Raw genomic sequence first — 45,695 nt, forward strand, 5'->3', positions numbered from 1 at the left:
GGGGAGCAACATCGCTAGGCAAACCACCCTGGATGCTGCTTTGCAAAATGATGCCCTAGTGGCGATCAACGGCGGGTATTTTTCATCCAATGAATCCGTAAGTTTATTGATTTCCGACGGGGAATTGATAGCATCGGGGCCTGCCCAGGGCACCGCAAGGGGTGCCATGGGTTTTATTGCAGGACAGCCTGAGATTACCTGGCCGCATATAAACCCCGACAATCAGGAAATCTACTCATTTCTATCCCCCACGGTTGGGGAAGGCGATTTTGATGCGGCAAAGAAATGGAAGGCCACCCAGGCCATAGGAGGTGGACCGGTGCTGATAAAAGATGGACAAATTGAGAATTATGGGAAGGCAGAAGGGTTTGGAGGCAGCCATTTGGCCAGGCATCCACGCACGGCCGTTGGCTACACCGCTGATGACCAGCTAATTCTCATGATAGTAGACGGCCGGCAGGAATCAAGTGCCGGGGTCACCTTGGATGAATTGGCCGAGTTGATGAAAGGCATCGGCAGCTACGAGGCCCTCAATTGGGATGGTGGCGGGTCTTCGGCGATGATAGTGGCCGATGAGGTGGCCAATATCCCATCTGATATCCCCGGGGGCAATCGGAACAGCCTCAGAAAAAATGCCTCAGCTCTGGTCATTCAGGAAAAGAAAAAAAGCAACAAGCCCAAAACGATAATCCTTGACACTGAGCATGAACAGTATGCCGAGAAGGGAATTTGGAAGGACAGCAACCATTCCAGCTACTACGGCCATTCCCCGAGCAGAATTGCCAATGCGGAAAGTACATACAATTCTGCAGCTTATAATATTGAGGGATTGGAGGGTAAAAAATACCAATTGGCCAGCTGGTGGACAGTGAATACCAAGACCAATTCCTCAAAAAATCTAGCCATTATTCATCATTTGGAGGGAATAGACAGTGTTTTCATCCATCAAAATGATATTAAAACAAGCGGGAAATGGAATGTACTGGGCGAATATAAATTTGGTCAGGATTCCAAAGTTGAGTTTTTCCCCCAAGGGGAAGGAAAATTGGTAACTGACGCACTGAGGTTGGTAGAAATGAAGGATAGTCAGAAGATCCAGAAAAGAGGAGACTTGCGACTAGCTGTGATAAGTGATTTGAATTCGGGTTTGGGTGCCGCGGATTATGAATGGCAGGTGGACAGCATCATCCAGCGGATCCCGAGACTATGGCAACCCGATATGGTAGTGTGCGGAGGTGATATGGTGGCCGGAATGGGCATCAGTGATCCTGAGCATTTGAATAAAATGTGGGCAGGCTTCGACAAGCACATTGCCGCACCGCTAAGGCAGGCAAACATCCCATTTGCTTTTACGCTGGGCAACCATGACGGTCCTCGGTCCTATCCCATAGAGCACCAGGCGGCCAAGGAGTTTTGGAAAGACCCTGAAATGGAAACCGGGTTGGAGTTTGTCGACCAAAGCAATTTCCCCAATTGGTATTCCTTCAAAAAAGGAAATGCTTTTTTCATTTCTTGGGAAGCCTCCTCCCCCGTTATTAACCAGGAAAATTTGGAATGGCTGGAGGAACAATTGTCCAGCGAGGAAGCACAACAGGCCCAATACAGGTTTGTAATGGGTCATATGCCCCTGTACGGAGTGGCACAGGAAAGGGACTCCAAAGGAAATGTGCTGGAAAATCCAAAGAAGCTAAGGTCAATCCTTGAAGAGTATGGTGTGCATACTTACATCAGCGGCCACCAGCACGCCTATTATCCCGGCAGACGAGGAGATCTGGAACTGCTCAATGCCGGAGCGGCAGGCTCTGGGCCCAGAGGCTGGCTGGATATGGACTTCCCTCCCCAACACACGGTGACCATCATGGATATTTTTTACGAGCAGGATACCATCATCTATACCACCTTTGATATCAAGGAAAAGAATGCCGCTGACATGAAGGTTTTTGACGACAAGAAGCTACCTCCAGCGGTGTTTGGCGTCAATGGTCATTTGATCAGAAGGGATATCCTACTTGCCGAAACCTTTTCAACCGGAAAAGATCAAGCCATAACCTTGCAAGTCAAAGGAAATGCTTTTGTAACCTCAGGGAGAAACTTTAATCGAAAAGACAAAACTTTAAAGTTTTATAAAGGGAGAAATACGGAAGAGGGGGAACTTTTAAAATCTTTCGAAATTTCGCCTGATAAAAGCGGCCAATTTGAAACCAGTATTGACTACGATCGGGACTGGCATGAATGGTTAGCGGCTGGGGCAATTTACGCCCAAGTAGATAATTATCCACCTAGGCACCTTCTAAGCAGTGAGTTTGCCACGCCATCTGCTCCAACTATCACCAGCCACAACCCCAGAAACGTTTACGGGGTGAGGAACATTGAGGCCCTTTATACTGTAGAATGGTCCCCGGCAGAAAGTGCAATGGGTAACTGGATAGGCTATACCTATCAGGTTTCCGATTCGGAATCTTTCGCCAAGGTTTTGTTCGAAAAAGAAACAAATAGGGTCACTGAAGTGAAAATGCGGGAAAGCGACTGGTATGCTATGTTGGAAAATAAGCCATCAGGCCAACCAAAAACCCTTTTTCACAGGGTAATTTCTTCTGATGGAAAAAATGACGTTCACTCCAGCCCTTCCCCTATCCATTTAATGAAAAGCGAGGAGCCATTGGAGGACTTCATTGAGGTTCCGGCTCCAGATTATCAGTTTGTCGGAAAAGTGGAAGGGGCATCGGGAGCAGGCTATGGAGCACTCTGGGATGATGAGGGGAAACTTTGGCTGGCTGATTACGGTGGTAAACTAACCGTAATTGACCCAGATGGAACCGAGTCAACTCTTTCACCAATTAAGAAGGTGGAGTTGGATGGAGAAGAGCTCTCCTTGAACCCCATCAATGGCATCGGGCTTGACAACGATGGGCATATATTGATAGGCAGGAATAGACTCTTGCTAAAAATTGATTCCAAAACTGGAGAAGGCCTTGCCAAGTGGGAAGTGCCGGAAGGCAACCGTGCGATCACCTCTCCAAGAGCTGCCAAAAATGGGGAAGTCTACGTCATGTCCTTGTTTGCTGAAGACGGCAATTTTGTCCTTAAGCAGAATGGGAAAGCTTTTGAAATGGTTAGGGAGTTAATCTTGCCTGACCGCATTTTGGCACGCACCTTTGAAATGGAGAAAGAGGGGAAAAGACTCTTTTTCCCCAACCCAGGGAGCCCCTATATCCAAACTTACGAAAGTGAGGACGGCCAAAATTTCAAATCAGCCGAGGATATCACAAGCATTGCTGCAGGATCCAATGCCATCCATGTGAGCAGTGAGGGGAAAATATATTTAGCTGTAAGGGCGAGTGGTGTAAAACCTGCAACGTTCCACTTTAGGGATGAAAAAAACAAGAGAATGTGGACTTTGGATTTGCCTGAAGTACAGGGTGCTGAAGCGCGAGGCATAGGGGTTTCCCCTGATGGCAAAACCCTAATATTTTGCAGTTATGACAAAGGTGGGGGATATTATATCTATAAGCTAAAAGAGGATCAATAGGCTATTTCTTCATCTTCCTGTTTTCTTCGGCGCGGTGCTTTACAATCCGGCTGATTAAATCCAGCGGCAGGGGCTTGTCGAGTGGAAATTGGATAGAGCCTTTACCTGTTTTATAGGCCTTTAACTCCTCTTCAAACTCCTCCATACCTTTGGGGACGGGGTAAAAACCAATATGGTGTTTGAAGGCGGCGAAATGAACCAGGTTGCCGTTTAGTTTGTAGGTGGGCATTCCATAACTAATCGATTCTTCAGCTTCGGGTGCGGCCCGGCGTATTACGGCTCTGACAAGCTCAAGCATCAGCTGTACTTTTTTAGGAAAGGAGAATATGTATTCCTTAACCGATTGCGGTTGTTCTTCCATAATGTCCAAAATCTAAGCAAAAATCCAAATGTAGTTTCGTTAGAAGGAAACGCAAAATCAAAGAAAAACATCTCACATCTTTCAATTATCTCACATTTTATCCTCTTGATTATCATGGTCGTATGTTATTCCCATGGCAAACATAAATAAACCATAAAACACAGTACCTATTGCCACGATCGAAAATGCCCATTTCCCGACTTCTTCACCAAGAAAATTAAAGGCTTTATCGGTATTGACTATAGCTTCAGGGTTTTGATCAAACCCGGCTTCAATGTAGAAATAACCAATAATACCAATGATAATTCCCCTGGCAAAATAACCTACCCAGGCCAAAACATGGATCATCGTCTCTTTCCATGAGGTGAAATGGGAAATTTCCACCCGCTCATCATATCCTTTGGTCACACCGTAATAGAACTGCACTAGGGCTACCAATACAGCTAAGACACCTATGGCAATGATCAGGTATTCACCCGCCCCGTATTCCAGCATCTCCCCTACCATTTCCCGTTCCTCCTCCGGTTCTCCATCCTCTCGGATGCCTGTGGCTCCAAACACCACCATGATACCTGAATAAACAATAAAGGCATCAGCCAGAGAACTTAGACCAATGCCAATTCTCCTTCCGATGCCTATATAATCACTCCCATATTTATAGGGATCTTTGTAGGCTTCAATTATTCTCCAAAACACAAAGCAAAGCCCTCCGGTAAGAACAATAAATATAAAAACCTGTCCAGCTATACTGTCCTCCATCATGGCCATCATGCTACTTTCATCTGCACCGCCTTCTTTTATTTTCAGGAGAGAAAGCATGGCCATCACGCCTATAGCGGTATACAAAAGACCAGTGGAAAATGAACCGTAAATAGGCAAATAATGGATTACTGTACGCAGGTTTTTATTTTCGACCATATGGAGAAAGTGGCTAATTGCTCCATGTTTTAAGTCTAATTAGAAGCCTTTTGTTTAGCAGCATTTTCCATGGCCTCGTAGATAACCTGGTACACGTTCGTTCTGGTGTTGAGCTTGTAAAGCTGGGTATTTTCCCTGGTGGGATGAACCCTATTGGATAGGAACACATAAACAATCTGGTTTTCAGGATCTACCCAGCCATACGTCCCCGTAAAGCCTGTATGGCCAAAACTGGTTTCAGGTGCACTTGCGGCAGTATTGCCCTTTGGATCTCCAGGACGGTTTGGCCGGTCAAAACCCATAGCCCGATAATTCCCTTCCTCACAATTCACACACTTGCTGTATTGGCTTACCACATTGTTTTTGATAATTTCCTCTCCTCCATAATGTCCATCATTCAGGTATAGGTGAAGGAGTTTTGCCAGGTCATTGGAAGTACCAAACAAGCCGGCATGCCCGCTCACACCCCCAAACATGGCTGCTCCCTCATCGTGTATGGTGCCCTTGAGCAATTGCTTCCTGAAAAGGCTGTCGTATTCCGTTGCAACGATTCTGTCGAGCGGATAGGTTTTGTAAGGGTTGAAAATAAGGTGCTCAGCTCCTATGGGAGCAAAGATGTTCTCTTCCAAGTAGGCGGTAAATTCTTGTCCTGTGATGTTTTCGACTACCTTGGGCGCAAGGATAAAGGAAAGGTCACTATAAACATATTTTCCCTTTTCCGAAACCGGGGAATTCATGATCTCTTTGTAAATCTTCTTTGCGTAATTTCTGTGGATATACAAGTTATCGGCTGATTTGACAGGGAAACGTCTAGAAGAATCAGATTTAAAGGTAAACCATTTAAATTTCCCGCTTTTCCTCACGGTCTGTTTCCAGAAAGGTATCCAAGCCTGAAGCCCGGCCTGGTGGGTCAGAATGTCGGCGTAAACCAGATTCTCCTTATTGGTGCCCTCTGCCATGGGAAGGTAGGTGCCGAGGGTCTGGTTTTCATCAAACTTCCCTTCTCCCCTGAGCTTCATAAACGCCGCCAAAGCTGTGGAAATCTTGGTCAGGGAAGCCAGGTCATAAAGGTCGTCCAACTGTACCTCCTGCTCCTCATCGTAGGTATGGTTGCCAAAGGCTTTGTGATAAATCACCTTTCCCTCTTTGGCCACCAACACCTGGGCACCCGGCGTAGCTTTTTGCTCAATTGCCTCATGCACCAAATCGTCTATTTTTTCAAAGTCCCGAGAGGCTAATCCAAATTCTTCAGGGGAAGAATACCCCATCCGGAAACCACTTTCGGTTTTCAAACCATCCCCGATTTTGAAATGGGAGGACACATTGACCGGAAGCTTTCCTTTGGCCCCAACTCCACCGAAAATAAGCTGGGAAGCCACATCCTGAGCCATATCCGTTTCCTGGTAGGCAGCAATCACCGCATGCGCTTCATGGAGGCCTTCAAATTTTTCTAGGCTGTAAACATTCCCAAAAACCGATACAACGGTGGGCTGTTGCTCTATCAGTCCTTTTAGGAAAAGGTTGACATTGGAAGTCACCCCAAAATTGCTACCTCCTGCTTTTAGCTGCAGCTTATGCACCCCAACCAAAACCGTGGTGTAATCCGACAGCCTTTTTTTCATCTCTGCAATTTCCTCCAGACCGGCATTTGCGGATAGGAAAAACTTGTCGACTTTGCCGTATCTTTCAAGCCCTTTTTGAAAAGGCGTGGTGTTTTCTGTGCCTATTGCCAAGGCGGCAATTTTCTGTTGGCCCAGATTTTTTAGTGGCAGGATGTCGTCTTTATTTCTCAAAAGGGTAAGTGAAGCCTCGGTAAGTTTTCGGTTCAAAAACTCAGCTTCTGGGTTATTAAGATCTTTGACCAGGTTTTCAGTTTCAATTGGCTTCATTTGATCCATGCCGAGCCAATCTTTGGCTTTGAGCACTTTCATCACCCTGCGGTCAATTTCCTCCATGCTGATCTCGCCGTTTTCAATGGCTTTCTTTACCTCCTTGATGGTGTTTCTCACATCCATGGTATTGAGCAACATATCATTTCCGGCCAGTAAGGCTTTCACATCTACCACTCCTGGTTCGTAATATTTGGCCACCCCCTGCATATTTAGCGCATCAGTAAATACCAGTCCTTCATAGCCCATTTCTTCCTTCAGCAGATCGGTCACGATTGGTTTGGATAAAGTTGAAGCCAGGTTTTCTGTAGGATCAAGCGTAGGTATACTCATGTGGGCCACCATGATGCTGCCCAAGCCTTCCTTGAAAAGCTCTCTGAAAGGATATAATTCAAGGTCTGTCAAACGGTGTTTGGAGAAATGAATCACCGGTAAGCCGTAGTGGGAATCCACGTTGGTATCCCCATGACCCGGGAAGTGCTTGGCATTGGCCAAGATTCCCTCATCCTGCATGCCCTTCATATAGGCAATGCCTTTTCTGGCCACATTCTCCTTATCTTCCCCAAAGGACCTGAAACCGATCACCGGGTTGTTGGCGTTGTTGTTGATATCCACCACAGGGGCGAAATTAACATGAATCCCCATTCTTTTGCTGTGGCGGGCGATCTCCCTGCCCATTTCATAAATCAGCTCATCGTCTTCGATGCCACCTAGCGACATCTGATAGGGAAATCTCATGGTGCTGTCAAGGCGCATGGCCAATCCCCATTCCGCATCTATCGTGATCATCAGAGGGATTTTGCTTTCTTCTTGGAAGCAGTTGGTCATATGGGCCTGCCGGACAGGTCCCCCCTGGAAAAAAATCAACCCGCCTACTTTATATTCTTTCACCAAGTTACTGATGGAGTCAATGTGAACTTGATCTTTGTTGGAATAGACCGGAATCATAATCAACTGGGCAATTCTTTCCTCCTCGGTCATGGTGTTGAAGACCGAGTCTGCCCAATCGCTTTCTTGGGTTAGAAATATGGGTCTCTTGTATTCTTCCTGCTGGGCCAAAAGGCTTGAAACCGACAAAGCTGTTAACAAAACAGTCAGCAAAACAGCTTGAAGGGATTTATTTAAAATTCTCATGAGGCAATAAATGGGTATTTAAGCTAATATGAAAATGGGATTCATCCATTAAAATTAGGCAATTGAATGCAAGTGACAAATAAAAGGCCCTTCACATCGAAGGGCCTTTTTGCAATTTTAACCAACTGGAAACTTACCAGCCTGGATTCTGCTCCAATGTCACACCGTTTTCCCTGTAAAGGGCAATCTGGTCAATCGGAATAGGATCAAGGTAAACTCTAGGATTGTTGAATACCCGCTGTGCAGCCTCAACTGGCGCAGGGATGATATATCCTTCATTTCCTTCGGAAAGCACTACGCTACTCTGAAGTCCAGGAAAATCCGACTCACGGATCCACGCACCACGGTTGATGGTTGGGTTTTCTCTGGTATCCGTATATTCCATTTTCTTCCATCTTCTCAAATCGTTCAAACGGAAACCTTCCATCATCAGCTCAATTCTTCTTTCCCTTCTGATTTCCCATATCAACGGAGAAACGGACTGATCCTGATTTGGATCCTGATATGTGACACCGTTGACAGAGAACTGATCTCCTGCAACCTGTACGGCTGGCATATCTATACCTGGTCTGGCTCTCAATACGTTGATGGTTTTGTCCACATCATCTTGAGTCAAGCCAGTACCACCCAGAGAACCAAGTTCCGCAGCAGCTTCCACATAATTCATCAATACCTCTCCGTATCGGATCACCGGGGCATCAATGATGTTAAGATTGGAGCTTCCTTCAGGGGTATTTCGAATACTTTCATTCAAGAATTTGTGCGTGGAAATCCCCGAAGTACTGTACTCTGGAATGATACCATTTACTCTATACTCATCCGTCACGAAGGTTTCATACATTCTACCGTCACGATTAGACAGGTATTCTTCTCTGGTTCTGTCTCCTTGATAGTTTGGAGAAAGAGAAATCGGAAGACCATCAGCCATTAGATAGGAATCGATAGCATTTTTGGATACCCCAGTCTGCGGCTCAAAGTTGTTGTAACTCATCAAAGAGTGGGACAACATCCCCGGCTCATAGTGTCTATACATGATCACCTCTGGGTTTCCCGCAAGGTTGATAGAAGTAAAAGTCTCACGATAATTGGTCAGAGAATAACGACCTGATCCAATCACTTCGTCAGCAGCCCACTTGGCAGCCTCAAGGTATTCTGAAGCCTTTGCATTGTTGCCTTCGTGATATTTCTGCCAGGTACCTTCAAAAAGCATGGCTCGGGACATGAATGCCAAAACCACATCCTTATTTACGGTCAAGCCCGAAACCCCATCGCTTACTCGCACATTTTCAGCAGCAAACTGGAAATCCTCCAACACTCTGTCCATGACATAGGCTCTTGGATCCCTAGGTCTGTAGATCTGCGCTTGATCACCTTCATTCACTTCCTCTCCTATCCAAGGCACATCCCCAAATTGGTTGACCATGTTAGAGTATTCCATGGCCCTGAAGAATCTGGCTACACCCACCCAGTGGTTGATTGCCCCTTCTTCCATAGGAACTGTCTGGATTCTGTCAATAAAGATATTGGCCTTTCTGACCCAGTTGAAGTTGTAATAAGTAGCCGTGGAAGCCGTCACGGGATTCAGGCGGTACTGCGGAGGCGTAGTTGGTGAAAAGTCATCATTCAAGCTTTGGCCTGCAAAGTAACTCCCCCAGGTCCAACCTGTACCATATCCTGTGAAATATTTGGAATAAAAGCCCCAAGCAAAAGTCCGGACATTCTCTTCCGTAGTCCAATATGTTTCATCTGTCAATCGGTCGATCGGTGGCTTTTCGAGAAAATCCTCTGCACAGCCCCCAACCGCCACCATGGCAGTGAGTAAACATCCGATTATTTTATTTTTCATTATGCTAAAATTTTAAATCTTAAAGTGTGAACTGGAAACCTGCTGAATAGCTTCTTCTGTAAGGGTAAACTCTACCGAAAGATGCTGGATCATTTAATCCCGCCTGAGTGTAATCGGTCTCCGGATCAATTGGAAGATCCAAGTTTGTAAACTCAAATAGGTTTTCACCAGAAACGTAAACCCTCACCCTGTCAATTTTTATCCTTTGAGTCAATTCAGTTGGAAGTGTATAACCAAGGGTTATGTTCTTCATTCTCAAATAAGACATATCAAGAAGGTATTGCGTCTGAGGCAGGAAGTTTCTTGCATTTGCAGACTGTCCTTGATCCGTAGGTCTTGGATAGAAGGCATTTGGATTTTCAGGCGTCCAGTAATCCAACTGGTGCGCATACCAAGCCTCTCCTGGACGGAATCCTGGAACGGCCAAAGGTCCACTGGCCCAGAAATCTCTTTTACCTACCCCTTGAAGGAAGAAGTTGAAATCAAAACCTTTGAAATCACCACCTACTCGCACACCATACTGATATCTAGGCGTTGAGTTACCGATCACGCGCATATCTCCTGGATCATCTACTGTACCGTCACCCGGAGTAATGGAACCATCACCGTTAAGGTCTCTGTATTTCACATCCCCAGGTCCGTAGAAGAACCAGCCACTTTCATAGAAGGACTGATCAGGTACCCCGTCTCTCATGATATATCTTCCATTATCCAGGACGAATTCTCCGTTTGCATCCTGTACAAAGTCATCTGCAGTGAACAACCTGTCGGTTTCATAACCCCAGATCTCACCTAGTACTCTACCTGGTCTGTTCTGATTGATGCCTCGGTTATCTGCAAATTCAGTGATTCTCTCCTGGAAGTCAGAAAGCATCAAGGTAGTATTTAACCTGAAACCGTTGTTGAAAGAGTGGCTGTAATCCACGGCCAATTCCCAACCTCTGGTTTGCAGTTCACCCCAGTTTTGCTTGGTTGGAGTGGTTCCGAAAGTAGTTGGCACTACCAAACCGGCACTGTGCATGTCGCTGGTAGTTCTTTCATACCAGTTGAAGCTTACCCCAAACTTGTCCCTCCAGAATCTAGCGTCAAATCCTATATCCAAAGTACTGATAGTTTCCCAAGTTAGGTTGGTAGGAAGTGCTCCAGGAGTAGCCGTGGTGATCATGTTTTCATTGCCAATCATCCAGTTAGAAGTAGACGATCCCATGATTCTGTAAATATCACCCAAGAAAGCATTTTGGTTACCAATTGAACCATAAGAGCCCCTAAGTTTCAAGAAGGTCAAAACTGGTGCAAGTGGCTGCATGAAATCTTCTTCTGTAACTACCCAACCCGCCGACATGGATGGGAAAAATGCCCATCTATCAGTTGGAGAAAGCCTGGACGAGCCATCATATCTACCGTTAAGTTCAAAAAGGTATTTTTCTTTGTAGTTATAGTTGAAACGGCTAAAGAAACCCAAAGTAGCCCATGCGTTTCTGTTGCCCCCCACGAACATGTCGCCTGTAGCAAGTGAAAGCTCTCCTCTATCTGGATCCATCAAGTCTCTTCTTTGAGACCAGTGCGACCAGAATTCAAAAGATTCCATATCAGAACCGGCCATCACTTTAAAATTGTGATCATTGTTGATGTCAAATTCATAGGTGGCGATAGCTCTCCCCACGTGTCTCTTTGACCATCTAGAATCATACTGCACTCTATTGTAGGCAGGGCTACTATATGGCTCATAAATCAGGTTAGCACCTGTTGCCCAGAAATTGTAGGCAGAAAGGACCCCACCCGTTTGGTGCAGGTTGGTGTTGTTATTCGAATAGGTATAATCCAAGTTAATGGAAAGTCCTCTTAGTGGTCTCAAGGTAGTACCCAAGTTGATACGGGACATGGTCTCGTTTTCTTGGTTCATATGAGCCTGCTCTACTTCAGAAATGGAATTTCTGAAAGGTCTCCCCTCATAGGTACCGTAAGGGTACACAGACTGCCATCTAAAGATGTAATACCAAGGGTCATAGGTCTCGGAGGAGAAGTAGAAAGGTCTTGTAAAATTACTTTCTGTATAAAGTACTTTGGCTCTTACATCCATCCAATCGGTTACCGCTGTATTTACAGAAAAGTTAAGGTTATAACGGTTATACTCATCAGGATTGACTTTCAACTGGCCACTTTGGCCCAAATAACCGGCACTTAAGAAATAGCTTGTTTTTTCAGTTCCTCCAGATACAGAGATATCGTGCTTCTGCTGAGGGGTGTATTGTCTTAGGAAAAGATCTGCTGGGTCCCAAGAGCGGTAGAAGAACAGACGGCCGTCACGGATTTCAAAATCACGTCCCATCACCATTTCCATTCCTAAATCCTGTCCGCCATAATTGGCTTCCCACTCACGCATTTTTTGGATCCCCTCTTGGTCAAAGAACATCCCCACTGCGCCAAAAACGTTGGTTGAAGGGTTGGTTCTCTGCAAAGCACGGAAAGCCATTTCAGCGCCATCAGCACCAGGAGCGATTACCGGAGTAGTGGTAGGCGTGCTATATGCAATGTTATTGGAATAGGTGATTTTTGGCTTGCCACCTTTCACACCTGATTTGGTAGTGATCAAAATCACGCCCCAAGCAGCACGCGAACCGTAAATGGAAGATGCGGCAGCATCCTTCAATACGGAGATACTTTCGATATCCTCTGGGTTGATGAGCTGAAGGCTTTCAATCTCCACGTTATCCACTAGGATCAAAGGCTGGGCACCGTCGGTGTTACTCAAGGTTCCCGTCATCCCTCTTAATCGGATATTTGGATTCTGGCCAATCTGCCCACTTGGCGTGGTGATGGTAAGGCCGGGGGTAGTACCCTGAAGACCTCTACCCACATCGGTAATTGGTCTACTTTGAAGCACTTCGGTATCTACGGTCTGTACAGCACCGGTCACCAAGCTTCTTTTCTGAGTACCGTAACCAACAATTACCACCTCATCCAGGGTGTTGGTATCAGTTCCTAGCTCAACGTTGATTACAGATTGGTTGCCCACCTGCTTTTCTTGAGTTAACATACCGATGAAGCTGAATCTCAGAACCGAATTTTCATCCACTTCGATGGAGTACCTTCCATCAATGTCGGTGGAGGTACCAGTGGAGGTACCTTTGACCATTACGCTCACACCTGGCAGCGATTCTCCATCATCGGCCGATGTAACTACCCCGGTCACGGTCCTCGTCTGCGCTTGAGCAGAAAAGTGCAACAGGAGAAAACATAAAGACCAGATGGAGGCCTGTAAAAGTTTTTTCATGTGTTTAATTAATTAAGGGTTTTGATAAGAGTTTTAAGTAGTTCAATAGGCACCTAAACCTTCAACCCCCTTGAAAACAGCAGGTTAAAAAGCTAAGGTTACTTTATAGGTTTTTTGTTGGGTAAATTTTTGGATTTTTTAACATCCATCCATCCCTGAAAACAGGGATATTAATAAATCACTGATTCGGTAAAGGTAGTTTTGCGGAAGAAAAGGGGGCACGGAGGTACACGGAGTTTGGCACTGAGTTGCAAAGAGTCTCCTTCGCGGAAAGAAAGGGGTCACCAAGGGCACAAAGTCAAAAAAAAGGGCACTAAGGCTTCTTCGCGGCTACCTAGATCGTCACCTCGAGGCCCTATATTTTGCAAGCACACCCAATGCTACGACGATATAATTTCTCGCTGCGGCGCTGCGAAAACCGCCGCGATCGCTGCGAGAACTTTTACTCGTTATTAGTACTGAAGATTAGCGATTTTCCTAGTCGCAGTTATACCTTAATGAATATCTTGTTTCTTTCCATGAAGTAGCCCACTATCCATAGGGTGAGCATGAAGGAGATGGCAAAGAGCAGGGAGGCGGTTTTGTCTACATTCCAGCTTAGAAATGCATTTTGGTATATCCATCTGGAAAGGGGCACCTCTCCCACCCTGATGATGGAAAGCGTTTTAATCAGTGCTCCCGAAAGGATAAAAAGGATTAGGGGATTTTTGCCAAAGACTTCGAAAAAATAGGTCCATTTAGCGATTTTCAATTTCTCAATAAGAAAAATCAATCCCGATAAAACTATCAAACTCCATCCTGTACTATAAACGACAAAGCTACTGGTCCAAATAGGTTTATTGATAGGAAACCAAATGTCCCAAAGCAAGCCGACCAGTACACCAATGGCTCCTGCCAATAGCAACATCCTGGTTTTGCGAAGAAGATTGGTTTCTTTTTGAATGTATAACCCGGCCCAAAACCCGGTAAGTACATTTACCACAGCGGGGAAAGTGCTCAAGAGGCCTTCCGGATCAAATGGAAGTCCAAAGCCTTTGTACAAGTTGGATTCAGGAATAATCAAGGCGTCAAATTTGAGCGCTGCATTACCTTTAAGACCAAAAGGTTCAGCCCCATCCCCGAAAGCCCACATCACTGCCCAATAAAGCAGCAACATCCCAGCCCCTACCCAGTAAGTGGTTTTGATTTTGCAAAAATGCACGATCAATCCTGCAAATAAATAACAAAGTACAATCCTCTGCAGGACCCCCATGATTCTTACCTCCGTAAAATCTTTCATCAGAATCTGCCCATCTGCATTCCGGTATATGAAGGGGAAAAGGGTAAGCGAAACCCCAAAAAGAAAGATCAACCCGGCACGTTTGAAAAGTTTTCCCAAAACCTCCTTCCGGTCCCCTTCCTTGAATTTTTTAAGCCCAAAGCTCATAGCGTTACCCACCACAAATAAGAAGGATGGAAAAACCCAATCAGTAGGCGTAAAGCCATGCCAGGGGGCATGCTTGAAAGGAGCATAAATATGCCCCCAGCTACCAGGCGTGTTCACCACGATCATCAAACACACCGTCAGCCCTCTCAACACATCAAGTGAAAGGTATCGCTGTCCTTGTTTGGTTAAAGTAGGTTGTGGGGTTACTTGGGTGGCCATGGTATTTCAAATCTTGAATTGAGGCACCAATATTAGCCAAAAAATCTACATAGGGAAAAGATTTAGTATTTATTTGACAAAAGGAATATAGTTTTATAAAATTTTAGATTAAGTTCACCTATAAGAAATTATTCGTTTCTTACCCCAATAAAGCCTTGTATATTGCAGTTTCAATTAAAAAACCCAGAATAATGATCAAAGTGTTGGTAGCGGATGATCATCAAATGTTTATTGATGGTATTAAATCCATGTTGGAGACTTCGGAAAACATTGAAGTGGTGGCAGAAGCCATGAATGGCAAGCAGGTTTTGGAAATTTGCGAAAAGCGGGAAGTGGATCTTGTCATCATGGACATCAGCATGCCCGAACTCGACGGATTGGAAACCAGCAAACAGTTGCTGAAGCTTTATCCTGACATTAAAATTTTGGGGCTTTCCATGCATAATGACCGGAATTTCATATCCGACATGCTCAAAACAGGCGCACATGGCTATATTCTCAAAAACACGGGTAAGCAAAACTTAATTGAAGCCATTGAAGCCATCCATGGTGGTGAAACTTTTTTAGGGGAGCAGGTACAGCAGACCCTGCTCAACAGTTTTATGAAAAAAAGCAAAAGTCTGCAGGTAGAAAAACTCTCCAGCAGGGAGCAAGAAGTGCTGGAAAGTATCGCCACAGGCATGACTACCCAGGAGATTGCTGAGCAACTTTTCATCAGCAAGAACACGGTAGAAACCCATAGAAAGAACTTGCTTTTTAAGTTAAAGGCCAAAAACACAGCGGAATTGGTCAACAATGCCTACAAGGAAAGACTGATTCAGTGATTGTGGTAAATCCCTATTTTCAGGGATGTGAGAAAAACCAATTCCCCACATATTTGTGGGGAACAGTTTTTCTTTTTAACCGACAAGCATGTTATTAATCGCTGATAGTGGCTCTTCAAAGACCAATTGGAAATATATTAACGGGAACGGGGAGGTTTTGGAGTCCATCAAGACGATCGGACTGAATCCCTATTTTCTTTCCCAGGAAAATATCACAGAAATAATCACGGAGCAGCTTGCTCCCAAAATTGACAGCCTCCGCTCCGTTCATTTTTACGGTGCTGGCTGCGGTACCCCAGAGAAGCAGGAAATAGTGCAGCAAGCCATCATGAATGGTCTTTCTGTCTTTGATGTAGAAGTCAAGGGGGATATTTTGGGCGCTGCCCGGGCGCTTTTTCACGACTCTGAAGGCATTGCCTGTGTGATCGGGACGGGTACGAACAGTTGCCTTTATGATGGAGAGGAAATAATCCAAACTGTTCCCTCCCTGGGATACATGCTGGGAGATTTTGGCAGTGGTGCGGTGATTGGAAAGGAATTTTTGGCGCTTTTGCTTCAGGAAAAGCTTCCAAAAGTGATTGAATACAGCTTCAAAGAAGATTTTGGACTGACCACACCGCAGATATTGGACAAAATTTACAATAAGCCTTTGGCCAATAGATTTTTAGCAAGTTTCGTCCCTTTTCTCCGGAAACATGCTGAAACTCCCGAGTTGCGAAAAATGATCAAAAACGGTTTTTCACAATTCATGGATTATTACATCCGCCCTTACCGGAACAAATCTGAAAGCACCATCGGCATAGTGGGTTCAGTTGGATTTTATTTTCAGGATTTTCTTCTGGAGGTAGCTTCTGATAAAGGTTACAAAATCCGCACAATCATGGCCGACCCTATGGAAGGGCTGATCAAATACCATTGCTCACACCAATACGACCCAAAATGATGAAAAGACTCCTTGTTGTTTTAATTGCCCTTTTGACCGGAAATGTACATGCCCAAGACAGCCCAAAAAGAGAATTGAGGGCTGTTTGGATCGCCACAGTGGAGAATATTGACTGGCCTACCACCAGAAACAAAAGTGCGCAGGAGCAGCAGGAGGAATATGTCAAAATGCTAGATCATTTTCAGGAGTTGGGCATGAACGCCATCATCATGCAGGTGCGACCTACCGCTGACACCTTTTACCCATCATCTTACGAACCCTGGTCAGCCTATTTAACAGGTGCGCAGGGACGCCAGCCCAACACCTATTACAACCCCTTGACTTTTTTGATCCAAGAAGCAAAAAAGAGAGGACTGGAATTCCACGCCTGGTTCAATCCCTACAGGGCCAGCAATTCCAAGGATTTCATTCCCCATGCGGAACACCCCCTGGTGACCAATCCTGAGTGGTTTGTCCATTATGGAGGGAAATGGTACTATGACCCGGGGATACCGGCGGCACGGGAATTTGTGTTTAAATCCATTTTGGAGACTGTCAAGCATTATGACTTGGACGCGGTTCATTTTGATGATTACTTTTATCCCTACAAGGTTCCTAATGAGGATTTCCCGGATTCCTTAAGTTACAAAGTTTACGGTCAGGATTACGACCATATCGATGATTGGAGACGGCAGAATGTAGACACCTTTGTGGAGGAATTGGGCCAAAGGATTAAGGAAGAAAAACCTTTTGTAAAGTTTGGAATCAGTCCTTTTGGGGTTTGGAGAAATAAGGACATGGACGAAATGGGCTCCGACACCAAGGCTGGGGTGACTAATTATGATGACCTGTACGCAGATGTGCTCAAATGGCTCAGAGAGGGATGGATTGATTACATCACCCCGCAACTTTACTGGCAGATTGGCTTTGAAAGGGCTGAGTATAAAACATTGGTAGACTGGTGGTCAGAGCATACCTATGGAAGACACCTTTATATTGGACAGGGCGTGTATAGATTGGGTCAGGATGGCTGGAAGGAGCCTTTGGAAGTTCAGAATCAGATAAACTACAACCGCGAAAATCCCAAGGTGAACGGCAGCATGTACTTTAGTGCCAAAACTTTCGTAAACGACCAAGGCGGCTTGAATTCAAAAATCAAGGATGTTTATCCAAATAAGGCCTTGGTGCCTACCATGCCCTGGATAGAATCAGAAAGTCCAGCGGCGCCGATTCTGGATGAAATTACCGGCTCGCAAGGTGAAGGAATTACTCTGAATTGGCGGGATGGATTGCCTTACAGTAATGCCTATTATGCGGTATACAGAGTAGAGGGTTCAGAGGAGCAGCTTGATTTGGAAAATTCCGCCAATATTATCGCCATCGTGCAGCGCTCCGCATACGGAGACCAGCACTGGACTGATGGCTCAGCTGAAAAAAGAACAAATTATACGTATCAAATAACGGCTTTGGATAGGCTGCACAATGAAAGTGAGCCTAGCAATGCCGTACAGATCCGCACCCGGGGACGGAGAGGAAGTATCCGGCTCCGATAAAAGAGCATAGAAAAGTTGTTTTTGGTTTAAGCAGATTCTATTTTGAATAAGGGGTACTCTTTGTAGTTTCCCCTTATTCTTATTTTCTTTGCTCAGCACATCAATCCCATTTTCTTATGGCTTTTCCCCAAAGCTCCCCCACCATTCAAAACAATGATCCCAACTGGGCAAGACTAAAAAAAGCGTTTGAAAAGCTGGATTCTAAAAATGAATTCCCTTCCCATATTGGAGTTTTGGTTACGGGATTGGCTGGGTCGGGTAAAAGCACTTTGATCCAATCCTTCATTTCGGAATTCTACGCTGCATTCCCATTATTGCAAACCCATCACAAAAAGCAGCAGCGTAATATCCCTTACTCCGAATTCAAAGATGCCATAGGGGCATTTATTGGACAGGTGTACCAAGAAAAAACTCAAGATGAGTTTCTCCTGTTTTCTAAAGCATTGAAGGGGCATTTTGGCAAAGATTTCCCAGTTATTTTGGAATACATTCCTGAGCTAAACCTTCTGGCCGGCCAGCACCATGCTGAGGTGGACAAAACTGTCCCCTCCATCGAAAATCAGCTCTACCCCCTTATTCTGAAACTTTTCCAATTCATTAGATCATACTTTGGGCAACCGGTGATCCTTTTTACGGACGATCTGCAGTGGATGAGCGAGGCTGAAATCAACCTGCTCAAATTTCTATTGGCTCATCTTCAAAAAGACATTTTGATATGGGTTGGAGCATTAAGGCCTATGCAGGGGCAGGACTCCCCTATCCCACATTTGATCGATAGCCTAGGTTTTGAAAACAGGGTAATTGAACAAATAGGGATAGAAAGCCTCAACAAATCCCAGAGCAAGCTTTTTATTGAAAACCAGCTGGATGGCCCCTGTTCACCCCACATAGTGGACCTCTGCCATAAGCTGAGCAAAGGGAAATTACTTCACCTGCAATTGATATTGGAGGACCTGAAAACTCGAAATCTCCTACAGAAAAATGGAAGAGAATGGTCAGGCGATATAGCGGTAATTCAAAGTCGCCTATCCAACCATTCGCTGGAAAATTTCCATCAGGTCAAGCTTAACAAGCTCAGCCCTGAAACCCAGAAGTTGGTTCAGCGGCTGGTATGTATAGGTTCCATAAGTAAAAAGCTGCTGCTGGAATGGTATAATGGAGATAGCGGGATGTTGGATAAAATGCTCCATGAGGGACTACAGCAAGTAATCCTTTCCCAAAAGGGGCAGGAGGTCCAAATCCGGGACACCCATTTGGGTGAAATGATTTACAACAGCATCTCCCAAAAAGATAAGGATATTTATCATTTTGGCTTTGCCCAGTTGCTATATAGTTCAGAGGAAAACATTTCCAACCCCCAATTATATATAATTGCTGCTACCCATATCAATTTGGTTATTCCGTTTTTGAGAAGAAGCGGGCAGTTGGAGTTTGGAGCCATTCTTAACTATAAGGCGGGGATGATGTCCAAAAGGGAAAAGGCGTTTAGCCAGTCCAAATCATTTCTCAAAATCAGCGGCAATCTGCTCAAAGAATGTGAATGGAATAGGGTCTCAGAGCAGATTTACCAGGTTTACATGGAAAGGGCGAAGGTCGAATATTACCTTGGGGATTTTGATTTGGCTGAAGTGCATTTGGACTTTTTACTGGATAAATTTAATGAGTTTGAAAAAAGGGCGCCTGTATATCGGCTCAAGATTGTCATCAACAACCATTTTGGCAAATACAGAAAGGTGCTGCAGATCCTAAAGCAAAGTTTGGCAGAGCTGGGTCTGACCTTGCCTCTTAAAAAATCCCTGAAAAAGGAAGTTGACCTTCTCGCTGAAAAACAGGAAAAAGGTTTGCCTTTTGGCAAGGATCTACCTGCGGCCAACAACCAATTTATAACGGACTTGCTAAATGTGGGTGGCATGGCTCTACACCATACCTCAGATTTATTGATGAACTGGGCTGCTCTGCAGATTATTTTAAGGTCTGAATGGTCCGAAAACCAATCCATAAAAGCCATCGGCTATGTTTCTTATGCGAGGCTTAAAATCAATGCTGGAGAGTATAAAAGAGGCTTGGAACTTGGCAAGAGGGGTATGATTTTCAACCTCAAAAACCATGACCACCAGTATCGATGTAGGGTTTTTGGGGTGTATGGGTTCTACATCTTGCCGTGGAAAGAGGATTATGCCAAAAGCAATGAAATCCTTACCGAGGGAATTGAGTCGGGAAGGTTGTCGGGTGACCTGATTGGTTTGTATATCCTCAAAACCCACTTGTTTAACCTTCACTTCATCTCAGGCCGCCCGCTTGAGCAATTGCTTCAGATAAGATTTGAGGAAACCCATCCCCGCATGGAGTTAACTTATTACATCACCCAGTACCAACAGCACCTGGTGAGTTACCTGCTTGGGCGCACGCCGACTTTCGGACTTCCACAGCAAAGGCCGTCTTATTTGGCGGCTGTGCTTACGATCAAGGAAGAGACCTTTTACCGCAATTATGTTCTTTCACTCTATTATTTTCTGGGTGGACATTACGAAATCGCCACCCAAACAGCCCTGATAGCTCAAGAAAACAGCACACTGCAGGAAGGCTCCCCTTTAATCCCGGCAAACCTGTTGATTTTGGCTCTTTCGATTTCGCAAAATCATCATGCTGACCAAACAAGTGTAGCCATTCAAGAATTTCAGGAAATAGTCAGCCAGTTTGAGATTTGGGCGGAATTAAATCCTGCCAACTTTTCAGCCCAACTATCTTTGTTATTGGCAGAAAAAAGCAGGATCAGCCAAAATCACCAAGAGGCCAATTTCTATTATACAGAAGCCCTAAAGCAGGTGGCCGCCGACAACTTTTTTCTAAAGGGTTTAGTACTGGAATTATTTGCCAAATCACAGTTGTCCTGCCATGCAAACTTGGAGGAAATAAGGACATTATTGATAGAAGCCAAAAGAGAATATCAAACATGGGGAGGACAGGCAAAAGCTGATCAACTGGAATTACAATACGATTGTATTCTTTCCTCTTCGACCATTTATAGCCTGGATCATCTCGATATCGAAACTATCCAAAAGGAGCTCAGCGGAGACTTAAATGTAAAATCACTCATTCAAAAATTGATGGTGCTAATCCTGAGGTTTACGGGAAGCACCGGTGTGGGGATTTATCTTTCTGAAAACCACGGGGAATTGAACCAGGCAGGAATGTCATTTTCCTACCCACAACTGGCTGAGAATAGGGAACTCTTCCCAAAATCCCTCATTCTGATGGCCCACAAAACCAAATCAGCCTTGATTATAGGGGACACCGAGGCCGGCACCATCCACCATCAGCCCGAATTGGCTGTGAGAAAGGTAAAATCATTCAGTATCCTTCCTATTTCCATATCCGGCACCAATTCGATGGTGGTGTACTTGGAAAATACATTAGCTTTTGATTGGTATAATGAAAAGCTGATCAGGTGGGCCAAAACGATAGCAAACCAAGGGTTGATCATCATTGAAAATGCACTAATCCATGAAAACACCATTATGCTCAACAAAGAGCTTCGCAAGGAAATGGAGGAAAAACAGCAGCTCGCCGAATTGATCCAACGACAGAAGGACGACCACCTCAAGGCAATGGTGGAATCCTTGGACTCTGAACGTGGCCGGATAGCGGGAGATTTACATGACAGCATTGGGTCGATGCTCTCAAGTGTGAAGTTCAAGTTTGGCGGGATTCAGGAAAGCCTTTCCCTGATGGAGAATGATAATTTCAACGGGGCCATCCATATGCTTGATACCGCCATCGATGAAGTGAGAAAAATAGCTCATGAAATGTCCCCAGTGGGACTGAAAAAATTTGGACTGCAGGCGGCCTTGGAAAGCTTTATTTCCAACCTACAAAACGCCAGACAACTCCATATCAACTTTCAGATGTTAGGTTTCAAAAAGAGGCTTTCGGAGCAAATGGAGTTGGTACTTTACCGGATCTGCCAAGAGTTGGTTCAAAACGTATTGAAGCACGCACAGGCCACTGAGTTGGACATACAACTGATACACCACAAAAAGTCCATCAACCTGACAGTGGAAGATAATGGCAAAGGTATGGATACCGGCAATATCCTTCACGGCTTCGGTTTCCTAACCATTCAGGCCAAAATCAAGTTGCTAAAGGGGGAATTCAATATAGAAAGCCGTAACGGCAAGGGCACCTTGGTATGGGTGGACATTCCCCTATAATCTTCAAATTAGCTTTCTTTAACGCTTTGATTTCGGAATTTCGGGCGAATTTGGCTAATTTGAGGCTACTTTTCAAACCCACTTCATTTATGAGCATTGTCAAAGAGCACTTGAAAATTCAGGCCCCTGTCGCCAGCGTTTGGGAGGTTTTGCTGGACCCAAGTTTCATTCCCCAATGGGCAAAATCATTTGGGGAAGGCATCTGGGTAGATGCTGAATGGAAAAAAGGCGGCTTGGTGAGTTGGAAAAATAAGGCCGGTGAAATTATCGCCAAAGGAATTGTTTTGGCCCTTGAACGAAACACGCTGATCAAGGTTGGCTATTTTGATGAGGCCCATGCCCACCCCACTTCGGCCCTTGGAGATTACAGGGAAGAGTACCAACTGGAGTCGGGACAACATAAAACCCTGCTTACAATCACGGCCGGCCCCCTGCCCCAGGACACAATACAGCAAATGACTGGCATCTGGAAAGATGCCCTGAATTCAATCAAAGCCTTAGCAGAAAACCGATAAACCCGTTTTAATATGTCCTATCCACTTAGGATACTTATTTTCATCGTACTTTTTGGTAGCGGTAGTTCGATTGCTTTTGCGCAGGCGGTTACGGGAAATGTCATTGATGTACAGGATAATTACAACCTCAAGGATGTCAAGGTAGAAAACATCAAAACTGCAGAAACTTTTACCTCCAATGATCGCGGTTATTTTAGGATCGGAGCCACTTTGGGGGATTCCATTCGGTTTACAAAGGAAGGCTATGTGCCACACTATTGGGTGGTCGATGATTTGGAGCACCAGTTGATCCCGTTGATTTTTGATGCCGTGGGACTTCCTCCGGCCTATGTGTTTGGGGAACGGCCCTCACTTTATATCCCTGGCATTTCAAAAGATTTGGACCCTGACCGTAAGCCTGCCGGCCCCGGGAGGGTGTATGGCGGGCATAGCGGCAGTCAAACAGAAATGACGCCGGGCTTTACTATGGACGGTCCTATTTCCTATTTTACCCGCAGGGAGCGAAACAAACGTCAATATAGACGGGCCATGGAAAAGGAAGCCAGGCAGGCCCCCTATTTGGAAATCATTAAGTCTGATTCCGTAATGCATGTGTTGAAAAGCAAATATCAGTTGGAGGACAAGGAACTGGACAGCTTGATTATCGAATTCAACCTATATCACATTGAGCATGAATTCCTTGACTTGGATCATGAAGATGTATCCAGATTGTTGCACGCCTTTTTTGAGCGCTACTATTATTTTGGCAGGAAATAAAAAGTCCTTAATGAGTAAGACAAAGGCATTGATTTTGAGGGAAATTTGGAGAACTTTTTTCAAATCTAACCACAAACATCATGTTAAGCAGTTCATATTTGACTAATGACAGGGTAAGAACCGTAACTGACCCAGAAATTAACGAGGAAATAGACAACGATATAGAAGGAAATGTCCGGTTTTATTCCATCCAAAACCCCATAACGATTCGCAGGAGAATCAAAGACCTCGATGAGGAATGGGACGTGGAAAGAGTTCTGGAGCTAAACGCATCCACTTTGGCCTTTACCGGAATCGCCCTTGGAGCATTGGGCAGCAAAAAATGGTTGTTGCTTTCGGCTCTGGTTACCGGATTTTTGGCCCAACATGCCATTCAGGGTTGGTGCCCCCCTTTGGTGATTCTGAGAAAGCTAAAAATCAGGACCCGAAAAGAAATTGACATGGAGAAATTCGCACTTCTTCAGGCTTTGGAGAAAAGGGAAGCCCACAAATAATATCAAACCCCGTCTAATCGCGGGGTTTGTTTATTTTTAGGGCAATCTGATTTCCAATCCATCCTCGGCCATGTCAAAATCTACCGAATCCGCATTTTCAAGCATCTCATCGCCCATGTGGGTAAGAAGTAGCTTTTTGCAATTCAACTGCTTCTTTTTCAGCGTGGTATAAGAGATATGATTAGGCCCTTCCTCCAAGTAATAATTGCACTCGCAGATAAAGAGGTCCGCATTATCCGATAGCGGGTAAAGTTCATCGGTCCACTCTGTATCTCCTGAATAGGCAATGACCTTATTTCCTACCGTTACCCTTAACCCATGTGGCAGGGTCTCCTGCGAATGGACGACGGGAAAGCTTTCAATTCTGAGCTTTTCAAGATTCAATGTTTGGTGCGATCCAAAAAACACATACCTAATGTCCAATTCCGACAAGGTGCTGGAGCCTGGATAGTATAGCTCAACGGCTTGCTTCACTTTTTCGTCCATCCCGACAGGGCAAACTATGCAGATTGGCTTTTTCCGCTTGTTTTTCTTTTCTTCCAAAAGGAAAAACACCAAGCCTCCGAAATGGTCCCCATGCATATGGGAGATGATGATCATATCAATTTCCTGGGTTGGAATCTGATATTTCTTCAAAGCCAAAAGTGTGGTAGCTCCACAGTCGATCAAAAAGTTAATCTCAGGAGAAGAAACATAAAATGAGGTATTGGCCCTCCCCCCACTGCAAAAAGCATCTCCACATCCTAAAATTCTTAAAGTTACTTCCATGATGTCAAGGTGATTAATGATATAGAGGTGAATACAAATAGCATTCTAATTTTCACTTTCCTGTATTTTTATTCTTATTTTTATGTATAATTTTTAAAATATAATTAAACCAAGCTTTTTTATTTCAGTTATCCCATTAAGCTAACTTTTAAATGAACCACCTATGCCTAAACTATCGGAGCTCAAGTTTAAATATATAAAAGAAGTATTTTTAAAGACAGCTAAGCGATGGAACGACGCCGACCCCTTTAGACAAAGTGCCATTATAGCCTTCTACGCCATCTTTTCCTTACCTTCCCTGCTGGTGATCATCATCGCGATAGCGGGGTACTTTTTTGGAGAAGAAGCGGTTTCTGGAAATTTACAAAATGAAATATCAGAAATGATCGGTCCAGATTCGGCTGAGATGGTAGAGGACCTCGTAGCCAATGCCACTGTTGCCGACAGTGGGACTTGGGGAGTAATTATGGGGGTGGGCCTATTGATATTTGGTGCTACTACCGTATTTTTTCAGTTACAAAAAAGCCTCAACCGTATCTGGGGTGTGTTGCCCAAGCCTGATCAGGCCATCAAAAAAATGCTTTTGGATAGGTTGTTCTCTTTTGGGTTGGTTTTGGTGATTGCCTTTCTACTTCTCATTTCACTGGCCCTGACGTCCGTGATGGCAGTATTGGGCGATTGGTTGATGACTTGGTGGCCTTCTTATCTCTATATATTATTTATAATTCTGAATTTCATTGTTTCACTGGCTGTTATCGCAACCCTGTTTGCCATGATGTTCAAACTCTTGCCGGATGCGATTATCCGATGGGAGTCTGTGTGGGTAGGTGCCTTTCTTACCGCCTTACTATTTGAAATCGGAAAATTTGCTCTTGGCCTTTATTTTGGCTTAGCCGAACCGGAATCAGTTTATGGTGCTGCTGGGTCCATTATATTGGTGATGATGTGGGTTTCCTACGTGTGTATGATCGTATTTTTTGGGGCAGAATTCACCCGCAATTGGGCTGTTAAGTTTGGTCATGGGATTAAACCAAAAGCAAATGCCATTTTGGTGGAGGATAATCTTCAAGATCCTTATTACATAGAATAAAAAACAATGGAGCCTTAAAAGCTCCATTGTTTTTTACCAATCATCATCATCATCATTCCGATTCATGTTTTCATAGTCTGGTGCCACTTCGTCAGGAATGGCCATGGCATGATATTGTTTCATGAAATCAATTTTACCTTCCTTATTGAATCTCCAAACCTCATGGATTGGGCTGACTACCTTGTTGCCCTCTTCGTCGGTATAGATATCTTCACCCCAAACGGCCACCCAGTCCTCATCCTTGTCCACACTTTTTAAGCTAACATAGGAAACAATCTTGCTCTGATAATTATCAAGTCTATCCCTGTGTTTCTTTGTTTCCTCCATCAATTTTTCCAACCCCGTAATCCTTGTTCCATCCGGAAACTCCATGGTCACATCATCAGCAAAATATTCCAAGTTTCTATCCAGCATATTTTCTTCATAATCCTTCCAAACTTCTAAAATTTTGAAAGAATGCCTATCATCCCCCATTCTAAACTTGGATGAATACTCCGCCTCATAAGGCATCTCCGTTTTTTTGGTGATTTTTTTCAACCTTTCCGGTCCTTGGGCAAAAGTCAGACCTGCCACCAAAACAAATACGATCAATAAAGCTAAACACTTTCTCATAACATAATTTGTTTTATTAAAGAAACAACAAAACAAATTTACTAAAAAACCAAGGAATTACGTTATCATATTTTATACATAATTTGGTATAAAGCCATCAAAACCAGCTATTTATTCGCTTTATTATCAGGAAAAACTCAAAACTATAAGGCCTCTGGCGTGTTCTATTATAACTAATCAACTACTGAATAACCAAAACCAAATTATTATGTCAGACCAGAAAAACTCACCTTCTCCACAAGGAAAGTCCAACCCCTCCGATCCGGGACAGAAGGACAAGGCTGCCATCAAAAAAGGCAAGACCGAGGAGGAGATCAAAAAGGAAAAAGAACTAAAGGAAAAGTATTTGGAAGAGAATGGTGAAATTCCTCCCCACCTGGAAAAAGGAACCAACCGCAATCCCGACAAACCCAACATCCACAAGCCACCATATGGCGGTGGGACTAAATAATGTTTAACCCCTTAACCTGGTCAAAGCCAGGTTATTTTTATAAATTTAACTATGAAACTTTTCACTGGCCTTTTTTGCGCATTGTTGCTTTTGAGTTTTCCATCCCTAGGTCAGGAGAATCTCAAAAGCCACCAGAGTCAACATAATTTTGACCAAACCATCTCTCTGCTAAAATCCAAGTTCTCCGATAGGGGCATCGAGGTCATGCAAGTGATCGATCATGGCCAAAATGCCAAAAATGCAGGGCTTGAACTTGAAAAGACACAGGTTTTGGTATTTGGCAACCCAAAAGTTGGCACAAAATTGATGCAGTCAAATGCGGATATTGCAATAGAGCTTCCCCTGCGGCTGCTCGTGATGGAAAGACAAGGAAAAGTAACGGTAAAGTATACTGATCCAACTTCTTGGGTAGCAAAATACGGTCTTCAAACCGAGAGTGAAATTTTGGCCAATATGGCCGAATTGCTCGATGAACTTGGAAGAACGGTAGAATAGGGTAAATAAGAGGAAGGCAAAATTTTAGCTTTTCTATAGATTTTAGGCTAATTTTGGGCATTCGTATGTCCAAGAATGCATTCCATATTTATTAGGCTACCCAACCTTGTAATTACAAAGCAATTCTATTTAGCATTCTAGAATTTCACCTTAAAATACCCTTATGGAAACTGTGGAAAACACCGCTGAAAATCAACCAATCAAACCTTTGAAATGTCTTTTTTACCTGCCCAAGGCAGCGAAAATCAAAATACCTGCCTCAACTGAAAAAGTGGAGACCTTCCATCTTTTCTACGGAGCTGATGTAGATGATGAAACCTTGAATTTCAAGTTTTTAATGCCTGCTGTGGAGGAGGCAAAAAACGAGGATTATGACATTATCCTGGGTTTTGACAAATCTTTGAATAGAATAATCATCGGTTATAAAAACACAGAAGGCCGCTTCCAGGCATTTAATGCACACCAGCAAGCTGCTCTTATCAGTGACCACCTCATTCAGCAGGTAATTTGGGATCGACCTTTTGGAGAATCTGGCATGATGATTATCAAGTCCGTGATCCTTTCTGATCAACTTGACGGCATAGCTACTAAAAACGGTGTACCTGTAAAAACCACCCATTCAGGATTTGACAACTTGATGGGCGGTGTAAAGGCTAACATGGAAGCTGTGGAGAAGATCATTGCTTTTGATGATAGAAACACTGTAATTCTAAATCCTGATGCGGATAAAAATTCCCAGTCGATTTTTGACATGTGGATGGCCTTGCTCAGCGATTTGGCCGAAAAGGAGAAATCCATGCTCGACAGGCACATCGATCTGCAGGTGAAGTACCGGCTATATCTGGAAAAAACCTTCCAGATCACCCGAGATACCAGTATCAAAAAGATTTTCGACAAATTCAGAACCAAGCCGCCTGTGGATGATTTGGCCGATGAACTGGTGTTGATTTCCGATTATAAGAAACAGACCTTCCATAACAAGTTGACCGGCCGTAAAGGAACTTTGGAACTTGAAGCCAGAAATATGGTACAGATTGAGTACTCCAGTGGGCTTAAGCTTACGGTAGAGCTAGAGGAAGGTGAGACGCAAATGTCCATTCATTTGAGTAAATACACCAATTTTGCTTTTAAGCCAAAGTATGCTGAAATCAGGAAGGGATTGCATGACAGTTTGTTGAAAACGGTAGTGATATTGGGTAAAATGTAAGAATCGAAAAGCGGCTTAAAGCCGCTTTTTTCATGTTGATTGCCTACCGATTATAAGGTGATTTTTACGTTTATAAGATAATTTTTATTTGGGCCGGAAAATTATCCCTATTTTAGACCCGCGTCAGCATTGACCGCACACACGAAAACTTTCATATTTTAGATTTAAAAATTTTGTTATGCGCAAAAGTTCGTTTTTGGTACTTTTCCTAGTAGCTTTTGGCTTGACGGCCCAGGCTCAGGATAAAGACCAAGTAATTGAAAACATGATCAAAGAAGCTAAGGAGAATTCCCAGCTTAAAAAATTAGCCTACGAGGTTACTGACCTTATCGGTCCTCGTTTGGTGGGTACACCACAAATGCAGAAAGCTCATGACTGGGCTGTTGACACCTATGCCGAATGGGGCATTGAGGCTGAAAACGAGCAGTGGGGTGTATGGAGAGGCTGGGAAAGAGGCGTTTCCCATATCGACCTAATTGAGCCAAGAGTAGTTTCATTGGAAGGTATGCAGTTGGCTTGGAGCCCTTCTACTGATGGCCCTGTGACCGGAGAAGTGGTGATTGTCCCAGATCTGGAAGATTCGGTGGCATTCCAAAACTGGTTATCCAATGAAGTAGAGGGCAAATTCGTCATGATCTCCATGATGCAGCCATCAGGCCGACCAGAATACAACTGGAAGGAGTTTGCAACTGAGGAATCTTTTGAAAAAATGAAGAAGGATAGGCAAGAGGCGGCTGAGGCTTGGGCCGACCGGATTGAAAAAACCGGGTATAATGCCCGATCTCTTCCTGCAGCCCTTGAAGAGGCTGGTGCTGCTGGCGTGGTGGCATCTTATTGGTCACAAGGATTTGGTGTCCAGAAAATTTTTAGCGCCAGCACCAAAAACATCCCAATGGTAGACATCGCCCTGGAAGATTATGGCATGCTTTACAGAATGGTGGAAAATGATGCCAAGCCAAAGCTTAGAATCAATGCTGAATCCAAGGAATTGGGTGAAATGCCTACTTTCAATACCATTGCCACTATCAAGGGTTCTGAAAAGCCAGAGGAATACATTATTCTTTCTGCCCACTTCGATTCTTGGGATGGCGGAACAGGTGCCACTGACAACGCCACAGGTACTTTGGTAATGATGGAAGCTATGAGAATCCTGAAGAAAATGTATCCTAACCCTAAAAGAACAATCATCGCTGGCCACTGGGGTAGTGAAGAGCAGGGTTTGAACGGTTCAAGAGCATTTGTGGAAGATCATCCGGAAATCATCGAAAACATCCAGGCGGTATTCAACCAGGACAACGGAACGGGTAGAGTGGTAAACATCTCAGGACAAGGTTTCCTTCACGCCTATGAATTCATCAACAGATGGTTGGAGCCTGTACCTCAGGATGTGCGTAGACACATTGAAACGACTTTCCCTGGCAGCCCTGCTGGTGGTGGCTCAGATTATGCATCTTTCCTAGCTGTAGGAGCACCAGGCTTCTCCTTGAGCTCACTTAACTGGTCTTACTTCAACTATACTTGGCACACCAACCGTGACACGTATGATAAAATCGTATTTGATGATGTAGAAAACAATGTGATTTTGACTGCTATCCTAACTTACATGGCAAGCGAAGATGACCAAAGCTTCAAAAGAGAAAAAAGCATCCTGCCTGTAAACCCAAGATCGGGCAGACAAATGACCTGGCCAAATCAGCGTAACGCGACAAGAAGAGGCATGTTGGATTAATCAACTTATAACATCAAAGCCCAACCAAAAATGGTTGGGCTTTTTTTATGGCTAAACATAACTGAAATGGCTTTTTGGTAGTTAATCAAAAACACTATCACCCAAAACCTAATTATCTGTGAAGTCAAATCAGAAACTGCCCCAGCTCCCCTTGGAAGAGTGGGAAAAAAGCAAAATCACCTTACATTTATTCCTTCAGATTGTTGGTAAAATAAAACTGGCACTGATGCCTCCCAAAAACCATTGGTGGAACATTACTTTTCGGGTTTCCTCCAAAGGCTTAACCACCGGCCCCATACCTTATCAAAACGGCCAGGGAAATTTCACCATAGAGTTTGACCTTCTCAAGCATCTCGTCCAGATTAATTCCAGCAATGGGGGTGTAAGGAAATTTGAGATCATGTATGGACTTACTGTGTCCAAATTTTACTCTTTGCTATTGGATAACCTTCAGCAGCTGAATATCTCGGTAAATCTCAAAAACCCCTACCCCTATGACATGGGCGTAGAAGGCGAGTTTACAAGCCTAACCAAGCATTATCATTATGATGCCAATTATGTCCAAAAATATTACAGAGTCCTGCTGTGGGTAGACAATATTTTCAAGGATTTCGAATGCCAGTATAAAGGCAAATCTTCCCCTGTGCATTTATTCTGGCACTCCTTGGACTTGGTGGTCACACGGTTTTCAGGCAAAAAAGCAGATAACAGCATGATGTCGCGCACTTCAGATAGGGAGGCTTATTCTCATGAAAATATTTCCTTTGGTTTTTGGGCAGGGGATAAAAACCACCGTGAACCTGCTTTTTACTCCTACACTTGGCCAAGTCCTGAAGGATTGGATAGCTACCCCATAAAACCTGCAGAGGCAAAGTGGATAGATAACAACGGAAGTCCGATGGCACTACTCAATTATCAGGACTTGATCAACAAGCCGGACCCGGAAAAAACGCTCAAGGAGTTTTTACACAGTGCCTATCAGGCTGGGATAACTTCCGCTGGATGGGAAACAGAATCTTTTTAAAACAACCATACATCTATAATTTCCAATGGAAAACAATTTCCCAATGGGAGCTAGCCTTCATGAGGAAGGCTGCTTTTTCAAATTATGGGCACCCCATGCCCAGTCCGTTCACGTAATTGGGGATTTCAATGATTGGAAACCAGGTGAGCCTTTAGAAAAAGATGATCATGGTATCTGGCAGGGCAGTATCCGCAATGCCCAAGAAGGACAGGAATACCGCTATTTGCTTAACAAGGGAGACCAGGAGTTTTCAAGGATAGACCCTTATGCCAAGGAAGTCACCCACTCCATGGGCAACAGTGTTATTTGCACCCCCTTGCCTCCAATCGGTCATTTTGATCCCCCGCCCCTTCACCAAGCAATCATTTATGAGCTGCACGTGGGTACATTTTATAAGACCTCTGAGGAAGGTCCAGGAACATTTGCTGATGTAATAGAAAAGCTGGACTATCTGCAAGAGCTGGGTGTCAACATTATCAAAGTAATGCCTGTCCATGAATTTGCCGGAAGCTTTAGCTGGGGGTATAATCCCTCCCATCTATTTGCCGTAGAAACCAGCTACGGAGGTCGAAAAGAATTCCGCAAACTCATTGACGAGGCCCATACTCGGGGCATAGCTGTGGTGCTAGATGTGGTCTACAACCATTGGGGGCCCACGGATTTGGATTTGTGGAGATTTGATGGCTGGTATGAAGGCGAGGGAGGCGGAATCTTCTTCTACAACGACGATCGAGGTGAAACGCCTTGGGGTCACACCCGCCCGGATTTTGGAAGACCGGAAGTCCGAAAATTCATTTTTGACAATGTGATGTTTTGGCTAAATGAAATCGGGGTGGATGGGCTTAGGTGGGATGGCACGGCTCTGATAAGGAACTGCAAGGGCGAAGAGCACCTCAAGGACCAGGATCTTGCCGACGGCTGGTCGCTTATGCAATGGGCCAATGAGGAAAGTCGGAAGGTAAAACCAAAGGTAATCTTGATAGCGGAGGATGTAAGAGGAAATGGCACTCTGACCGAAAAAACCGAGGAGGGTGGTGCAGGGTTTGATGCCCAGTGGAACTCCATCTTTGTGGAGCATATCAAGCCTTCTTTAGCCGATGATGCACAATGGCATATGGACCAGGTGATTGAGGCGCTGGAATTCAGGTACAAGCACAATGCGTTTGAGCGGATCGTTTTTTCAGAATCCCATGACGCGGTGGCAATCGAAGACCAGAGATTACCGGAAGAGGCGTCTCCTGGGCAGGCTGACTCTTGGATAGCCAAGAAAAAATCAGCTCTTGGAGCAGTTTTGACCATGACAGCTCCTGGCATTCCAATGATCTTTCAGGGTCAGGAATTTTTAAAAGCAGGGGCGTTTGACGAAAAAGACTTTATCAACTGGGACAGACTTGAACAGAGAAAAGGAATATTCAAGCTTTATCAAGACCTGATTTCCTTGAGGCTCAACAAGGAGCATAAAAGCCATGCCTTGAGCGGCCAGCATATCGAGATTCTCCACGCCCATGCTGAGATCAGGGTTGTAACTTATAAAAGGTGGGCGGATAATGCCGATGAAGCAGTTTATGTTATCATAAACTTTTCCCAAGATACCCACGAAGATTATTGGCTTCCTTTCCCGGGGGAGGGAGATTGGGTCACGATTTTCAACAGTGACAGCAAAATCTACGATGAGGAATTTGGAAATTTAGGTCCCACCAAATTGGAAGTTCTTCAGGATGAAGAAGGTAACTCCTCCCATTCCATCATATTACCCCCTTATTCTGCAATTATTATGTACAGAGAATGAGGTTAATCCAAACAATATTTTAAACAATAAGTTCTTTTGAAGGAACACAACATTTTTATCAAGCAATTTAAACCACTAACAACATGAATTCAATTTCAAAACTTTGCCTGCTCGCAGGAGCTGGATTGCTGTTTGGGCAACCTCTGATGGCCCAAAGTGTGACCGATGAGGTGATCGAGGAAAAAATAGAAACCGAAGAGGCCAATATAAAAATCACCAAAGTAGTGGATGGTCTTGAAAACGCCTGGGGAATAGATTGGTTACCCGATGGCCGAATGTTGATCACTGAGCGTCCGGGGAGATTTCATATAATAGATGGAGAAAACATCCATAGGTTCAGAAACCTTCCCGAGATTGATCTATTTGAGGATGATAAAACACCCGATGAGGGAGGAAATCAAGGTGGGCTTTTAGATGTGGCCGTACATCCTGACTATCAAAATAATGGCTGGATTTACTTTACTTATTCCAGCCCAGGAGATGATGACTCCAATTTCAGCGGTGATGAGGATTATGCCACTGGTACCGCTTTGGCCAGAGCCAAGCTGACTGATGACGGAACAGATATCAGTGAATATGAGGTATTATATGTACAATCCCCGCGAACGGAGCCAGGAAGACACTATGGTTCAAGGATTATATTTCCGGGAGATGGAACGGTTTTATTTTCCATAGGGGACCGTGGAATACGATATCCTTCTCAAGATTTGACTGATCCGGCGGGATCAATTATCAGGCTGAAAGAAGATGGAGGTCCGGCGGAGGACAACCCTTTTGTTAATAAGGAGCCAGGCAACCTTCGTCCTGAGATCTTCAGTTTTGGCCACAGAAATAATCAGGGGATGGTAATCCATCCTACAACTGGGGAGATTTGGGCGTCAGATCACGGACCAAATGGAGGAGACCTTTTATACAAAGTGGAAAAAGGCAAAAATTACGGATGGCCTCAGGTCTCCTATGGAACCGAATACGATACAGATGAGAAAATCGGTATTGGTAGAGAGGCTCCAGGCGTAGAGAAGCCTGCCCATATCTGGGAAGACAACATGGCTCCTTCGGGATTAACTTTCTATACCGGTGAGTTTCAGGGTTGGAATGGCCATCTATTTTCAGGTTCATTGAAGCAAAAAGCCATTTACAGATTGGTGATTGAAAATGGTGAAGTGACCCATGATGAGAAAATGCTGGAAGACAAAATCGGTAGAATTAGAGCCGTAAAGCAAGGCCCCGATGGAAACCTTTATGTGATTACGGATGAAGAGGACAGTGGAGTATATAAACTAGAAATTATTGAATAAGAATATAAGGCCGGGTTTCTTCCCGGCCTTTTTTTATCCCAAATTATCCAAAATCAACTCTATTTCATTTTTTTCAGTCAACACACCTCTGAATAGATCGCCCATCTTTTCTAATCGCTGGGGCATGGTTTTAATGGTAAAATCTTCTTTTTTCAATCCGGGCTTTACTTCTTCCCAATTGAGCGGGGCTGAAACCCTGGCTCCGGGCACAGGTCTTACACAGTAAGGAGCAGCCAAGGTTTGTCCTTTTCTGTTTTGCATGAAATCCAGGTAGATTTTATCGGTACGTTTCTTTACTGCTCTTTCCATACTGGTAAGCTTGGGCACCAACTCATGAACATGGTAGCACAGCAACTTGGTAAAGTCCCTGGCATCATCATAACTGTACCCATCTGCAAGTGGTATGTATATATGAAGCCCACTTGAACCGGAAGTTTTGCAAAAGCCTTTCACTTTCCCCTGGTCCAGTACTTCCTTGGTAGCCTGGGCAACCTCTATTACTTGTTGAAAGGTATTCTTATCACTGGGATCCAAATCAATGACCACCATATCAGGCTGATCCAAATCACTCATTTTGGAGAGCCACGGGTTGATCTCTATACAGCCCAAATTGGCCATGTAAATCAAAGTCGCCTCATTCTGGCAGAGCATATACTCAATATAATCCTCCTTGGACTTACTATGCACCTTAACAGTTTCGATCCAATGGGGAAAAATACCGGCCGTATCCTTCTGGTAGAAGCTTTCACCCTTGATTCCATTGGGGTGCCGGTGCATATTCTGGGGCCGACCAATTAAATACGGAAGCATGAAATCCGAAACATGCATGTAATAATCGATCAGGTCATATTTGCTATACCCTTCATCCGGCCAATAAATTTTCTCCAAATTGGTAATCGGCACATTCACCCCATCTATCTCCAAATTGCCCTTCGACTCTTCGGCTGGCTTACCTTTACCTTTTTTCAACTTAATTTCAGTTTCTTTGGTGATTTCCTTTGGAGCTTTGTCACTTCGGAGGCCTTTGTAAACAGGATGTCTCAAGCTACCTGATCTGGTCCACTCAGAAAACCCAACTTCACAAATCAGCTTCGGCTCAAGCCAGTTGGCTTTCCTGCCTTTCAGGCTGATTTTTCCTGAAAAAGGCGACCCCTCTCTCTTTAAAGGCTCAAACAAATCCAGTAATTCCCGGCTTTCTGCTTCGCTAAAACCTGTACCGCAATTGCCAATGTAAACCAACTCTTTTTCTTTGTACATTCCCAAAATCAGGGAGCCTAAACCTCCCCCACCCTTGATTTTCACAAATCCGCAAATAATTGCTTCTTGGCTTTCCGAGGCCTTTATTTTAAGCCAGAATTCTGACCTTGCTCCTGGGTAATATTTAGAATCGGCTTTTTTGGCAATCACCCCCTCTATGCCCATTTTAATGGCTTTTTCATAAAACACGCTCCCCATGTCTTCCAAATGGTCGCAGTAATATATATGGTCAATTCCCTCAATGACGTCTTGAATCAAACTTTTCCGATCAAGTAAAGGCAGTCCAGTCATATCATGGCCATTGAGACTAAGCATGTCGAACACATAAAACCTGAGCTCCCCCTCCTTTTCAGCAGGGTAGTTTTGAAGGGCCTGAAAAATGGGAAGGCCGTTTTCACCGAGGGCTACAATTTCTCCGTCTAGGATGGCATCATGCTCAATTTGGCCAAGGCTTCTGTGGATTAGAGAGAATTTAGAGTTGAAGGAAATGCCATTTCGGGAATACAGGTTAACCCTCCTGTTTTTAATATCTGCAATCGCGCGATACCCATCCCATTTGAGTTCATAGATCCAGCCGGCACGGTTAAAAATTTTATCCGTTTTGGTGGCCAACATGGGTTTAAAAAAGCCTCTTTCTTCACCATAATTAGAAATTTGATCTTGAAAATCTTCCGCGTCATACTTGGAGTCACTGGAAAATTCATCTTTCTTTTTGATCAATAGCCAGTGGTTTTCCTCCTTTCCTCCCTTTGTCCTGACCAAAGCAAAAGCCCCATTAACCTTTTGCCCAGTAAGGGTGATTTTAAGATTGCCGCTTTTATATGCTTCGATTAAGTTCTTTTCAGCCCCACCCTCCGAAGATTTATAGGTGCCAAAATCCCAAATCCTCATCCTTCCAGCCCCATAATTTCCCTTGGGAATGTCTCCTTCAAAAAACAAGTAATCCAACGGGTGGTCCTCTGTGTGAATGGCTAACCTTTTATCATCTGGGTAAAGCGAGGGGCCCTTGGGAACTGCCCAGCTCTTAAGCACCCCATCCATTTCGAGCCTCAAATCATAATGCAGGCGGGTGGCTTCATGGCGCTGGATCACAAACCTTAACTGTTCACCACTAGCCTTTCCCCCTTTAGGTTCTGGGGTGTTTTCAAAGTTTCTTTTTTTATAATATGCCGAAAGACTCATTTATCAGGAGGCTTTTTTTGATTTCTTTTTGTCTAAACTGGCCTTCAGTTGAGCCATAAGATCCTTAGCCGGAGTGGGTTTGCTTTCGTATTTGGTGGCCTTTGTTTTCTTGCCGGATTTTTTACTTTTAATGATCTTCATCAGTTGATCATTGTACACATCTTTGAATTTGTCGAAATCAAACTTCTCTGTATAATTTTCAATTAAACTCAATGCTATATCCACTTCTTTTTTGGTTACCTTGGTATTGGGCAATTTTAGGTCGGAAGGCTTCCTGATTTCATCTGAAAATCGTATCACGTGCAGAACAAGGGCATTTTCATATACACCGATCAGACATAAATTCTCTTTTTGCCGCATCACAAATGTGGCCACACCAAGCTTTTTGGTTTTCTTCAGTGCATCGCGCAGCAAGTTATATGACTTTCCTCCCTCTTTTTGGGGCTCCAAATAATACGGTTTTTTGAATAGCACATCGGCTACATCGGAAGCTTCGATAAAGGACTCGATTTCAATGGTGCGGTTTTTCTTGACATTGGCCTGCTCAAAATCCTCATCTGTAAGCACGATATAGTTTCCGTCATCATTTTTGAAGCCCTTGACAATATCCTTCCAAGCCACTTCTTCCCCCGTGGTTTCATTGACGCGTTTATAGCGGATGCGGGCATTATCGGCACTGTCGAGCATGTCCAAATCCAATTTGCGGTCTTCTGTGGCACTGTAAAGCTTTACGGGGATGGATACTAATCCAAAACTCACCGTTCCGTTCCAAATTGATCTCATAGTGTTGTGGTTATAACAAAAAAACCTCCTGAAGTTCAGGAGGTTTTAAAAGTGCAATTTTAGTACCTATTTAATTTTCCGTAGCTAGGGGACGGAAGACCGGAAATCGGAAAAGGGAGACCGGAACCAAGACTCACTTAGCAATATTTCGGCTAATCATTTAAACTATTAGAATTTGAAACATGGCAAAATAGTGCTCTTCCGATTTCTGTCTTTGGCATTTCCGTAAAGGAAGGAATACCTCACAGAAACCTCGTGGGCACCTCCGGAATTGCGGAGACCGAGCCTGGAAGTATTAAAATCAAAGCTATACCCTATATCCAACCCAGAGTCAAAGATGAACCCGAATGAAGCAATGATGGCCTCATTGTTTGGCAAACTATATTTAACTGGCAATCCCCTGTACCACAAACCCACCGTGATCGGCTCCAATAAGAGTTGAGACCCCACCTCCAGTTGGTTAAATGGTTGCTGATGCCTAAAGTTGAATGCAAAAAGCAAAGCCCTTTCTTGTCTGCTGTGGCTAAGATAGCTATTGTACCCTCCATCAGGCAAACCGATTTTCACCCCACCATGGGCGGAAAGTTTCATGGGCAGCACACTGATCTGGTCATCCAGAAAAGACATATTGGGTTCATTCAGATGGTGCCCTGACATTCCGAGCCAAACATGCTCATTGTTATAAAGCATTCCAAAGCTGAAATCGGCAAACTGCCTCCTACTATCCACCATCAACTGTCCATCGTATCGGTCTGTGATGATGCCCCGAGCTATGTCCATCTGTGTGCCCAGGATCACATCCCCAAAGTAAGCATCCCTGGAGACATAACTGACCTGTCCACCAAATCTCAGGAAATTGTTAAAACCAAGTTGGAGCCTGTAAGAATAAACCAGACCGACTTCCATGGTGCTCAGCGAGGACATGCTCTCTTGCGAGCCGTTGAACTGCAGGCCGATACCGCTATTGATATCAAACATGTAATGATCGATGTAAGCGGAATAGGAATTGAAAGTATGGTCAAGCCCAGGCCATTGGTTTCGGTAATTCAACCCCACCCTAGTGAGCTCGGCCGAACCGGCAAAAGCTGGGTTCATGTACATCGGCGCAGCATAGAACTGCGAATACTGCACATCCTGTCCAAATGATTGGATGCTAATAAGCAAAAAGACTACACACCATAACTTTCTCATTTCCTACCTTATCGTATTAATGTAAATACTCCCGATCTCGTTACTTGCTTGCCATCCACAGTCGTGAATGTACCCTTATACACATAGTTGCCATTTGGCCCCAGTTTCCCGTTTACTTTGCCATCCCATCCCGGATCTTCCATGCTGGTCATCTCGTAGAGCAAATCGCCCCAGGTGTTGAAGATCAGCATTTCGTAAGATGATATTCCACGCATCTTAGGCTTGAAGTTCTGGTTTTCCCTATCCAATGGCGTAAACCCTGATGGAATCATGATCAGATATGCCTCATTGACCTCAATTGGCATTTCCATTGTCGAAGTACAGCCATAGGCATTGGTGACCGTGAGCGTAACCAAGTACTGCCCTTTCGCATCGAATTTGAAAGGAGGGTTTTGGAGTTTGCTGGTTCGGCCATTTCCAAAATCCCAATGGTAGCTCAAATTGTCCCCCAAGGAGTGGCTTTCAAAAACCACCTCATCGTTGGCTAGGACTTCACCTTTTTGTCCAAGCCCGTTGATTTTGTAATCAAACATGGCGTGCACCGGATCATCGGAAACCTCTACCATGACCTTTTGCTTGGTGGAAGCGCAATCCAAATCCTTGTAGTTGGCTTGAATTTGATAGACGCCTCCTTCATTTACTTCGGGTACATCCTGAAGCCGCAGCTTTTTACCGGAAGGCATTTCCACGGTGTATTCAAACACCTCAGGATCATAGCCTTCAATGGAGGCAGTAAAATCAATACTTCCCCCTTCGCAGAGCACTGCAGGTTGGAGGACTCGCAGGTTTGGCGGTGGCAGAAAATCGATGATTACGGCATCGGAAACTTCCGAAGAGCACTCCTGTTCGTTGATGGTCATCACTTCATAGACACCATTTTCGGTGATTTCTATGAATGGCCCCTCATCAGAAATGGGGACCCCATCCTTGAGCCATTGGAAGGCGGAGGCATTTTTGCCCGAAGCGGTGAGTTCAATGGTTTCCCCCTCGCAGAGCCTGACCCTTTGGGCCTCTTTCTTATCAGCATACACTTGAGAAAATGACATACCCCCTCCGATAAGGAAGGCCAAGGCCATTCCTTTGATCGAAGGAGAGTATGAAAGCATTTTGCTCAAGGGAAGTTAGGAGTTATTAATTTCTACCTAAGCCTCCAGTGATTTCAATTACTGGCTTCTCTGGAATTGGATTAATTACTAGAGTTAGTAAGGTCTCTTCTTTCTCACAAAGAGCTTCTTCATCCTCAAAATCGTAACTTACCCTAACAGTATATTTATAATCGCCTTGTTCTAGCAATCTTTCCGTAAAATCAAGGTCATTGTCTGACGAACCCAAAACATAAGTATTGGTGCTCCCTTCCTGAAGCAGAATCGCTTCTCCTTCATTGGTTGTTAAATAGAATTTATATACAAGATTAAAATCATCTTGCATGTGTGTTTCTTCATAAGAAGCAGAAACAGTTAATTCTTTTTCATTGTAATTGGAAATTTGCTCTGAATCATTCTCACAAAAATCATCATCCTCTTCATCGACTTCAAGTATAATTTCAGGAGCTACATAGACTGCTATATCAGTAATTTCGTAACACGCATCATCCCCGCTACCATTAAATCCATATACTCTAAACCTATGGTAACCTGATCTTGTAAAGTCATAGGTAATTGAAGCCTCTGTTTCACCCTCAAGCAAAACTTGATCTTCATCCACTTTGCCCATCAAATACCACTCAAACCTTTCGTAAACACCATCTACACTTAAGGCTACTTTCGCCCCTTCTTCATAACAAAATAAGTTTTGGACTATCCCCTCTAGGTCATTTTCCGCTCCATATCCAGCCGCATCAAATGAATTGAAACTAGTAATGGTATTACCAGTTTGAGGATGAGTAAAATTTAATGGGTATTGTCCATAAGACTGGTTTACCAATAAAATTAGTATTCCGATTAATAAGTAAAATTGCTTTTTCATAATAGGTACTTTTAATTGTTTCTTAATTTATATTTCTGGGATAGCCACCGTTGATCTGCACCAGGGGCGCCTGTGGCTTGGGTTTTACATGAATTGAGATTTTGGTCATTTCATCCGGCAGGGATTCGCAAACGTCCACACCCGATACATCCACGAAGTATTCGTAGCTTGATTCGGAGAAATGCAGGCCTTCGATTTCAAGGGTGCCATCAGGTAGAAAGTTATAGACTACCTCAGGGCCAAGATCCCCATTGGATATAGGCTGCTGTTTGGTGCTGTCACGGTACCAGTTGAATTGATAATCTGAAGAACTGGAGGTGATGGATGGTGAAAAACTCACCGTTTCACCTTCGCAAATTTCCTGGTCGTCAAAATCTATTTCAATAGGAGTCGGCTGGCTTTTCAGCTCAAATTCTTTCACAAACTCGTCACAGTTGCCATTGACAAACTCAGTGAGGATCAGGTAGTATTTTCCTGCTTCCACATTGGTGATCCCGGTTGCATCACCGTCAATGATCTCCCCGTTAAGAGGATCATCCTTGCGCCACACAAGCTCATGTCGGTTATAGTCAAGATTGGAAGAAGTAATATTTATGGCCCCATCCGATGCCCCGCAGGTAGGTTGTACAAAAGTGGGTTCAATAGACACAGCGTCATTTTCAGGGACAATTATATTATCGACGGTCACCTCGCAACCCTCTTTATCGGTCACAGTGACTGAATAAGTCCCCGGTGTAAGAGCGGACACGGTTTGGGTAGTTGCACCGTTGCTCCATTTATATGTGTACTCCCCCCAGCCGCCTTCTGGGAGTACGGTGACGTGGTTTACTGGACAGACATCTAATTCTTGGATGACGGTGGCGGTGAGAGGAGACTCAGGAGGACCTATTGTCACCTGAAATATTAATGGCTCTTCTTTTCTATTGTTATTACTGCCGCTTCGTCTAAATATCTCGATCTCATAATTTCCAGCAGGAAAATCATATGATCCAGTTTGTCTGTTTATTAAAAAATCTGAAACATCATTCCCTCCTTCCGAAATTGATTTTTCATCACTCCAGCTGCCATTTTGAATTCTATACCTAGCAAATAAATTTCTAGGTGGCCTCAATTGGCTTAGATCAAAGCCAATTTGCCCAAAACTATCCCCAGAACACATTTGGGTTACCATTAGACTTACATTTGGAGGAGCAGCATGTATAAGGTCTGTATTTTCAGGTACTATTGTACTAGCATGAGAGGTGAGACTTCCACACAATAAAATGATAACCCATATAAGCTTATAATATTTCAAAGGTTTTCTCCCCATTTACCTGCCACATCCATTAGTTAAATTGCATTTTATACATTGATTTTTGCAAATCATTGTTTAGAATATTATTTTATGCTTTTCACAAACACTTTAATGATTTATTTAAAAAGACCACCACACCTGAAATTAAAGCATTAATTCATGAATTAACAAAACATATAAAGAACTATTTACCAGTAATATTCAATATAAAACCACCTATTCAATATTAATTTTTCAGGCTTAAACAGCATTATTGCCATTCATAAAAAATTCCGTTTTTATTCAAACTCGACTGCTTAGTATAGCCTACCAATTGATAAATATGCTCTAATGTCTTCGAGAAGAGAATTTGTAAAGAAAACCATCCTGACTTCCAGCCTAATTCTACCATTTAAATTTTCAGCATCTGGCAACGGCTTTGATAAAACCACAGATTTCCAGCCCCTGATCCTCTCCACTTGGAACCATGGGCTAGCCGCCAATGAAAAAGCCTGGGAAGTACTCGAAAGCAGCGGTGATATAGTAAGTGCTGTAGAGCAAGGTGTGATGGTGACCGAATCGGATCTGAGCAACCTCACTGTGGGGCTTCAGGGGTTACCGGACCGGGAAGGAATCGTAACACTGGATGCAGCTATTATGAGAGGTGATGGCGGATGTGGGACGGTTTCATTTGTAAGACAAGTAATGCACCCCATATCCCTAGCCAGAAAAGTGATGGAGGAAACACCCCATGTCATGCTCAGCGGGGAGGGTGCCAGGCAGTTTGCAATCGAGCAGGGACTGGAAGTTCTGCCGGAAAAATTAAGCCCAGAAGCGGAAAAAGCCTATAAAGAATGGAAACAGAAATCCGAATACAAACCCATTATCAACATTGAAAACCACGACACCATTGGTATGATAGGAATGGATACCTCAGGAAAACTTGCCGGCTCATGCACTACCAGTGGCTTAGCTTTCAAAATGCACGGGCGAGTCGGTGACAGCCCCATCATTGGTGCGGGCTTGTTTGTGGATGAGGAAGTAGGAGCAGCTACCGCTACCGGTCTGGGCGAGTCTATCATCAGGATCTGCGGAAGTTTTCTTATCGTAGAGCTTATGCGGCAGGGCTGGGAACCGCAGAAAGCCTGTGAGGAGGCTGTGAAAAGATTGATAGCCAAAAACAAGAATATTGAGGATATACAGGCGGGTTTTATAGCCATGAATAAAGACGGGGAATATGGTGCCTATTCCGTCCATCCCGGTTTCAACTTTGCCAGGCATACCAAAGGAGAAAACATTTTGATTGACTCCAAAAGCAAATTCAAATGAGAACCTACCTACTTGAAGCGCCGGTCTTTTCTTTACACGCTGGGTTAAAAGCCGCCTCGGCTGGAGTTGACCGCTTGGAGCTCTGCGCCGACTTTGCAGAGGGAGGCACCACGCCAAGTATTGGAGTATTTAGGGTTTTACAATCCCTCATACAGATTCCTATTTTTGTCATGATCAGGCCTCGAGGGGGTGATTTTGTCTATTCAGAACGGGAAATCGCTGCAATGATAGAGGATATCAAACTATTTGATCAAGAAGGAGCGGATGGGTTTGTATTTGGTGTTCAAACTCCTCAAGGTGGGGTGGATTTAATATCAAATAAAAGTTTAATAAAGGCAACCAAAAAGCCCTGCACCTTTCATCGGGCGTTTGACAACATGGCCAACCATGACAAGGCACTGGAAGAGATCATTTCTTTGGGCTTTACCAGGATCCTCTCATCTGGAGGCTTTGACACGGTGACCGATGGTATGGAAAACCTACTCAAATGGATGAAAATAGCTGGCGACCGGATCATAATCATGCCGGGAGGTGGAAGCAAGCCCAGTCATCTGGAAACCTTTAAAAAAGTTGAGCATTTTAAAGAAATACATGCCAGTTGCAAAAAGGTTTCGTTAGGTCCCGAACACTACCACAATCATCTTTTGAAAATTTCATCAAGTGAAGGGATACTCGATATTGATGAAGAAATTGTACTTAAGTTCAAAAGCGCATAAACTAAAAAAGCTGACCAAACTGTCAGCTTTTTTCATTGTCGGAGTGACTGGATTCGAACCAGCGACCCCTTGCACCCCATGCAAGTACGCTACCAGGCTGCGCTACACCCCGATCGATTGGCAATTTTAAGAAAAATGATCCAATTCAAAAAATTTACCAGTTTATAATATCACAGTTTTTTACCTGTTTTTTTCAATTTGTTTTTTCCGTAAATTAGCTAATCACCTATCCAGTTCACCATGAGACAATTACTGTTAATCATACTTTTACTCCCTTTCACCACACCTGCTCAATCATTTTTAGTAAAAAATGTCAATATTGTCACTTTAAGCACTGAAAATCCAATTCTATCCAACCAGTCCATCTTGGTAGAAAACGGGAAAATTCAATCTATCGGATCAAACCTGGAAGTAGAAGCTGATTCTATAATCGAAGGAGCTGGGAAATATGTTTTGCCGGGCTTGGCGGAAATGCACTCCCACATACCCAATGCGGAGAACGGGGATTTTTCCTTTTTGGAGGATGTCATGTGGTTATACCTGGCCAATGGGGTGACCACAATTAGAGGCATGATAGGGCATCCGAGTCATTTGGAGTTAAAGGAAAGGATCAAAAGTGGCCAAATGATGGGTCCTAGAATATTTGCGGCCGGCCCATCCCTGAATGGAAACAGCGTAGAATCTCCCCAACATGGCCGGCAATTAGTACATGAGCAGGCTGACGCTGGGTATGATCATTTAAAAATCCACCCTAGATTAAGTATGGAAAAATTCATAGCAATCGCAGAAACAGCCAAGGAGAAAAATATTATGATAGGTGGCCATGTCCCGCTTGACGTAGGTTTGGAAAATGTAATTTTAAATGGATTTCATTCAGTAGAGCATCTGGATGGTTATCTGGAAGCCATGCTTCCCCATGAGGATTATAAAAATTCCGAGAAAGCGGGGCCATTTAGCATGAATTTTTCCCAGGATGCCGACCTTTCTAAACTTCCGGAATTGGTGAAGCTGACAAGAGAAAATAATGTAGCTGTGGCACCAACAATGACCCTTTTTGAACATTTTTTTGGGTATTTACCGGCAAGTGAATTAAAGGAAAGAGCAGAGATGAAATACCTACCTAAGGACCAAATTGTGAAGTGGGCAGAGCAAAAACAAAGGCTTGAAGATGATGGTATCTTAGCTGAGGAGAAAGTAAAACCCTTTTTATCCCTCAGAGATCAAATTCTCATGGAATTATATGAGGCAGATGTCCTGATACTTTTAAGTTCAGACTCCCCGCAAGTCTTTAATGTCCCTGGCTTTGCCACCCATAGAGAAATTAAGTCCATGAAAAACGCTGGAATGAAAGCTGTCGACATATTAAAAAGCGGTTCAAAGAATGTAGCCCAATATTTTAACCAGGATACTTTTGGAGAGATTGTGGTTGGGAAAGATGCTGATTTCTTGATAGTAAGAGATAACCCTCTTGAAAAATTGGAAACCCTTGAGGAACTTGAAGGGTTATTCGTTGGCGGAAATTACATTGACCGGGAAAGAATTCAATCCGAATTGGATCGAATTGAAGAAAAAAACAAATAAAAAAAGGGGCTTAGGCCCCTCTTATATCATACAGACTTTTTTAATGCCGGACACTATCCCAATAAGTGTGTAAGTATTGATTAA

General features: G+C 44.0%; 33 protein-coding genes and 1 tRNA gene (1 of these 34 cut by a window edge). 19 read left to right on the forward strand and 15 right to left on the reverse strand.

Annotated features, from left to right (window positions below; translation table 11 throughout):
- Window positions 1–3,529: the 3' portion of a phosphodiester glycosidase family protein gene (locus KIH41_RS04320; RefSeq protein WP_214161638.1), read on the forward strand. The gene continues 275 nt to the left of window position 1, outside the view; the window shows 3,529 of its 3,804 coding nt (coding positions 276–3,804); the start codon falls outside the window, past its left edge; its stop codon occupies window positions 3,527–3,529.
- A 1-nt stretch (window position 3,530) separates the two neighbouring features.
- Here the strand turns inward: KIH41_RS04320 and KIH41_RS04325 are convergent, their stop codons facing one another.
- From KIH41_RS04325 to KIH41_RS04350, 6 genes are all read right to left on the reverse strand, one after another.
- The gene (locus KIH41_RS04325; RefSeq protein WP_214161639.1) at window positions 3,531–3,890 is read right to left on the reverse strand and encodes an iron chaperone; all 360 of its coding nucleotides are present in this window, start codon (window positions 3,888–3,890) and stop codon (window positions 3,531–3,533) included.
- 90 nt (window positions 3,891–3,980) lie between these two features.
- The gene (locus KIH41_RS04330) at window positions 3,981–4,808 is read right to left on the reverse strand and encodes a DUF1206 domain-containing protein (RefSeq protein WP_213946274.1); all 828 of its coding nucleotides are present in this window, start codon (window positions 4,806–4,808) and stop codon (window positions 3,981–3,983) included.
- A gap of 35 nt (window positions 4,809–4,843) precedes the next feature.
- Window positions 4,844–7,831 carry a glycoside hydrolase family 3 N-terminal domain-containing protein gene (locus tag KIH41_RS04335; RefSeq protein WP_214161640.1) on the reverse strand — a complete coding sequence of 996 codons (2,988 nt, stop codon included), beginning with the start codon at window positions 7,829–7,831 and terminating at the stop codon, window positions 4,844–4,846.
- A 133-nt stretch (window positions 7,832–7,964) separates the two neighbouring features.
- Entirely contained in the window at window positions 7,965–9,677 is a 1,713-nt protein-coding gene (locus KIH41_RS04340; RefSeq protein WP_214161641.1) for a RagB/SusD family nutrient uptake outer membrane protein, read from the reverse strand.
- A 19-nt stretch (window positions 9,678–9,696) separates the two neighbouring features.
- Window positions 9,697–12,951, reverse strand: a complete 3,255-nt coding sequence (locus KIH41_RS04345; RefSeq protein WP_246538949.1) for a SusC/RagA family TonB-linked outer membrane protein — start codon at window positions 12,949–12,951, stop codon at window positions 9,697–9,699.
- Between the two features lie 487 nt (window positions 12,952–13,438).
- On the reverse strand, window positions 13,439–14,596 hold the full coding sequence (locus KIH41_RS04350; RefSeq protein ID WP_214161642.1) for an acyltransferase family protein: 1,158 nt from the start codon (window positions 14,594–14,596) through the stop codon (window positions 13,439–13,441).
- Window positions 14,597–14,787: 191 nt separating this feature from the next.
- On the opposite strand from KIH41_RS04350, the gene KIH41_RS04355 reads away from it, so the two are divergent.
- The 7 genes from KIH41_RS04355 to KIH41_RS04385 all read left to right on the forward strand — a co-directional run bounded on the left by KIH41_RS04355 (window position 14,788) and on the right by KIH41_RS04385 (window position 23,871).
- A complete protein-coding gene (locus KIH41_RS04355) occupies window positions 14,788–15,420 on the forward strand; it encodes a response regulator (protein WP_213946278.1) in 633 nt (210 codons plus the stop codon).
- Between the two features lie 88 nt (window positions 15,421–15,508).
- Window positions 15,509–16,363, forward strand: coding sequence for an N-acetylglucosamine kinase (locus KIH41_RS04360; RefSeq protein ID WP_213946279.1), 855 nt, complete (start codon window positions 15,509–15,511; stop codon window positions 16,361–16,363).
- Window positions 16,360–17,895 carry a glycoside hydrolase family 10 protein gene (locus KIH41_RS04365; RefSeq protein ID WP_214161643.1) on the forward strand — a complete coding sequence of 512 codons (1,536 nt, stop codon included), beginning with the start codon at window positions 16,360–16,362 and terminating at the stop codon, window positions 17,893–17,895. The genes KIH41_RS04360 and KIH41_RS04365 overlap by 4 nt, the downstream gene beginning before the upstream one ends.
- A 116-nt stretch (window positions 17,896–18,011) precedes the next feature.
- Entirely contained in the window at window positions 18,012–22,106 is a 4,095-nt protein-coding gene (locus KIH41_RS04370; RefSeq protein WP_214161644.1) for an AAA family ATPase, read from the forward strand.
- 89 nt (window positions 22,107–22,195) lie between these two features.
- Window positions 22,196–22,621: an SRPBCC family protein gene (locus KIH41_RS04375; protein WP_213946282.1), complete on the forward strand. Its 426-nt coding sequence runs from the start codon at window positions 22,196–22,198 to the stop codon at window positions 22,619–22,621.
- A gap of 12 nt (window positions 22,622–22,633) precedes the next feature.
- Complete coding sequence (locus tag KIH41_RS04380) at window positions 22,634–23,377, forward strand: hypothetical protein (protein ID WP_213946283.1); 744 nt, start codon at window positions 22,634–22,636, stop codon at window positions 23,375–23,377.
- A gap of 80 nt (window positions 23,378–23,457) precedes the next feature.
- Window positions 23,458–23,871, forward strand: a complete 414-nt coding sequence (locus tag KIH41_RS04385; protein ID WP_214161645.1) for a hypothetical protein — start codon at window positions 23,458–23,460, stop codon at window positions 23,869–23,871.
- A 36-nt stretch (window positions 23,872–23,907) separates the two neighbouring features.
- On the opposite strand, the gene KIH41_RS04390 is transcribed toward KIH41_RS04385, so the two are convergent.
- The gene (locus KIH41_RS04390; protein WP_213946285.1) at window positions 23,908–24,639 is read right to left on the reverse strand and encodes an MBL fold metallo-hydrolase; all 732 of its coding nucleotides are present in this window, start codon (window positions 24,637–24,639) and stop codon (window positions 23,908–23,910) included.
- Between the two features lie 163 nt (window positions 24,640–24,802).
- Between KIH41_RS04390 and KIH41_RS04395 the strand changes: the two genes are divergently transcribed.
- Window positions 24,803–25,729, forward strand: coding sequence for a YihY/virulence factor BrkB family protein (locus tag KIH41_RS04395; RefSeq protein ID WP_213946286.1), 927 nt, complete (start codon window positions 24,803–24,805; stop codon window positions 25,727–25,729).
- Window positions 25,730–25,762: 33 nt separating this feature from the next.
- On the opposite strand, the gene KIH41_RS04400 is transcribed toward KIH41_RS04395, so the two are convergent.
- Complete coding sequence (locus KIH41_RS04400; protein WP_213946287.1) at window positions 25,763–26,341, reverse strand: nuclear transport factor 2 family protein; 579 nt, start codon at window positions 26,339–26,341, stop codon at window positions 25,763–25,765.
- Between the two features lie 208 nt (window positions 26,342–26,549).
- On the opposite strand from KIH41_RS04400, the gene KIH41_RS04405 reads away from it, so the two are divergent.
- The 7 genes from KIH41_RS04405 to KIH41_RS04435 all read left to right on the forward strand — a co-directional run bounded on the left by KIH41_RS04405 (window position 26,550) and on the right by KIH41_RS04435 (window position 34,334).
- Entirely contained in the window at window positions 26,550–26,792 is a 243-nt protein-coding gene (locus KIH41_RS04405) for a hypothetical protein (protein ID WP_214161646.1), read from the forward strand.
- Between the two features lie 51 nt (window positions 26,793–26,843).
- Window positions 26,844–27,287 carry a DUF302 domain-containing protein gene (locus tag KIH41_RS04410; RefSeq protein WP_214161647.1) on the forward strand — a complete coding sequence of 148 codons (444 nt, stop codon included), beginning with the start codon at window positions 26,844–26,846 and terminating at the stop codon, window positions 27,285–27,287.
- A 163-nt stretch (window positions 27,288–27,450) separates the two neighbouring features.
- Window positions 27,451–28,494: a hypothetical protein gene (locus tag KIH41_RS04415; RefSeq protein WP_214161648.1), complete on the forward strand. Its 1,044-nt coding sequence runs from the start codon at window positions 27,451–27,453 to the stop codon at window positions 28,492–28,494.
- A gap of 178 nt (window positions 28,495–28,672) precedes the next feature.
- Window positions 28,673–30,223 carry a M20/M25/M40 family metallo-hydrolase gene (locus KIH41_RS04420; protein ID WP_213946291.1) on the forward strand — a complete coding sequence of 517 codons (1,551 nt, stop codon included), beginning with the start codon at window positions 28,673–28,675 and terminating at the stop codon, window positions 30,221–30,223.
- 118 nt (window positions 30,224–30,341) lie between these two features.
- Window positions 30,342–31,247, forward strand: coding sequence for a DUF5996 family protein (locus tag KIH41_RS04425; RefSeq protein ID WP_214161649.1), 906 nt, complete (start codon window positions 30,342–30,344; stop codon window positions 31,245–31,247).
- Between the two features lie 43 nt (window positions 31,248–31,290).
- Window positions 31,291–33,036 carry an alpha-amylase family glycosyl hydrolase gene (locus KIH41_RS04430; RefSeq protein ID WP_214161650.1) on the forward strand — a complete coding sequence of 582 codons (1,746 nt, stop codon included), beginning with the start codon at window positions 31,291–31,293 and terminating at the stop codon, window positions 33,034–33,036.
- 83 nt (window positions 33,037–33,119) lie between these two features.
- Window positions 33,120–34,334 (forward strand): PQQ-dependent sugar dehydrogenase, encoded by a 1,215-nt coding sequence (locus tag KIH41_RS04435; RefSeq protein WP_214161651.1) that lies wholly within the window; start codon window positions 33,120–33,122, stop codon window positions 34,332–34,334.
- Window positions 34,335–34,367: 33 nt separating this feature from the next.
- Here KIH41_RS04435 and ligD read toward each other — a convergent pair whose 3' ends face one another.
- The 6 genes from ligD to KIH41_RS04465 all read right to left on the reverse strand — a co-directional run bounded on the left by ligD (window position 34,368) and on the right by KIH41_RS04465 (window position 41,883).
- Window positions 34,368–36,773: a DNA ligase D gene (gene ligD / locus KIH41_RS04440; protein ID WP_214161652.1), complete on the reverse strand. Its 2,406-nt coding sequence runs from the start codon at window positions 36,771–36,773 to the stop codon at window positions 34,368–34,370.
- Window positions 36,774–36,776: 3 nt separating this feature from the next.
- Window positions 36,777–37,556, reverse strand: a complete 780-nt coding sequence (ku, locus tag KIH41_RS04445; RefSeq protein WP_214161653.1) for a non-homologous end joining protein Ku — start codon at window positions 37,554–37,556, stop codon at window positions 36,777–36,779.
- A gap of 168 nt (window positions 37,557–37,724) precedes the next feature.
- Window positions 37,725–38,747 (reverse strand): PorP/SprF family type IX secretion system membrane protein, encoded by a 1,023-nt coding sequence (locus KIH41_RS04450; protein ID WP_214161654.1) that lies wholly within the window; start codon window positions 38,745–38,747, stop codon window positions 37,725–37,727.
- Window positions 38,748–38,755: 8 nt separating this feature from the next.
- On the reverse strand, window positions 38,756–39,853 hold the full coding sequence (locus KIH41_RS04455; RefSeq protein WP_214161655.1) for a PKD domain-containing protein: 1,098 nt from the start codon (window positions 39,851–39,853) through the stop codon (window positions 38,756–38,758).
- A gap of 25 nt (window positions 39,854–39,878) precedes the next feature.
- Window positions 39,879–40,712, reverse strand: coding sequence for a hypothetical protein (locus KIH41_RS04460; RefSeq protein WP_213946299.1), 834 nt, complete (start codon window positions 40,710–40,712; stop codon window positions 39,879–39,881).
- A 22-nt stretch (window positions 40,713–40,734) separates the two neighbouring features.
- Window positions 40,735–41,883 carry a hypothetical protein gene (locus KIH41_RS04465; protein WP_214161656.1) on the reverse strand — a complete coding sequence of 383 codons (1,149 nt, stop codon included), beginning with the start codon at window positions 41,881–41,883 and terminating at the stop codon, window positions 40,735–40,737.
- A 453-nt stretch (window positions 41,884–42,336) separates the two neighbouring features.
- Here KIH41_RS04465 and KIH41_RS04470 point away from each other — a divergent pair, with 453 nt between their 5' ends.
- Window positions 42,337–43,314: an isoaspartyl peptidase/L-asparaginase family protein gene (locus KIH41_RS04470; protein ID WP_214161657.1), complete on the forward strand. Its 978-nt coding sequence runs from the start codon at window positions 42,337–42,339 to the stop codon at window positions 43,312–43,314.
- On the forward strand, window positions 43,311–44,030 hold the full coding sequence (locus KIH41_RS04475) for a copper homeostasis protein CutC (RefSeq protein ID WP_214161658.1): 720 nt from the start codon (window positions 43,311–43,313) through the stop codon (window positions 44,028–44,030). Before KIH41_RS04470 ends, KIH41_RS04475 begins: the two co-directional genes overlap by 4 nt.
- A gap of 38 nt (window positions 44,031–44,068) precedes the next feature.
- Here KIH41_RS04475 and KIH41_RS04480 read toward each other — a convergent pair.
- Window positions 44,069–44,142, reverse strand: a tRNA-Pro gene (locus tag KIH41_RS04480).
- A gap of 128 nt (window positions 44,143–44,270) precedes the next feature.
- Here KIH41_RS04480 and KIH41_RS04485 point away from each other — a divergent pair.
- The gene (locus tag KIH41_RS04485; protein WP_214161659.1) at window positions 44,271–45,611 is read left to right on the forward strand and encodes an amidohydrolase family protein; all 1,341 of its coding nucleotides are present in this window, start codon (window positions 44,271–44,273) and stop codon (window positions 45,609–45,611) included.
- Window positions 45,612–45,695 lie beyond the last annotated feature (84 nt).

This window comes from Litoribacter ruber (assembly GCF_018500185.1).
GTDB classification, from domain to species: Bacteria; Bacteroidota; Bacteroidia; order Cytophagales; family Cyclobacteriaceae; genus Litoribacter; species Litoribacter ruber.

Bases quoted from the DNA above. Each gene is read 5' to 3' on its own strand.
- KIH41_RS04350 (WP_214161642.1), bottom strand. From the start codon at position 14,596: ATGGCCACCCAAGTAACCCCACAACCTACTTTAACCAAACAAGGACAG.
- KIH41_RS04470 (WP_214161657.1), top strand. From the start codon at position 42,337: ATGTCTTCGAGAAGAGAATTTGTAAAGAAAACCATCCTGACTTCCAGC.
- KIH41_RS04390 (WP_213946285.1), bottom strand. From the start codon at position 24,639: ATGGAAGTAACTTTAAGAATTTTAGGATGTGGAGATGCTTTTTGCAGT.
- KIH41_RS04345 (WP_246538949.1), bottom strand. From the start codon at position 12,951: ATGAAAAAACTTTTACAGGCCTCCATCTGGTCTTTATGTTTTCTCCTG.
- KIH41_RS04365 (WP_214161643.1), top strand. From the start codon at position 16,360: ATGATGAAAAGACTCCTTGTTGTTTTAATTGCCCTTTTGACCGGAAAT.
- KIH41_RS04400 (WP_213946287.1), bottom strand. From the start codon at position 26,341: ATGAGAAAGTGTTTAGCTTTATTGATCGTATTTGTTTTGGTGGCAGGT.
- KIH41_RS04360 (WP_213946279.1), top strand. From the start codon at position 15,509: ATGTTATTAATCGCTGATAGTGGCTCTTCAAAGACCAATTGGAAATAT.
- KIH41_RS04435 (WP_214161651.1), top strand. From the start codon at position 33,120: ATGAATTCAATTTCAAAACTTTGCCTGCTCGCAGGAGCTGGATTGCTG.
- KIH41_RS04325 (WP_214161639.1), bottom strand. From the start codon at position 3,890: ATGGAAGAACAACCGCAATCGGTTAAGGAATACATATTCTCCTTTCCT.
- KIH41_RS04460 (WP_213946299.1), bottom strand. From the start codon at position 40,712: ATGAAAAAGCAATTTTACTTATTAATCGGAATACTAATTTTATTGGTA.
- KIH41_RS04380 (WP_213946283.1), top strand. From the start codon at position 22,634: ATGTCCTATCCACTTAGGATACTTATTTTCATCGTACTTTTTGGTAGC.
- ligD (WP_214161652.1), bottom strand. From the start codon at position 36,773: ATGAGTCTTTCGGCATATTATAAAAAAAGAAACTTTGAAAACACCCCA.
- KIH41_RS04465 (WP_214161656.1), bottom strand. From the start codon at position 41,883: ATGGTAACCCAAATGTGTTCTGGGGATAGTTTTGGGCAAATTGGCTTT.
- KIH41_RS04450 (WP_214161654.1), bottom strand. From the start codon at position 38,747: ATGAGAAAGTTATGGTGTGTAGTCTTTTTGCTTATTAGCATCCAATCA.
- KIH41_RS04405 (WP_214161646.1), top strand. From the start codon at position 26,550: ATGTCAGACCAGAAAAACTCACCTTCTCCACAAGGAAAGTCCAACCCC.
- KIH41_RS04385 (WP_214161645.1), top strand. From the start codon at position 23,458: ATGTTAAGCAGTTCATATTTGACTAATGACAGGGTAAGAACCGTAACT.
- KIH41_RS04420 (WP_213946291.1), top strand. From the start codon at position 28,673: ATGCGCAAAAGTTCGTTTTTGGTACTTTTCCTAGTAGCTTTTGGCTTG.
- KIH41_RS04330 (WP_213946274.1), bottom strand. From the start codon at position 4,808: ATGGTCGAAAATAAAAACCTGCGTACAGTAATCCATTATTTGCCTATT.
- KIH41_RS04455 (WP_214161655.1), bottom strand. From the start codon at position 39,853: ATGCTTTCATACTCTCCTTCGATCAAAGGAATGGCCTTGGCCTTCCTT.
- ku (WP_214161653.1), bottom strand. From the start codon at position 37,556: ATGAGATCAATTTGGAACGGAACGGTGAGTTTTGGATTAGTATCCATC.
- KIH41_RS04355 (WP_213946278.1), top strand. From the start codon at position 14,788: ATGATCAAAGTGTTGGTAGCGGATGATCATCAAATGTTTATTGATGGT.
- KIH41_RS04410 (WP_214161647.1), top strand. From the start codon at position 26,844: ATGAAACTTTTCACTGGCCTTTTTTGCGCATTGTTGCTTTTGAGTTTT.
- KIH41_RS04485 (WP_214161659.1), top strand. From the start codon at position 44,271: ATGAGACAATTACTGTTAATCATACTTTTACTCCCTTTCACCACACCT.
- KIH41_RS04415 (WP_214161648.1), top strand. From the start codon at position 27,451: ATGGAAACTGTGGAAAACACCGCTGAAAATCAACCAATCAAACCTTTG.
- KIH41_RS04370 (WP_214161644.1), top strand. From the start codon at position 18,012: ATGGCTTTTCCCCAAAGCTCCCCCACCATTCAAAACAATGATCCCAAC.
- KIH41_RS04375 (WP_213946282.1), top strand. From the start codon at position 22,196: ATGAGCATTGTCAAAGAGCACTTGAAAATTCAGGCCCCTGTCGCCAGC.
- KIH41_RS04430 (WP_214161650.1), top strand. From the start codon at position 31,291: ATGGGAGCTAGCCTTCATGAGGAAGGCTGCTTTTTCAAATTATGGGCA.
- KIH41_RS04340 (WP_214161641.1), bottom strand. From the start codon at position 9,677: ATGAAAAATAAAATAATCGGATGTTTACTCACTGCCATGGTGGCGGTT.
- KIH41_RS04475 (WP_214161658.1), top strand. From the start codon at position 43,311: ATGAGAACCTACCTACTTGAAGCGCCGGTCTTTTCTTTACACGCTGGG.
- KIH41_RS04395 (WP_213946286.1), top strand. From the start codon at position 24,803: ATGCCTAAACTATCGGAGCTCAAGTTTAAATATATAAAAGAAGTATTT.
- KIH41_RS04335 (WP_214161640.1), bottom strand. From the start codon at position 7,831: ATGAGAATTTTAAATAAATCCCTTCAAGCTGTTTTGCTGACTGTTTTG.